This is a genomic window from Lutibacter citreus, from assembly GCF_003260195.1.
GTDB classification, from domain to species: Bacteria; Bacteroidota; Bacteroidia; order Flavobacteriales; family Flavobacteriaceae; genus Lutibacter; species Lutibacter citreus.
In genome coordinates, this window is record NZ_QEIH01000002.1 from 519,043 (window position 1) to 576,713 (window position 57,671).

The 57,671-nt window shown below is 29.3% G+C and carries 55 protein-coding genes (1 of these 55 running past the window's edge); 31 read left to right on the forward strand and 24 right to left on the reverse strand.

All coding sequences use genetic code 11. The features are described from left to right. Positions 1–89: 89 nt before the first annotated feature. Positions 90–1,859, forward strand: coding sequence for a 1-deoxy-D-xylulose-5-phosphate synthase (locus DAD81_RS05265; protein ID WP_111707186.1), 1,770 nt, complete (start codon positions 90–92; stop codon positions 1,857–1,859). A 28-nt stretch (positions 1,860–1,887) separates the two neighbouring features. Next, positions 1,888–2,847 carry a DUF3078 domain-containing protein gene (locus tag DAD81_RS05270; RefSeq protein WP_111707187.1) on the forward strand — a complete coding sequence of 320 codons (960 nt, stop codon included), beginning with the start codon at positions 1,888–1,890 and terminating at the stop codon, positions 2,845–2,847. Positions 2,848–2,948: 101 nt separating this feature from the next. Here DAD81_RS05270 and amaB read toward each other — a convergent pair whose 3' ends face one another. The 3 genes from amaB to DAD81_RS05285 form a co-directional block, all read right to left on the reverse strand. Then, a complete protein-coding gene (amaB, locus tag DAD81_RS05275) occupies positions 2,949–4,502 on the reverse strand; it encodes an L-piperidine-6-carboxylate dehydrogenase (protein ID WP_111707388.1) in 1,554 nt (517 codons plus the stop codon). A 127-nt stretch (positions 4,503–4,629) separates the two neighbouring features. Then, positions 4,630–5,847, reverse strand: coding sequence for an outer membrane beta-barrel protein (locus DAD81_RS05280; RefSeq protein WP_111707188.1), 1,218 nt, complete (start codon positions 5,845–5,847; stop codon positions 4,630–4,632). Positions 5,848–5,861: 14 nt separating this feature from the next. After that, the gene (locus tag DAD81_RS05285) at positions 5,862–6,398 is read right to left on the reverse strand and encodes an RNA polymerase sigma factor (RefSeq protein ID WP_111707189.1); all 537 of its coding nucleotides are present in this window, start codon (positions 6,396–6,398) and stop codon (positions 5,862–5,864) included. A gap of 89 nt (positions 6,399–6,487) precedes the next feature. Between DAD81_RS05285 and DAD81_RS05290 the strand changes: the two genes are divergently transcribed. Then, positions 6,488–7,468: a LuxE/PaaK family acyltransferase gene (locus tag DAD81_RS05290; RefSeq protein WP_179950026.1), complete on the forward strand. Its 981-nt coding sequence runs from the start codon at positions 6,488–6,490 to the stop codon at positions 7,466–7,468. 54 nt (positions 7,469–7,522) lie between these two features. Here DAD81_RS05290 and tyrS read toward each other — a convergent pair whose 3' ends face one another. After that, on the reverse strand, positions 7,523–8,809 hold the full coding sequence (tyrS, locus tag DAD81_RS05295) for a tyrosine--tRNA ligase (protein ID WP_394340151.1): 1,287 nt from the start codon (positions 8,807–8,809) through the stop codon (positions 7,523–7,525). Positions 8,810–8,891: 82 nt separating this feature from the next. On the opposite strand from tyrS, the gene DAD81_RS05300 reads away from it, so the two are divergent. Continuing rightward, positions 8,892–9,914: an NAD-dependent epimerase/dehydratase family protein gene (locus tag DAD81_RS05300; RefSeq protein WP_111707190.1), complete on the forward strand. Its 1,023-nt coding sequence runs from the start codon at positions 8,892–8,894 to the stop codon at positions 9,912–9,914. Here the strand turns inward: DAD81_RS05300 and DAD81_RS05305 are convergent. From DAD81_RS05305 to DAD81_RS05315, 3 genes are read right to left on the reverse strand one after another with little or no spacing between them, the layout of a single operon-like run. Further along, positions 9,904–10,314 (reverse strand): DUF4296 domain-containing protein, encoded by a 411-nt coding sequence (locus tag DAD81_RS05305; protein ID WP_111707191.1) that lies wholly within the window; start codon positions 10,312–10,314, stop codon positions 9,904–9,906. The two genes, DAD81_RS05300 and DAD81_RS05305, sit on opposite strands and share 11 nt — an antisense overlap. Beyond that, positions 10,307–11,656: a dihydroorotase gene (locus DAD81_RS05310; RefSeq protein ID WP_111707192.1), complete on the reverse strand. Its 1,350-nt coding sequence runs from the start codon at positions 11,654–11,656 to the stop codon at positions 10,307–10,309. Before DAD81_RS05310 ends, DAD81_RS05305 begins: the two co-directional genes overlap by 8 nt. 17 nt (positions 11,657–11,673) lie before the next feature. Then, positions 11,674–12,393: a polyprenol monophosphomannose synthase gene (locus DAD81_RS05315; protein WP_111707193.1), complete on the reverse strand. Its 720-nt coding sequence runs from the start codon at positions 12,391–12,393 to the stop codon at positions 11,674–11,676. 68 nt (positions 12,394–12,461) lie between these two features. On the opposite strand from DAD81_RS05315, the gene DAD81_RS21225 reads away from it, so the two are divergent. Both DAD81_RS21225 and DAD81_RS05325 read left to right on the forward strand, forming a co-directional pair. Continuing rightward, positions 12,462–13,124: a DUF4271 domain-containing protein gene (locus DAD81_RS21225; protein WP_111707194.1), complete on the forward strand. Its 663-nt coding sequence runs from the start codon at positions 12,462–12,464 to the stop codon at positions 13,122–13,124. An 18-nt stretch (positions 13,125–13,142) separates the two neighbouring features. Continuing rightward, positions 13,143–13,889, forward strand: a complete 747-nt coding sequence (locus tag DAD81_RS05325) for a uroporphyrinogen-III synthase (RefSeq protein WP_111707195.1) — start codon at positions 13,143–13,145, stop codon at positions 13,887–13,889. A 46-nt stretch (positions 13,890–13,935) separates the two neighbouring features. Here the strand turns inward: DAD81_RS05325 and radA are convergent, their stop codons facing one another. From radA to panC, 4 genes are read right to left on the reverse strand one after another with little or no spacing between them, the layout of a single operon-like run. After that, positions 13,936–15,294, reverse strand: a complete 1,359-nt coding sequence (radA, locus tag DAD81_RS05330) for a DNA repair protein RadA (protein ID WP_111707196.1) — start codon at positions 15,292–15,294, stop codon at positions 13,936–13,938. 38 nt (positions 15,295–15,332) lie between these two features. Next, entirely contained in the window at positions 15,333–16,310 is a 978-nt protein-coding gene (locus tag DAD81_RS05335) for a lysylphosphatidylglycerol synthase transmembrane domain-containing protein (protein WP_111707197.1), read from the reverse strand. Between the two features lie 2 nt (positions 16,311–16,312). After that, on the reverse strand, positions 16,313–16,663 hold the full coding sequence (gene panD, locus DAD81_RS05340) for an aspartate 1-decarboxylase (RefSeq protein ID WP_111707198.1): 351 nt from the start codon (positions 16,661–16,663) through the stop codon (positions 16,313–16,315). 38 nt (positions 16,664–16,701) lie between these two features. Then, positions 16,702–17,541: a pantoate--beta-alanine ligase gene (panC, locus tag DAD81_RS05345; RefSeq protein ID WP_111707199.1), complete on the reverse strand. Its 840-nt coding sequence runs from the start codon at positions 17,539–17,541 to the stop codon at positions 16,702–16,704. 109 nt (positions 17,542–17,650) lie between these two features. Here panC and DAD81_RS05350 point away from each other — a divergent pair, with 109 nt between their 5' ends. Genes DAD81_RS05350 through glmS form a run of 3 tightly spaced genes read left to right on the forward strand, consistent with a single transcriptional unit; the run spans position 17,651 to position 21,877 of the window. Then, positions 17,651–18,457: a glycogen/starch synthase gene (locus tag DAD81_RS05350; RefSeq protein ID WP_111707200.1), complete on the forward strand. Its 807-nt coding sequence runs from the start codon at positions 17,651–17,653 to the stop codon at positions 18,455–18,457. Between the two features lie 26 nt (positions 18,458–18,483). Next, positions 18,484–20,013, forward strand: coding sequence for a DUF4270 domain-containing protein (locus DAD81_RS05355; RefSeq protein WP_111707201.1), 1,530 nt, complete (start codon positions 18,484–18,486; stop codon positions 20,011–20,013). Between the two features lie 10 nt (positions 20,014–20,023). Next, positions 20,024–21,877 (forward strand): glutamine--fructose-6-phosphate transaminase (isomerizing), encoded by a 1,854-nt coding sequence (gene glmS, locus DAD81_RS05360; RefSeq protein ID WP_111707202.1) that lies wholly within the window; start codon positions 20,024–20,026, stop codon positions 21,875–21,877. A 47-nt stretch (positions 21,878–21,924) separates the two neighbouring features. On the opposite strand, the gene DAD81_RS05365 is transcribed toward glmS, so the two are convergent. Together DAD81_RS05365 and DAD81_RS05370 are read right to left on the reverse strand one after the other, a co-directional pair. After that, a complete protein-coding gene (locus tag DAD81_RS05365; protein ID WP_111707203.1) occupies positions 21,925–22,536 on the reverse strand; it encodes an NAD(P)/FAD-dependent oxidoreductase in 612 nt (203 codons plus the stop codon). Between the two features lie 11 nt (positions 22,537–22,547). After that, complete coding sequence (locus tag DAD81_RS05370; RefSeq protein ID WP_111707204.1) at positions 22,548–23,129, reverse strand: MarC family protein; 582 nt, start codon at positions 23,127–23,129, stop codon at positions 22,548–22,550. A gap of 90 nt (positions 23,130–23,219) precedes the next feature. On the opposite strand from DAD81_RS05370, the gene DAD81_RS05375 reads away from it, so the two are divergent. The 18 genes from DAD81_RS05375 to DAD81_RS05455 all read left to right on the forward strand — a co-directional run bounded on the left by DAD81_RS05375 (position 23,220) and on the right by DAD81_RS05455 (position 45,274). Next, positions 23,220–23,786, forward strand: coding sequence for a DUF3109 family protein (locus DAD81_RS05375; protein WP_111707205.1), 567 nt, complete (start codon positions 23,220–23,222; stop codon positions 23,784–23,786). Positions 23,787–23,995: 209 nt separating this feature from the next. After that, on the forward strand, positions 23,996–25,579 hold the full coding sequence (locus DAD81_RS05380; protein ID WP_111707206.1) for a tetratricopeptide repeat protein: 1,584 nt from the start codon (positions 23,996–23,998) through the stop codon (positions 25,577–25,579). A 201-nt stretch (positions 25,580–25,780) separates the two neighbouring features. Continuing rightward, positions 25,781–27,073, forward strand: a complete 1,293-nt coding sequence (locus DAD81_RS05385) for an OmpA family protein (protein ID WP_111707207.1) — start codon at positions 25,781–25,783, stop codon at positions 27,071–27,073. 105 nt (positions 27,074–27,178) lie between these two features. Then, positions 27,179–27,655, forward strand: a complete 477-nt coding sequence (locus DAD81_RS05390; protein WP_111707208.1) for a hypothetical protein — start codon at positions 27,179–27,181, stop codon at positions 27,653–27,655. Between the two features lie 20 nt (positions 27,656–27,675). Further along, positions 27,676–28,125, forward strand: a complete 450-nt coding sequence (locus DAD81_RS05395; RefSeq protein ID WP_111707209.1) for an outer membrane beta-barrel protein — start codon at positions 27,676–27,678, stop codon at positions 28,123–28,125. An 80-nt stretch (positions 28,126–28,205) separates the two neighbouring features. Further along, positions 28,206–29,102 (forward strand): hypothetical protein, encoded by an 897-nt coding sequence (locus tag DAD81_RS05400; RefSeq protein ID WP_111707210.1) that lies wholly within the window; start codon positions 28,206–28,208, stop codon positions 29,100–29,102. Positions 29,103–29,118: 16 nt separating this feature from the next. Then, a complete protein-coding gene (locus DAD81_RS05405; RefSeq protein WP_111707211.1) occupies positions 29,119–30,222 on the forward strand; it encodes a hypothetical protein in 1,104 nt (367 codons plus the stop codon). Positions 30,223–30,232: 10 nt separating this feature from the next. After that, positions 30,233–31,774 (forward strand): hypothetical protein, encoded by a 1,542-nt coding sequence (locus DAD81_RS05410; RefSeq protein ID WP_111707212.1) that lies wholly within the window; start codon positions 30,233–30,235, stop codon positions 31,772–31,774. Positions 31,775–31,824: 50 nt separating this feature from the next. Further along, entirely contained in the window at positions 31,825–33,267 is a 1,443-nt protein-coding gene (locus DAD81_RS05415) for a hypothetical protein (protein WP_111707213.1), read from the forward strand. A gap of 15 nt (positions 33,268–33,282) precedes the next feature. Then, a complete protein-coding gene (locus tag DAD81_RS05420; RefSeq protein ID WP_111707214.1) occupies positions 33,283–33,921 on the forward strand; it encodes a hypothetical protein in 639 nt (212 codons plus the stop codon). A gap of 22 nt (positions 33,922–33,943) precedes the next feature. Next, positions 33,944–34,420 (forward strand): hypothetical protein, encoded by a 477-nt coding sequence (locus DAD81_RS05425; protein ID WP_111707215.1) that lies wholly within the window; start codon positions 33,944–33,946, stop codon positions 34,418–34,420. Positions 34,421–34,835: 415 nt separating this feature from the next. Continuing rightward, entirely contained in the window at positions 34,836–35,807 is a 972-nt protein-coding gene (locus DAD81_RS05430) for a ribonucleotide-diphosphate reductase subunit beta (RefSeq protein ID WP_111707216.1), read from the forward strand. 258 nt (positions 35,808–36,065) lie between these two features. Next, positions 36,066–38,447 carry a ribonucleoside-diphosphate reductase subunit alpha gene (locus tag DAD81_RS05435; RefSeq protein ID WP_111707217.1) on the forward strand — a complete coding sequence of 794 codons (2,382 nt, stop codon included), beginning with the start codon at positions 36,066–36,068 and terminating at the stop codon, positions 38,445–38,447. A 318-nt stretch (positions 38,448–38,765) separates the two neighbouring features. Beyond that, positions 38,766–41,021, forward strand: a complete 2,256-nt coding sequence (locus DAD81_RS05440; protein WP_111707218.1) for an inorganic phosphate transporter — start codon at positions 38,766–38,768, stop codon at positions 41,019–41,021. Between the two features lie 265 nt (positions 41,022–41,286). Next, entirely contained in the window at positions 41,287–43,542 is a 2,256-nt protein-coding gene (locus DAD81_RS05445) for an inorganic phosphate transporter (protein WP_111707219.1), read from the forward strand. 73 nt (positions 43,543–43,615) lie between these two features. After that, positions 43,616–44,443: a helix-turn-helix domain-containing protein gene (locus DAD81_RS05450; RefSeq protein WP_111707220.1), complete on the forward strand. Its 828-nt coding sequence runs from the start codon at positions 43,616–43,618 to the stop codon at positions 44,441–44,443. A gap of 91 nt (positions 44,444–44,534) precedes the next feature. After that, positions 44,535–44,681, forward strand: coding sequence for a hypothetical protein (locus tag DAD81_RS20690; protein WP_157961083.1), 147 nt, complete (start codon positions 44,535–44,537; stop codon positions 44,679–44,681). 44 nt (positions 44,682–44,725) lie between these two features. After that, complete coding sequence (locus tag DAD81_RS05455; RefSeq protein WP_111707221.1) at positions 44,726–45,274, forward strand: carboxymuconolactone decarboxylase family protein; 549 nt, start codon at positions 44,726–44,728, stop codon at positions 45,272–45,274. A 71-nt stretch (positions 45,275–45,345) separates the two neighbouring features. On the opposite strand, the gene DAD81_RS05460 is transcribed toward DAD81_RS05455, so the two are convergent. From DAD81_RS05460 to DAD81_RS05500, 9 genes are all read right to left on the reverse strand, one after another. Next, positions 45,346–45,546 (reverse strand): helix-turn-helix transcriptional regulator, encoded by a 201-nt coding sequence (locus DAD81_RS05460; RefSeq protein WP_111707222.1) that lies wholly within the window; start codon positions 45,544–45,546, stop codon positions 45,346–45,348. Then, positions 45,546–45,977: a hypothetical protein gene (locus DAD81_RS05465; RefSeq protein WP_111707223.1), complete on the reverse strand. Its 432-nt coding sequence runs from the start codon at positions 45,975–45,977 to the stop codon at positions 45,546–45,548. Before DAD81_RS05465 ends, DAD81_RS05460 begins: the two co-directional genes overlap by 1 nt. A gap of 237 nt (positions 45,978–46,214) precedes the next feature. Then, positions 46,215–47,024, reverse strand: a complete 810-nt coding sequence (locus DAD81_RS05470) for a type 1 glutamine amidotransferase domain-containing protein (RefSeq protein WP_245949183.1) — start codon at positions 47,022–47,024, stop codon at positions 46,215–46,217. 6 nt (positions 47,025–47,030) lie between these two features. Then, complete coding sequence (locus DAD81_RS05475) at positions 47,031–48,191, reverse strand: iron-containing alcohol dehydrogenase (protein WP_111707225.1); 1,161 nt, start codon at positions 48,189–48,191, stop codon at positions 47,031–47,033. 23 nt (positions 48,192–48,214) lie between these two features. Continuing rightward, complete coding sequence (locus DAD81_RS05480; RefSeq protein ID WP_111707226.1) at positions 48,215–49,210, reverse strand: NADP-dependent oxidoreductase; 996 nt, start codon at positions 49,208–49,210, stop codon at positions 48,215–48,217. A 45-nt stretch (positions 49,211–49,255) separates the two neighbouring features. After that, entirely contained in the window at positions 49,256–49,888 is a 633-nt protein-coding gene (locus DAD81_RS05485; RefSeq protein WP_111707227.1) for a nitroreductase family protein, read from the reverse strand. A gap of 122 nt (positions 49,889–50,010) precedes the next feature. Then, positions 50,011–50,664: an NAD(P)H-binding protein gene (locus DAD81_RS05490; RefSeq protein WP_111707228.1), complete on the reverse strand. Its 654-nt coding sequence runs from the start codon at positions 50,662–50,664 to the stop codon at positions 50,011–50,013. Positions 50,665–50,709: 45 nt separating this feature from the next. Continuing rightward, complete coding sequence (locus DAD81_RS05495; protein ID WP_111707229.1) at positions 50,710–51,288, reverse strand: TetR/AcrR family transcriptional regulator; 579 nt, start codon at positions 51,286–51,288, stop codon at positions 50,710–50,712. Between the two features lie 2 nt (positions 51,289–51,290). Beyond that, complete coding sequence (locus tag DAD81_RS05500; RefSeq protein WP_111707230.1) at positions 51,291–51,689, reverse strand: DoxX family protein; 399 nt, start codon at positions 51,687–51,689, stop codon at positions 51,291–51,293. 123 nt (positions 51,690–51,812) lie between these two features. Between DAD81_RS05500 and rlmF the strand changes: the two genes are divergently transcribed. From rlmF to DAD81_RS05515, 3 genes are all read left to right on the forward strand, one after another. Next, positions 51,813–52,739, forward strand: a complete 927-nt coding sequence (rlmF, locus tag DAD81_RS05505) for a 23S rRNA (adenine(1618)-N(6))-methyltransferase RlmF (protein WP_111707391.1) — start codon at positions 51,813–51,815, stop codon at positions 52,737–52,739. Positions 52,740–52,805: 66 nt separating this feature from the next. Then, entirely contained in the window at positions 52,806–53,948 is a 1,143-nt protein-coding gene (locus DAD81_RS05510) for a Gfo/Idh/MocA family protein (protein ID WP_111707231.1), read from the forward strand. A gap of 11 nt (positions 53,949–53,959) precedes the next feature. After that, entirely contained in the window at positions 53,960–55,015 is a 1,056-nt protein-coding gene (locus DAD81_RS05515) for a sugar phosphate isomerase/epimerase family protein (RefSeq protein ID WP_111707232.1), read from the forward strand. A gap of 56 nt (positions 55,016–55,071) precedes the next feature. Here the strand turns inward: DAD81_RS05515 and DAD81_RS05520 are convergent, their stop codons facing one another. Further along, positions 55,072–55,932 carry an alpha/beta hydrolase gene (locus DAD81_RS05520; protein WP_111707233.1) on the reverse strand — a complete coding sequence of 287 codons (861 nt, stop codon included), beginning with the start codon at positions 55,930–55,932 and terminating at the stop codon, positions 55,072–55,074. 260 nt (positions 55,933–56,192) lie between these two features. On the opposite strand from DAD81_RS05520, the gene DAD81_RS05525 reads away from it, so the two are divergent. Then, positions 56,193–56,666, forward strand: a complete 474-nt coding sequence (locus tag DAD81_RS05525; protein WP_111707234.1) for an OsmC family protein — start codon at positions 56,193–56,195, stop codon at positions 56,664–56,666. 98 nt (positions 56,667–56,764) lie between these two features. Here the strand turns inward: DAD81_RS05525 and DAD81_RS05530 are convergent, their stop codons facing one another. Then, positions 56,765–57,671, reverse strand: the 3' portion of a protein-coding gene (locus DAD81_RS05530; protein ID WP_111707235.1) for a DEAD/DEAH box helicase. It continues 332 nt past the right edge of the window; 907 of the gene's 1,239 nt are visible here — the last part of the coding sequence; its start codon lies off the right edge, out of view; the stop codon is at positions 56,765–56,767.

Consider the following 57,671-nt stretch of genomic DNA (forward strand, 5'->3'; position numbering starts at 1 on the left):
TATGTTGATATTAAAAAAATTGTATATGAAACTATAGAAGTTTTAAATACATAAATATATTACAGTTCAAATTATTGTAGTTTTGTAACGTGAATAAAAATTTGTTACAAAATATTGTGAGCCCAAAAGACTTACGTAAACTTTTAAAAAGTGAATTACCTCAAGTAGCTAAAGAATTACGCGATTTTATAATTGATATCGTAGCTACAAAAGAAGGCCATTTAGGAGCAAGTTTAGGTGTTGTTGAGTTAACTATTGCTCTTCATTATGTTTTTGATACTCCAAATGATTTATTAATTTGGGATGTTGGTCACCAAGCTTATGGGCATAAAATTTTAACAGAAAGACGGGAGAAATTTCACACCAATCGTCAGTTTGGAGGTATTTCTGGGTTTCCTAAAATAAGTGAAAGTAAATATGATGCTTTTGGAACCGGACATTCATCTACATCAATATCTGCAGCTTTAGGAATGGCTATTGCTTCAAAAATTAAAGGAGATTTTAATAAACATCATATTGCTGTTATTGGAGATGCTTCAATAGCAAGCGGAATGGCTTTTGAAGGTTTAAATCATGCCGGAGTAACTGATGCCAATTTATTGATAATATTAAACGACAATGCTATGGGAATTGATCCAAGTGTTGGGGCTTTAAAAAACTATTTTACCGAAGTTAAAGCTGGTGGAAAAGTTAGAAAAAATAATATTATTGAAGCTTTAAACTTTAATTATTCAGGACCCATTGACGGTCATAATATTGAAGCTATTATTAATGAATTAGAACGACTTAAATCTATTTCAGGTCCAAAGTTTCTGCATATTATCACAACCAAAGGAAAAGGCTTAAAGAAAGCAGAACAAGATCAGGTGAAATACCATGCTCCAGGAAAATTTGACAAAATAACAGGTGAAATTATTTCAAAAAGTGAAGAAATTTTTCCTCCTAAATTTCAAGATGTTTTTGGAGAAACAATTGTTGAATTGGCATATATAAATAAAAAAATTGTAGGAATAACTCCAGCTATGCCTACTGGATCTTCATTAAAATTAATGATTGATAAAATTCCAGAGAGAGCATTTGATGTTGGAATAGCGGAGCAACATGCTGTAACATTAGCTGCTGGAATGGCCTCTCAAGGATTAATACCATTCTGTAATATCTATTCTACATTCTTACAACGTGCTTATGATCAAATAATTCATGATGTTGCTTTGCAAAACTTACCTGTTATTTTTTGTATAGATAGAGCTGGAATTGTAGGAGAAGATGGAGCAACGCATCATGGGGTTTTTGATATTTCATTTTTACGGTGTATTCCTAATTTGGTAATATTTGCTCCACTAAATGAAATTGAACTGCGAAATATAATGTTCACTGTTCAAAAAGGAATAAATTTTCCAATTGCTATTAGATATCCTAGAGGAAGAGGTACAATTTTAGATTGGAAGCAGCCTTTTTCATCAATAGAGATTGGGAAAGGTGAATGTATTTCAAAAGGGGAAGAAATTGCTATTTTAAGTATTGGGACTATTGGAAATATTATTAAAGAAATTCAACCTGAATTACCAACCAACAAATTTTCTCATTACAATATGAGATTTGTAAAGCCATTAGATGAAAAATTACTAAAAATTATCTTTAACAAATACAAAATGGTTGTTACCATAGAGAATGGCACAATTATTGGAGGATTTGGAACTGCAATTTTAGAGTTTGCAGCTAAAAACAATTATAAAAAAATAGTAATTAAAACAATAGGTATTCCTGATGAATTTGTACCACACGGAACAGTAAATGAGCTTTTTGATAAATTACATTTATCTAAAGAACAAATTAAAAGCACTTTACTAAAGTATTAAATTCTTGAGGTTTTTTTAAAATTAAATTATGAAATTAAATCTTCTTTTAGTTTTCACGTTTCTTTCTTCAATTTGTTCGAATGCATCTTATATTGATGATTCTTTTTCAACCATTAAACCTGATTCTATAAGTAAATGGAAAGAAAAAAATAATTTACAACTTATTTTCACTCAAAATTCCTTTATAAATTGGAGTTCTGGGGGTAATAACTCAATTTCTGGTATAGTGAAAGTACACTCCACTAGAAATTACAAAAACGAACATTTGGTTTGGAATAATGAATTAAAATCTAGTTACGGTTTAAATAAAGAAGAAAAGAGAGAATTACGAAAAACAGAAGATAAACTTGAAATTACTTCAACTTTTGGATATCGAAGAAACCCTCAATCAAATTGGTACAATTCCGCAAAATTTAATTTTAGTACACAGTTTGCAAATGGTTATAAATATCCAAATAAAGATAAGCCTATTTCTAAATTGTTCGCACCTGCATATATGTTTCTTGGTGTTGGGTCTGAATTTTTTTCAAAAAAATTGGATTTGAAATTATACCTATCTCCAATAACTAATAAAACTACTTTTGTCTTTAGCCAACCGTTAGCAAATGAAGGTGCTTTTGGTGTAGAACGAGCCCTTTATAACGATGCAGGAGAATTGATTAAAGAAGGTAAGAATACCAGAATGGAATTTGGAAATTTAGTTACTTGTGAGTGGGAGAAAAAGGTGATGAGTAATATTGATATGGAGAATAAACTAACATTGTATTCTGATTATTTAAATAATTATGGAAATGTTGATGTAAATTGGGAGCTTAATTTTGACTTGACTATTAACAAATATGTAACAGCAAATATTGGTACACATTTAAGATATGATCATGACATAAAAACCAAGGAAGACATAAACAATGACGGAATTCTTGAAACTACAGGACCTAAAGTTCAATTAAAACAGCTTCTTGGAGTAGGTTTCTCTTATAATTTTTAAATTATTTAAAGAGATTGTCTAAAAAGTATTAGAGAAATCAATTTGATTTTATTTCATTCTAATGAAAAACACTCTTTTTAAACAATCTCTTCTTAAATATATTACAAGTCAAATTTTATTCCTTGAGCTAAAGGTAATTCAGTTGTATAATTAATTGTATTAGTTTGGCGTCTCATATAAATTTTCCAAGCGTCAGAACCAGATTCTCTGCCACCTCCAGTTTCTTTTTCTCCACCAAAAGCACCACCAATTTCAGCACCAGATGTACCAATGTTTACGTTTGCAATACCACAATCAGAACCTAGTTGTGACAAAAATAACTCAGCTTCACGTAAATTATTTGTCATTATTGCAGAAGAAAGCCCTTGTTTTACTCCATTCTGAATATCAATAGCATTTTCAACACTTCCAGTATATTTTAACAAATATAAAATTGGAGCAAATGTTTCATGCTGCACAATTTCAAAGTGATTATCCGCTTCTACAATTGCTGGTTTAACATAACATCCGCTTTCATAGCCTTTTCCACTTAAAACGCCACCTTCAACCAAAATAGTTCCACCTTCATCAATAGCTTTTTTTAGTGCTAATTGATACATTTCAACCGCATCCTTATCAATTAATGGCCCAACATGATTGTTTTCATTTAAAGGATTTCCTATTCTCAATTGTTTATAAGCGCTAACCAAAGCTTCTTTTACTTTATTATACATTGATTCATGAATAATTAATCTTCGAGTTGAAGTACAACGCTGCCCTGCTGTACCCACAGCTCCAAATACGGCGCCAATTATAGTCATTTTCAAATCTGCATCAGGAGTAACAATAATTGCATTATTTCCACCTAATTCTAATAAAGATTTTCCTAAACGTTCACCAACAGTTTTACTTACAATTTTACCCATTCTGGTAGATCCAGTTGCGGAAATTAAGGGGATTCTAGAATCTGTAGTCATAAATTCTCCTACTTTATAATTACCATTTATGATACATGAAATTCCTTCAGGTAAATTATTATCCTTTAAAACTTTTGCTATAATATTTTGACAAGCAATACTACAAAGAGGAGCTTTTTCTGATGCTTTCCAAACGCAAACATCTCCACATATCCAAGCTAAGGCTGTATTCCAGCTCCAAACAGCTACAGGAAAATTAAATGCTGATATTATACCCACTATACCTAATGGATGGTATTGTTCGTACATTCTATGTCCAGGACGTTCAGAATGCATTGTTAAACCGTGTAATTGACGGGATAAACCTACTGCAAATTCACAGATATCAATCATTTCTTGAACTTCACCTAAACCTTCTTGTAACGATTTTCCCATTTCATAGGAAACTAATTCACCTAGTGGTTGCTTAAGTTCTCGTAATTTATCTCCAAACTGCCTAACAATTTCACCTCTTAAAGGAGCTGGTTTTAATCGCCAGGTTTTATAAGCCAATTGAGCAGAATTCAAAACTTTTTCGTAATCTGCTTTTGTAGTTGATAAAACACTACCTATCAATTCTCCATCTACAGGTGAAAATGATTTAATTGTTTCTCCGTTTCCAAATGATTCGGATCCTGTTGATGTTCCAAAATTTTGAGATTTTACACCTAATTGATCTAATGTTTTTTGAATAGTTTTTTTAACAGTTGTAGATTCCATTTTTACAAGATTTAATATGTTTCCTAACAAAGCTACGAATATTAAATGGTAAAAAAAGTAAAGCCATTTCAAATTTGAAATGGCTAACTTCATTCAATATTTGGTAACCAACCAAATAAAAAACCAACTAAAACTTATAATTTAATCCTGTATAAACTCCAAAGTAGTATGGCTGTAAACTACCTGAGTTTTTTGAAAATGTATTTGTTTGTACTTTAATCATTGGTGAAACATTGATAAATAGATTTTTTTGGATAGAATAATCTACATCAAGTCCTATATTTCCACTAAAATTTAATGATCTTAAATTATTAGAAGATCCTAAACTCTGAGTAAATGAATTTGTTTCTACAAAAACTTCATCTTTATTTAATAATAGCGTACTAAAACCACCTACTAAATTAATTCCAAGTTTTCCATCGGTAACATTATATTTTAATTCAACAGGAATTTCTACATATCCAAATACTTGATTAATACTACCTTTATTAGGATCCATAGCGTTAAGAGTACTTTGTTTAGACGCTGTTAAACTTTGAGATTTTGAAACTATAGGATTAGCAGATAAATTTGAAAACCCTAAAACAGATACTCCTGGAGTTACATAAATGTTATCTGTTTTGTATCCTAAATTTATAAGATTCACCCCAGATTGAACACTAAATTTATTATTAATTTTGTAAGCGAATTTAACACCATATGAATAAGAGGAACTTCCAGAGGCTCTGCTATTTTTAAATTGGTCATCAATTCCAGAACCGTCACCTAAAGAATTAATATAAATTGGAGCGAAAATAGTTGCAACAGTAATTCTACTATTTCCAGCATTTTTAGTTACTCTTTTTTTATCTTTCTTATTAAAATTAGTTATTTGTATTGCATCAACTAATATTGAGTTACTCTTAGTCTTTTTATCTGAAGAGGTTTCCTCTATATTATTTTTGCCTTTATTTTCTATTTCTAAATTTGAGAGGTCTGCATTTCCTGTGGTATTTTCAAAATCATTTGAAACACTTTTAAGCTGAATTCGTTTATCTTTTGAATTTTTCACCAATTCGTTTTCAGAGCTATCTTTTGGTTTTGAATTATTTTCTAAGTTGTTTTTTTCGTTAAAGAAATTTTTTGAGAAGTTATTTTCAGGAATAAAGTAAATTGTTCCAATACTAAAAAACAAAATTAACAATGCAGCTATACTTGCAAATTTCATCCAAAATGGAAATCGCCTTCTTCTAACAACAGGAGTTAGATTTTTCTCAATTGCATTCCAAGATTTATTTGGAGGTAAGGCCTCTAAATCTTTTAAATTTTCTTGAAATATCCTATCAATATTTTTGTAATCTCTCACTTTTACCTTTTATCTTATACAGACTGTTGACCCTCTTGATATGTCTCTATTTTTTGTTTTAAAATGCCTCTTGCTCTCGCCAAATTTGATTTTGACGTACCTTCTGCAATTTTCAACATTTTTGCAATCTCCTTATGAGAATGACCATCTAATACATAAAGGTTAAAAACCATTCTATATCTATGAGGTAATTCTTGTATGATATTTAACAAAAAATCTAAAGAAATTTCTTCATCATCTACATCAACAATAACCTCATCGGGAATCTCTTCAGTAACAATATTTAACACGGTTTTTTTTCTATACTTTATTAAAATCGTGTTTACCATAACGCGCTTCATCCAACCTTCAAATGATCCTTTAAAATTAAACTGGCCAACTTTTTCAAAAATGGTAATAAATCCATCTTGAAAGTTATCCTGTGCCTCTTGTTTATTTTTAGAGTATTTTAGGCATATTGAGAATAACTTACCTGCAAAAAGCTGGTAAATTTCTTTTTGTGCCTTTCGGTCATTTTTTGCACATTTTTTTATGAGCTTTTCTAAACCCAAATACTTGGTGTTTTTATTGTTAATAAGATGCCTAAAAAGATAATAGGTTGCGTAAATTTACATTACTTTTGCGATGTTTCCCAATTATTATGAATAGAATTGACCCATTTAAGATTAGAAATCACTCCGATTTTAAGGAAGTAGCGCTTGATGTTTTTAAATTTCAAGCAACTAATAATTTGGTGTATAAAGAATTTTTAGAGCTTCTAAATATTTCTATAGATAGTGTAAAAAACATTGAAGAAATTCCATTTTTACCTATTCAATTTTTCAAATCTCATAAAATTATTTCTTCAAAAAATACTGTAGAACAAATTTTCTTAAGTAGTGGTACTACTGGGATGAGCCAAAGTAAACATTTTGTTACCGATATTACCCTTTATGAAAAAAGTTATAATAAAGCATTTGAATATTTTTATGGAAATGTTAAAAATTATACTGTTCTGGCATTATTACCAGCTTATTTAGAACGTGAAGGCTCCTCTTTAATTTATATGGTTGATGATTTAATTAAAAAATCTAATAAACCGAAAAGTGGATTTTATTTAAATAATCTTGAAGAATTATCTAATAATTTAATTGAATTAGATAAAAAAGGTGAAAAAATATTGTTAATTGGAGTTTCTTTTGCGCTTCTCGATTTGGTTGAAAATAAACAATTTCAATTAAAAAATACCACAATTATGGAAACTGGAGGTATGAAAGGTAGGAGGAAAGAACTAATTAGAGAGGAATTACATGAAATTTTATCAAATGGTTTTGGAGTAAAAGAAATTCATTCGGAATATGGTATGACAGAATTATTAAGTCAGGCATATTCAAAAGGAAATGGTGTTTTTAAATGTCCACCGTGGATGAAAATTTTAACAAGAGATACGGAAGACCCATTAACAATTTTATCTGAAGGAAAATCTGGAGGAATGAACATTATAGATTTAGCAAATGTGAATTCTTGCTCATTTATAGCAACTCAAGATCTTGGAAAAACACACAAAAACAACTCATTTGAAGTTTTAGGTCGCTTTGATAATTCGGATATTAGAGGTTGTAACTTGCTGATTTTAAAATAAAAAAGACCGCGTTTAGCAGTCTTCTTCATTTAATTTAATTGTAAGTTTAATTGTCTAAATAACTTTTAAAAGAAAATAACTTTTTTTACCTCTTTGTAATAATACAAATTTATTTGCAATTAAATTCATATTTGAAATAATAAAATCATCTTTTACCTTTTCTTTATTAACAGATATTGAGTTTTCTTTCAATGCTCTTCGTACTTCTCCATTAGATTTCAAGAATCCATTTTCGGCAAAAGCAGGTACAATTTCTAAACCATTTTCAATAACTGATTTAGTAATTTCGGCTTGAGGAACACCTTCAAAAATATCTAAAATAGTTTGTTCATCTAAACTTTTTAAATCTTCAGCGGTAGATTTTCCAAATAAAATGTTTGAAGCTTTAATCGCATTTTCGTAAGCATCACGCCCATGTGCCATAACAGTTACTTCTTCTCCAATTCTTTTTTGAAGAATACGCATATGAGGTGCTTCTTTATGTTGAGCTATTAAATTTTCAATAGTTTCTTTATCTAAAAAAGTAAATATTTTAATATATTTTTCAGCATCTTCATCAGATGAATTTAACCAATATTGGTAAAACTTGTAAGGTGAAGTTCTTCCGGCATCTAACCAAACATTTCCTCCTGCGGTTTTTCCAAATTTAGTTCCATCAGCTTTGGTTATAAGCTTACACGTTAAAGCATAACCTTTTCCTTGAGCTTTTCTTCTAACTAGTTCAGTTCCCGTTGTAATATTTCCCCATTGATCTGATCCACCCATTTGGATTTTACAGTTTTTCTCTTTGTATAAATGGTAAAAATCATATCCTTGAAACAACTGATAAGTAAATTCTGTAAAACTCATTCCTGTTTTAGAATCTTCACCAAGTCTCTTTTTTACAGAATCTTTGGCCATCATGTAGTTTACCGTAATATGTTTTCCTACATCTCGAACAAAATCAATTAGTGAAATATTTTTCATCCAATCGTAATTATTTACCAATTCAGCAGCATTTTCAGAAGAACTATCAAAATCTAAAAAACGTGCTAATTGAGCTTTTACACCTGCAACATTTTTATTTAATGTTTCTTCATCTAATAAATTACGTTCATCAGATTTTCCAGAAGGATCACCAACCATTCCTGTTGCACCACCAACCAAAGCTATAGGACTATGCCCCGCTTTTTGAAAGTGCATTAAAATAATTATTGGTACTAAACTTCCAATATGTAAAGAATCTGCCGTTGGGTCAAATCCTATATAACCTGTTGTTTTATTCTTTAATAAATATTCTTCCGTTTCTGGCATAATATCATGTAACATGCCTCTCCATTTCAATTCTTCAACAAAATTCATTATCAAATTTTTAAATTTCAGCAAAGATAAAATTTTACTTTGTAGAATTACTTTAAATAAACATTTTTGTTACATTCGTTTTATGATATTAGTTACAGGAGGAACAGGTTTGGTTGGATCGCATTTATTGTATCAACTTTCTTTAGAAAATAAAACTATAAAAGCTATTTACCGTAAAGAGAGCAATTTACTAGCGGTTAAAAATGTGTTTAGTTATTATTCTAAAGATTTTGAAAGTTTATTTAAAAAAATAATTTGGGTTGAAGCAGATATATTAGATACTGAATCTCTAAAAATTGCATTTAAAAACGTTTCTATTGTTTATCATTGTGCCGCATTAATTTCTTTTAACCCGAAAGATTATTTAAAATTGCGAAAAATAAATATTGAAGGTACTGCAAACATCTCTAATTTTTGTGTTGAAAATAATGTGAAAAAACTTTGTTATATAAGTTCTATTGCTGCCGTTGGAAAAGCGATAAACGGACAACCTATTAGTGAAGAGAATGAATGGGATATTGAAAAAAGCAATTATGGATATGCAATTTCAAAATATGGCGCTGAAATGGAAATTTGGAGAGCTTCTCAAGAAGGAATTCCTATAATTATTGTAAACCCAGGTGTTATACTCGGTCCGGGTTTTTGGGAAAATGGATCTGGAAGTATTTTTGATAAAATTTACAAAGGATTTAAATTCTATTCTGAAGGTGTAACTGCTTATGTTTCTGTTAAAGATGTTGTAAATTCAATGAAACTTTTAATGGAAAGTGAAGTTGAAAATGAACAATTTATACTCGTTTCAGAAAATTTAAGTTTTAAAGAAGTTTTTTCTAACATTGCCTTAGCTCTAAAGAAAAAATCACCCTCTATTAAAACTACTTATTTTATGAGTTCAATTGGATGGCGTATTGAATGGTTAAAGTCTTTTTTAACAAAAAAACCACCATTATTAACTAAACATTCCTCTAAAAGTATTCATGAAAAAAGGTTTTATAGTTCAAAAAAAATAACGGATTTACTAAATTTTAAATTTGAACCGATTTCAAAATCAATTACAACTATAAGTGCTATTTATCTTAATGAAAAGAACTCTTCTAATCTGTAGATTTTTCTTTATTTAGCGTCTTTAATTTTAAATTTGCTTTAGAAATAGAATCTTCTAATTTTTTTTCAATTTCGTATTTCTTATCTAGTTCTTTTAAACGGTTCTCAACCTTGTTTAAAATATCTTCATAATCATCAACAATAGAAGTATAATATAAATTACTCTCTTTAAATAAGCTACTATCTATTTTATATTTTTCAAAAACCAAAGGGTAATAATTTACCTTTCTTTTTAAGTCTATATTTTTAATGTTTTCTGCACTAGCAGCAACAAACATATCAGTTAAAACATCAACCATTTGATCCTTAGGGATCAAATTTTCAGGTTTTTCTAAAATTGTATTACTTGTGCAACTACAAATAAATAAGCTCGTAAAAAGTAGTATAAAAATTTTATTCATTAGTTCTATTAAACTCTAATCGTTTACCTTTTATTGTATCATTAAAGGTTCCATTTTTATAAATTATATTACCATTTACAAAAGTATGGGTAATTTTTGAGTAGAATGTTGTTCCTTCAAAAGGAGACCATCCGCATTTATACAAAATATTTTCTTTTTTAACTGTCCAAGGTGATGCAATATCTACCAAAACCAAATCTGCATAATATCCTTTTTTAATAAACCCTCGTTTATCAATTTTAAATATTTTTGCTGGATTATGACACATTTTTTCTACTATTTTTTCAATAGAAATTTTACCTTGTCTGTAAGCTTTAAGCATTGCAGGAAGTGCATGTTGTACTAATGGCCCTCCACTTGGTGCTTTTGTATATACTTGTTGTTTTTCCTCTAATGTATGAGGTGCGTGATCTGTAGCAATTACATCAATTCTATCATCCAATAAAGCTTTCCACAAACCTGCATTGTCTTTCTCCGTTTTTACTGCTGGATTCCATTTTATAAAAGTACCTTTTGTTTTATAGTCATTTTCATTAAACCATAAATGGTGAACACAAACTTCAGATGTAATTTGCTTTTTCTCTAATGGTATTTTATTTGAAAAAAGCTTCGTTTCTTTTTCTGTTGATAAATGAAACACGTGTAATCTTGCTCCAGTTTTCTTTGCTAATTTTATAGCTTTAGATGATGATAGGTAACAAGCCTCTTCACTTCTAATTTTAGGGTGCATTTCAATAGGAATATCATCTCCATATTCCTTTAAATATATTTCTAAGTTATCCTTAATTGTAGCTTCATCTTCACAATGAACTGCAATAAGCATTTTGGTTGAAGAAAATATTTTTTCTAACACTTCTTCATTATCAACTAGCATATTTCCAGTAGAAGAACCTAAAAACAACTTAATTCCTGCTACTTTTTTAGGGTCAGTTTTAAGTAATTCGTCTAAATTATCATTAGTTCCACCAAACATAAATGAATAGTTGGCGTATGATGTTTTAGAAGCGCTTTTAAATTTTTCTTCTAATAACTCTTGTGTAGTAGCCTGCGGAATTGTATTTGGCATTTCAATATAAGAAGTTATACCTCCTGCTACTGCGGCTTTACTCTCGGTTTCATTTGTTGCTTTATGAGTAAGTCCAGGTTCTCTAAAATGTACTTGATCATCAATAACGCCAGGAATTAAGTATTTTCCTTCTGCATCAATAACTGTGGTTTCAGCTGACTTTGAACTAATTGATATGTCAATATCTACAATAAATTCACCATCTATTAAAACATCTCCTTCAATAATTTTTCCCTCGTTAACAATTTGTGTATTCTTAATAAGTATTAACCCCATAATCTTATACTTTTTCTTTATTTAGGCAATCCCTTTAATCGCATTTTTATAACTCCAAATACAGCTTCAGAAATAATTGAGCCACTCATTTTGGATGTTCCTCTTTTTCTATCTGTAAAAATAACTGATACTTCTTTATGCTTAAATTTTCTTTTCCAAGCTTTAAATTTCATTTCTATTTGAAAAGCATAACCTATAAATTTAATTTTGTTTAAATCAATTTCTTCCAAAACTTTTCTTCTATAACATACAAAACCTGCAGTTGTATCAAATATTGGAATTTGAGTTACTATCCTCACATATTTTGACGCAAAATACGATAAAAATAATCTCTTAAAATCCCAATTAACAACATTTATTTTATTATTCAAATATCTTGAACCAATTGAAAAATCTGCTCCTTCTAATGCACAGGCACTATACAATCTTACTAAATCAGCTGGATTATGAGAAAAATCAGCATCCATTTCAATAATGTATTCATACTTAAGTTTTAAAGCCCAATTAAATCCGTGAATATATGCTGCTCCTAAACCTGTTTTTTCCTTTCTTACTTCTAAAAATAAGTTTGAATAATCATTTTGTAATCTTCTTACTATTTCAGCCGTACCATCTGGTGAATTATCATCAACAACTAAAATATCAAACAGTTTATCTTCACTAAAAACTGCTTTTATTATTGCTTCAATATTCTCCTTTTCATTAAAGGTTGGTATAATAACCAAGGTATTTGACATAAGAAAAAATTATCCAGCAAAGATAACACATTTTATTACTAATTTTGCGGTACTATTTTAATTTGATAATGATTGAAGCTGAAAAAATAACAATTTTAAATAATGATTGGTTAACAGTTGTTTTTTTTATAATTCTAACTATACTTACTGTTGAAAAATTTCTATTTAGCAATAAATTAGTAGTTACGAGTACTTTCTTTTTAAAGAAAAACAATTTAATTTCTTTGTTTAACAGAGAGAAAAATACATTTTTTAACCTTTTTTTATTTCTATTTTATATAATTCAAATACTTACTGTTTCAGTAATTTTGTATTATATTGTTGAAGTTTTTCAATTGAAAACAATTTATAAAGGGGTAGAATTATATTTTATTTTAACTATAGGAACAGCACTTTATTTTCTTTTTCGTTTTCTATTAGGCTCTTTTTTGGCATTTATCTTTGAAATAAAAAAAGGTTACAAAAAAGTTTCTTTTGAAAAAATTAATTACTTAAATAATGCAGTAATATGGATACTTCCGTTTTTACTTATATCTTCATATAGCAATATATCACATTCAATTCTTATAAATATAACTTTGATTATTTTTAGTATTTTATTAATAATGAGATACATTCTTTTAATCGTTAATAATAAAAGCCTAATTGTTAACAACTTGTTTTATTTTATTTTGTATCTTTGCGCACTTGAAATATCACCCTTTGTGATTATTCTAAAATTAACTATTTAAAAGACAAAATTGAAGTTTATGAAAGTGAAAACAATTTTAGTTTCTCAGCCAGCACCGAAAACTGATAACTCTCCTTATTCAGATTTATCAGAAAAACAAAAAGTTAAAATTGATTTCGTTCCTTTCATACATGTTGAGGCTGTAGAAGCGAAAGAAGTTAGAACTCAAAAAATAGATTTATCAAAATTTACTGCTATTATTCTAACTAGTAGAAATGCTGTTGATCATTTTTTTAGAATTGCTGAAGAAATGAGATTCCCAGTTCCAGATTCAATGAAATATTTCTGTCAATCTGAAGCAGTAGCTTATTACCTACAAAAATATGTTGTATATCGTAAACGTAAAATTTATGTAGGGCAACGTACATTTCCTGAATTAACAAATATAATCAAGAAATATAAAGATGAAAAATTTCTTTTACCATCATCTGATAAACTAAAAGAAATTGTTCCTATTACAATGAATGAATTGGGAGTTAATTGGACAAGAGCTATCTTATTTAAAACAGTTGTTAGTGATTTATCTAATTTAGAAAATGTTGTTTACGACATTTTAGTGTTCTTTTCACCTTCAGGAATAGATTCTTTATTTAAAAATTTCCCAGATTTTGAGCAAAAAAACACACGTATTGCTGTATTTGGTAATTCTACTATAAAAGCAGCTACAGAAGCTGGGTTAAAATGTAATATTGAAGCGCCAACACCAGAAACACCTTCTATGACAATGGCATTGGAAAAATATATAAAACAAGCGAATAAAAAGTAATTATTTACTTTAAGCATAAAAAAAACCGAGTAATACTCGGTTTTTTTTATGCAAATAAATTAGCATAAATATCTTCTACTTTTGTCACTTTAACAATTTTTATTTTAAATTTAGCTGAACCAATTTTATTGAATTTTGAAACAAATATTTTGTGAAACCCTAACTTTTCAGCTTCTAGTATTCGTTGTTCAACCCTGTTAACAGGTCTTATTTCACCAGCTAATCCAATTTCTGCAGCAAAACAAAAATCTTGCGGAATTGCATCATCATCATTTGATGATAAAATTGCACTTATCACAGCTAAATCAATAGCGGGGTCATCTACTCTTATTCCACCAGCAATATTTAAAAAAACATCTTTTGCTCCCAATCTAAATCCAGCTCTTTTTTCTAAAACGGCTAATAACATATTTAACCTTTTAGTATCATAACCAGTTGCGGATCGTTGTGGAGTTCCATAAACGGCTGTGCTTACTAATGCTTGAACTTCAATCATAAGTGGTCGCATACCTTCTAATGTAGCAGCTATTGCAGTTCCGCTTAAATCATCTTCTTTTTGAGATATTAATATTTCAGATGGATTATCAACTTCACGTAAACCAAAACTTTGCATTTCATAAATACCAAGTTCTGCGGTTGATCCAAATCTGTTTTTATTGGCTCTTAATATTCTATATGTATGATTTCTATCTCCTTCAAATTGTAAAACAACATCAACCATATGTTCTAAAATTTTTGGCCCTGCTATGGCTCCATCTTTTGTAATATGGCCTATTAAAAGAACAGGTGTAGACGTTTCTTTTGCATATTTTATTAACTCTGCAGTTGTTTCTCTAATTTGAGATATGGAACCTGGTGAAGCTTCAATATAATCAGTATGTAAAGTTTGTATTGAATCAATAACCAAAACGTCTGGTTGAATTTCTTCAATAGCTCTAAATATATGCTGGGTATTTGTTTCGGTTAAAATTAAGCAATTAGTGTTTCCAGTTTGTAAACGTTCTGCTCTCATTTTTATTTGAGATTGGCTTTCCTCACCTGAAACGTACAGAACTTTTTTTGGTATAGCTAATGCAATTTGTAATAATAAGGTTGATTTTCCAATTCCTGGTTCACCACCTAAAAGTAACATAGAACCTCTAACCAAGCCTCCTCCTAAAACACGATTTAGTTCATTATTTTCGGTGGAAATTCTATCTTCTGCACTTATAGATATATCATTAATTTTAAGAGCCTTTGAAGCTTTTTTTACCGTTGTTGTTTGCTTCCATTTCCTTTTTTCTTCTTTCTGAATTACCTCTTCAACAATTGTATTCCATTCATTACAAGATTTGCATTGTCCCAACCATTTTGCATATTGGGTTCCACAATTTTGACAAAAAAAAGTTGTTTTTGTTTTGGCCATTTTTTATTTTTGAAAGCAATAAATATACTAAGAAATACTTATTTTTTTTGGTATTTATTATATATTGGAATTAATATAAAGGATAAACTTCCAAATACAATTACCATAATTGTTTGAGCAGTCCACATAATCCAACCAAAAGCTCTAGCAGGATTATCTTCAATATTGTATAAAATAAGTGCACTTGCAACAAAAACTGGGTATGTTCCCAAGCCTCCATTTGTTAATGCCATACTTAAACCGCCAACAACAAATCCAACAATAATAGCTTCAAATGGCAAGTTAGTTGTTTCTGGCAAGGCAAATGTAACTACGTAAAACATAAGTACATACATTAACCAAATGAAAACCGTATGAAAAATAAATTTCCATTTCTTTTTCATTGTGAATATACTTTTTGCTCCATCTAACAGCCCATTTGCAAAAGAAATAACTTTTATAATAAATGGATTTTTAGATTTTTGTAAAATACGATAGATAAAATATCCTACTAAAGATAAAGCAACTAATATTGCTATTTTATAAAGCCAACTGCTTTGAGAATCATCCTTAAAAATATAACTCCCAATTAATTCAGCTTGTAAGAAAAATGCAAGTCCAATTATTGAAAATAGCATAATAACATCTGCAACTCTTTCTGCCACAATGGTTCCAAACCCTTTTTCAAATGGAATGTTTTCGTATTTTTTTATACTAGCCGCTCTTGCAATCTCACCCGATCTTGGAATAAATAAATTTAATAAATATGCTATTAAAACAGCCATTACACTGTTTGCAAACCTTGGCTTATAACCTAAAGGTTCTAATAAAAACTGCCATCTATAGGCTCTGGACAGGTGACTTAATATTCCAAATAATAAGGACAAAGCCACCCACCAATAATTGGCGGTTTTAAAAGATGTTTTTATAGATTGTACATCTGAAGGTGATAATTTGGACAAAGAGTACCAAATTAAAAATACTCCCAATAATATTGGGAGTATTAACAAAACTGTTTTTTTAATTTTCTTATTCAATGTTATCTAAGTAAATTGTTTTCTTCATTAGGAAAAACAATTGCAGGCATAAACTTTTTTGCCTCATCAAATTCCATGCGTGCATAACATATTAAAATAAGAATATCGCCTACGGCTACTTTTCTTGCTGCTGCCCCATTTAATGTTATTTCTCCACTATTTCTAGGGCCTGGAATAGCATATGTTTCAAGTCGCTCACCATTATTATTGTTAACAATTTGAACTTTCTCTCCCTGAATTATATTAGCAGCATCCATTAAGTCTTCATCAATAGTTATGCTACCGATATAATTTAAATCGGCTCCAGTAACTTTAACTCTATGAATTTTAGATTTTACTACTTCTATTTGCATAATGCAAAAATACTTTTTTTTAGTTAATTGGTTAATATTTACAAACTTATATTGTCAATAAGTCTTATTTTTCCAGCAAAAACAGCTATAAAAGCTCTATATTTTTGCTTGGAATTCTTATTTTTAATTGTTTGAAGGGTTTCTTCTTCAGCAATTTCAAAATATTCTAGTTCCAAAAGAGGCTGTTTTTTTAATTCATTTTCAACCCAATGTACAACATTTAGTGCATTTTCTATGCCAAACTTTAATTTTGCCAATTTTAACGTCTTATATATAAATGGAGCTACCTTTCTGTGATCTTCAGTTAAACGAGCATTTCTTGAGCTCATTGCTAAGCCATCATTTTCTCTATAGATTTCACACGGAACAATTTTAACTGGGACATTATGGTTTTTCACCATATTCCTAATTATTTGTAACTGTTGAAAATCTTTTTCACCAAAATAAGCTTTATTTGGTTTTACAATTTCAAACAATCTTTTTACAATTGTACCAACACCATTAAAATGTCCATCTCTAAATTTCCCTTCCATTTTAAATTCTAAACCATCAAAGTTAAAATTTTCAGACTTTACATCATCTGCATAAACTTCTTTAGAAGAAGGAGCGAAAACTATATCACAATAAACTGATTTTAAAAGAGACAAATCTGCATCAATTGATTTGGGGTAATTTATTAAATCCTCCTGCTTATCAAATTGAGTTGGATTCACAAAAATACTCACAACAACAATGTCGTTTTCTTTTTTAGCTCTTTCAATTAAAGATAAGTGACCTTTATGAAGTGCACCCATTGTAGGCACAAACCCAATAGATGTTCCCTTCTTTAATGATTTTATTTTTTGTTGTACTGATTTTATTTTAGCAAAAACTAACATGATATATTTGTTAATAAACGTTAAAAGCGTGCAAACTTACATTTTTCAAGCCAAATTCTACATAAATTTTCGTAATTTTGCACATTATCTAAAATTTAGAGCTTAGATTATGAAAGATAAGAGAGTATTAGTTGTTTCGTCTGAAGTTGTACCATATTTACCCGATAATGAATTATCAAAATCTTCTTTTGAAGTAGCGAAAATGATTCATGGAAAAGGTGGTCAAACACGTATTTTTATGCCTCGTTATGGGTTAATTAACGAAAGAAGACATCAATTGCATGAAGTTATCCGTTTATCGGGTATGAATTTAGTAATTAATGACATGGATATGCCTTTAATTATTAAAGTAGCTTCAATTCCTAAAGAAAGAATGCAAGTTTATTTTATTGACAATGATGAATATTTTAAACGTAAAGCATTATTTTCAGATGAGGATAATAATTTATTTAGTGATAACGATGAAAGAGCCATATTTTTCGCAAAAGGGGTTGTAGAAACTGTGAAAAAATTAAATTGGTCTCCAGACATTATTCATGTTCATGGTTGGATGGCTTCACTTTTGCCATTATACATTAATGAATATTATAAAAATGATCCACTTTTTACTGATAGTAAAATTGTAACATCATTATATAATAATAGTTTTGAAGGAACTTTAAATAAGGATTTTAGTGATAAAATTAAGTTTGATAATATTGATGCTTCAAAAATTGAATCTATCTCTAATCCAAACTACACAAACCTTTTAATAAATGCAATTGAAAATTCTGATGCTGTAATAAAAGCAAGTGAAGAACTTCCAGATGATTTATTAGAATATTTAAAAACAAGTGATAAACCTGTATTAGAATATTTTTCTGCCGATGAATTTGACAGTGCGTATACAGAATTTTACATTAACAGCGTTTTATAGTTAATTTTTAAAAATAGAAGTTTTAAATGACAACAAAAGTTGTAAGTACAATTAAATACTTTGGAGTATTCTCTTTGGTGTTTTTTACACTATTTTCTTGCGAAAAAGATATTGAAAGTGTTGGAGTAAGTCTGGTGGATAACAATAATTTTAGTTCAGATAATTTGGTTACTGAAATAATTTCAAAAACTGAAAATGTTGATAGAATTCTGGGAAATTCATTGACCCAAAATTTACTTGGAGTATATAAAGATGATGATTTTGGAAAAATAAAAGCCTCTATAGTAACTCAACTTGCACCTCCAGTACTAGATACTTATGCAGACGGTTATGGAGATAACGCCGAAATTGATTCTGTAATTATTAATATTCCTTACCAAGCTACAAGAGAAGAAGATAATTCAGATGGGACACCTAAATTTGTTATTGATTCAGTATTTGGAAATGATGATGTTGAGTTTAATTTAAGTGTTTATGAATTAAAAACATTTTTAAATAGTTTAGATCCAACAGATCCTACAAAAAGTGCTGTTTATTATTCAGATAAAGAATTTTTAAAAGGAATTACGCCCTTTTATTCTGATAAATTTAAAGTAAATCCTAATGATACTGTTTCATATATTAAAAGGTATTTAAATGATGGTGTTACTGTTTATGATACAGATACAATTAAAAAGGATGATTTAAACCCTTCAATAAACATTCCTTTAGACGAAACACTTATTAAAGAAATATTTATTGATAATGCTGCAAATGCAGAATTTGCAAGTGTAGATAATTTTATTCGTTATTTTAGAGGCTTTTACATAGAAGCTTCCGAATTGAATAGTGAATATGCTCACATTTTATCTTTAAATTTAAGTGGCGCTAAAATGAGCATTTACTACTCAAGAACTCAAGATGAAGATACTGATGAGGATTTAGATGGTAACGGGACAGATGGAGAAACAGGTGTAAGAACAAAACACCAGTATACCTTTTTGTTTAATAGTTTAACATCAAATATTATTAACAGAGATTATTCGGGTTCTAACTTAGAACAAGGTACAGAAGAAAGATTATATGTTCAAGGGGCTGCAGGTTCAATTGCTACTTTAGAATTATTTTCTAATGAAAATTTAACTGAACTTAGAGCAAATAATTGGTTAGTAACTGATGCCGATTTAAGTTTATACATAGATCAAGATGCTTCTGCAAAAGAAGTTCCTGAAAAGCTTTACATATATAATTATGATGAAAATGAACAAATTATTGATGCGATAACTGAAGGTCCTACCGCTTTAGGTGGGAATTTAGAAAGAGATGATGATGGAAACCCTTTAAAGTATGTATTTAAAATTACAGATTACGTTTCAAATCTTTTAAAATCAGATGATCCAAGCGAGTTGGTTAAACTTGGAATAAAGGTTTATGACATATCCGATACTCCAACTTCTACCACAGATGTAATAGTTCATAATTATGGTTCAAACCCGCAAGGTGTTGTGCTGTTCAACCATAATTCTGGAGAGAAAAGAGTAAAACTTCAAATTTCTTATACAGAACTTAATAAATAAAATTTCTTTTATGTGTGGAATTACCGGTTATTTAGGATTTAGAGAAGCTTATCCAATAGTTATAAATGGTCTTCAACGTCTTGAATATAGAGGTTATGATAGTGCTGGTATTGTTTTAACTTCATCTGATAAGAAATTAAAACTTTACAAAACAAAAGGTAAGGTTTCAGATTTAAAAGAAATTGTAAAAACAAAAGATATTACTGGTAATTTAGCTTTAGGTCATACTCGTTGGGCAACACACGGTATTCCAAATGACGAAAATTCCCACCCACACGTTTCAAATTCAGGAAGATTAGTAATAGTTCACAATGGTATTATTGAAAATTATGATACTATAAAAAAAGAACTAATAAAAAGAGGATATACTTTTCAGAGTGATACAGATACCGAAGTTTTAATTAACCTTATTGAAGAGGTTCAAATTAAAAATAATTGTAAATTAGGAAAAGCTGTACAGCTTGCACTTACTAATGTTGTAGGAGCATATGCTATTGCTGTTTATGATATTAATAAACCCGATGAAGTAATTGTAGCACGTTTAGGGAGTCCTTTAGCAATTGGTATAGGAGAAAATAATAGTGAATTTTTTATTGCTTCAGATGCTTCACCATTTATTGAATTTACTAGAGATGCAATTTATCTTGATGATGAAGAATTAGCTATAATTAAGTTAGGTAAAAAAATTAGAGTTAGAAAGATAAATGATGATTCTATTGTAAAGCCAAATATTCAAGAACTAAAACTAAATCTTGAGCAAATAGAAAAAGGTGGTTACGATCACTTTATGCTGAAAGAAATATACGAACAACCAAGTGCAATTTTTGATACATTTAGAGGGAGACTTCTTGCCGATCAAGGCATAATAAAAATGGGTAGTGTTGATAATAATATTACTAAATTTTTAAATGCAAAACGTATTATTATTGTTGCATGTGGAACTTCTTGGCACGCCGGATTGGTTGGAGAATATCTTTTAGAAGATATAGCTAGAATTCCTGTTGAAGTCGAGTATGCTTCAGAATTTAGATATAGGAACCCTATTATAAATAAAGACGATATAGTAATTGCAATTTCTCAATCTGGAGAAACAGCAGATACATTAGCTGCTATTAAATTAGCCAAATCTAATGGTGCATTTGTATTTGGAATTTGCAATGTAGTTGGTTCGTCTATTGCACGTGAAACAAATTCAGGTGCTTATACCCATGCGGGACCAGAAATAGGTGTAGCTTCTACAAAAGCTTTTACTACTCAAATAACTGTTCTTACGTTAATAGCTTTAAAACTTGGACATTTAAAAGGGGAGCTTTCAAATTCTAAATTTCATAATTACTTACAAATAATGAAATCGATACCTTCAAAAGTTGAGAAATTATTAACTGTAAGTGCTAAAGTTGAAAAAATTGCAGCAATATATAAAGATGCTCCAAATTGCTTATATTTAGGTAGAGGATATAATTTTCCTGTAGCACTTGAAGGAGCGCTTAAGTTAAAAGAAATAAGCTACATCCATGCCGAAGGATATCCTGCTGCAGAGATGAAACATGGACCAATAGCGTTAATTGATGAATCGATGCCTGTTGTAGTTATAGCAACAAAAAAAGGCCATTATGAGAAAGTAGTAAGTAATATTCAGGAAATAAAATCTAGAAATGGTAGGATTATAGCTATTGTTACGGAGGGTGATACAATTGTTAAAGAAATTGCTGATCACGTAATTGAAATCCCTGAAACTGAAGAAGCTTTCACTCCATTATTAACAACAATACCTTTACAATTATTATCGTATTATATTGCTGTAATGAGAGGATGTAATGTAGATCAACCTAGAAATTTAGCAAAATCTGTTACGGTAGAGTAACAATTTTAAAAAATTATAAATAGAAGCCAGCTAAATGCTGGCTTTTTTTATTCTATGACATCGTGAATCATGGTGTGATTTCCATCATTCCATTCAGTTAAAATATCTGTAGCCACCAAAGTTCCACTTCCGGCAGCAATAGCATATTGACTTCTCCAACCAGCAATAACACCTGCGACATATATTCCATTTGTAACAATATGATCTACGTTTTTCAACATAATTTTATCCTTAAACGCAGGAATTGTTGGGTGCGGCTTAACAAAATTTTCTAAACCTTTAATAACAGCAGGTTTTGCAGGGCTTGTAGTAACAACAATCTTTGAAGCCAAATAATTACCCTTATTTGTTTTTACAGAAATAAAGTCACCTTCATTTGAAATATTTAAAACTTTCTCATTATCAATTTGAATAATTTGAGGATAATTAGATGAGAGTTGTTCTAATCCTTCATTTAGTATATCACAGCCTTTTGTCCCTTTTTTAAATCCTAACACGTTGTTTAGCTCGGCATTTTGTAATGCAGAAGCTTTTTGATGGGTTATAATTCCAATTTTTTTATTCTTTGCAAAAGGTTTGTTCATTGCAGAACCAAAAACAAGCGCACATGATAGTCCAGCTGCACTACCACCGATTATTAATACATCAAAATTTTTCATTATTAAATTTTTTAAGAAAATAACCCTTGAATATTGGCTGCAAATAACTTAACAGAAATAGCCAATAATATTACACCAAATACTTTTCTAATTATATTTATACCTGTTTCACCAATAAATCCTTCAATCTTTTCAGATGTTTTTAAAGCAATATACATGAAAATTATGTTGATAATAATTGCTATAGCAATATTAACAGCATAAAACTCTGCTCTTAAAGATAAAATAGAAGTTAAACTTCCAGGACCAGCAATTAAAGGAAATGCCAATGGAAAAACTGATGCTGTAACTGCATTTGTAGCGTCTTCTTTATATAATGAAATTCCTAAAATCATTTCTAAAGCCAAGAAAAATAGAATAAGAGACCCGGCAACGGCAAATGAATTAACATCAATACCAATAAGATTTAAAATACTTTTTCCTAGAAAAAGAAAAGCAATCATTATCACCCCAGCAATTAATGCTGCCTTTTCAGATTCTAATTTGCCAACCTTTTTACGTAAATCTATTATAATTGGAACATTTCCGATTACATCGATTACAGCAAATAAAATCATTGTTGCAGTAATAATTTCTTTAAAATTTATATCCATAATCACATCTATTAAAATTGGACGGCAAATGTATATAATCAATTATTAATATTAACAAATGTATGTAAAAAAATAGTTTATTTTTGCGCTATGTTTCAACTAGGAAAAACAATAGTTTCAGAAGATATTATAGAGAAAGATTTTGTCTGTAATTTATCGGCATGCAAAGGTAAATGTTGCATTGATGGAGAAGCGGGAGCCCCGCTAGAAGAAAATGAACTTCAAATATTATTGGATATTTATCCAAAAGTAAAACCCTTTTTAAGACCTGAAGGGATTGCAGCAATTGAAGATCAGGGTCTATTTACAACCACTGAAGGAGAATATGAAACCACTTTGATTGATGAAAAAGATTGTGCGTATGTTATTTTTGACGAAAAGAATACTGCAAAATGTGGAATTGAAGAAGCTTACAATCAGGGAGAAATTAAATGGAAAAAACCCATTTCTTGTCACCTATATCCTGTTAGAATAATGGAATACAGTGAGTTTTCAGCAGTTAATTACCATAAATGGCCAATTTGTGATGATGCTTGTACATTAGGAAAAGAATTACAAGTTCCTGTTTACAAATTTGTAAAAGAGGCACTTATTAGAAAATTTGGTAAAGATTGGTATGCTGAACTTGAGACTGTTGCCGATAAAATGAATGAATAATAATCATTCACTACAAATCCACTTAAAAAAAATAGAAATTATTATATTAAAAAAGAGTACTAAATTTAGTACTCTTTTTTAATATATCAATAATTTTATTAGATGCTTAGTTTTCTAATTGTTAACCATTTTATGTTATAAATATTACAAATAACAGAATTCTCTTTTGTATTTTTATATAAAAGGTAACAAAAAAAGAATTCTACAAAATGTTAAATTTAACAAGATTAGTTTTTTTACTCGTGTTTTTAGTGTTCTTTCAAACAACTTACGGTCAAAATTATTCAAAAAAACAAATTGATAGTGTTTTTACAAAGTTAAAAGTTCTACCAAATAGTACTGATAAGGTTGACAAGCTAATTTCTTTATATAAAAAATCTATTTATAGTAAAATACCTGATGAAGAAATTATAAATGAAGCCATAAAAATATCTGAAAAAATTTATTATATAAATGGATTGGCTGATAGCTACAATAGAAAAGGTTTAACAGCAAGATATGAAAATAATTATACAGAATCTGTTTCTTATCATAAACGCGCTTTAAATCTTCTTTCAGAATCAACAGATACTTTATTAAAAATTAAATGTTTAAATAGTTTAGGTGTTACTTATAGAAAGTTAAATCTTGAAAAAGAGGCCTTTAATGTTTATTTTGAAGCTCTAGATTTATCTGAAAAGTTTAACAATCAAAAGAGTGTAGCTATTGCTTTAAATGGTATTGGAAATATCTTTATTGACACAAAAGAATATGACAAAGCTCTGTACTATTTTAGAAGAGATTATCAAATAGAATTAGCAAGAAACAACCCTAGAGGACAAGAATATAGTTTGTCAAATATTGGTGAAATATTCTTATATAAAAAATCATATGATTCTGCCTTTGTATATCTAAATAAAGCTTTGTATTTAACTAAAAAGTTTAAACGGAAGGAAAGCGAAGCTATTCAGTATAATTTATTAGGTTTACTTTTTCAAAATAAAGAAGAATACGCAAAATCAACAGATTTTTATAAGAGAGCAATCCCCATTTTTACAAATTCAAATAACTTAAGATACCTTAGTAATACTTTAATTAATATTGGTAAAAATGAGTTATTTATAGGGAATTCAGATAAGGCTTTTGATAATATTACGGTAGGTTTAAATAATGCTAAAAATATAAAATCAAAAGAAAATATAATTCTTGGCTACAATGCTTTGGTTAATTATTATACTTTAACAAAAAACTATGAAAAAGCATTGTTTGCATATAAACTCGCAACAACTTTTCATGATAGTATTGTAAATGAATCTTCTCAAAAAAGCATAATTAGTACGCAAATAGAATTTGAAACAGCAAAAAAGGATGAGCAAATTCAAAAATTAGCCAATGAAAAAATATTAAGTGAATTAAATGCAAAATCTCATTTTAATAAATTAATTATAATTTCAATAATTGGATTTTTAATTGTTTCAGTCTTAGGTTATTTAATGTATTTATATAGAAGAAATTCAGATTTAGAAATTGAAAATAAAAACAGTGAACTTCAAAATTATTTACATCAAATTAAGAAACTGAAAAAAGAAGCTAAAAACAAATCAGATATTTCTACAGAGAGTTTTGAAGAATACGGTCTTTCTAAAAGAGAAATTGAAGTTTTTAACCATATTACACAAGGTTTAAGCAATGATGAAATTGCAGAGAAAATGTTCGTTTCAAAAAATACCATTAAAACTCACATTAAAAATATTTACTCAAAATTAGATGTGAAAAATAGAATTCAGGCAATAAAAAAAGTAAACAGTATTTAGTCTTTCAAATATCAATACTTTTTATCTGTTTTTTCAAAAACTAACAACTTTGTCTATTAAAATCAATAGCTTATCTGCATAATATCACCCATAAGGGTTATTTAAATCATCCTTTTAAATGAAGTAATTTTTTACGTTTAGATATAATTTAGCATTAGGAAAATCAACAAGACAATTGCTAAAAATTCTAAAACTAAAATTATGAAAAATTTAAATTTTAAAAACAAACTCCTATTTAAATTGTTATTATTAATAGGAATCTTTTTTGTAGCACCTCAGCATGTAGACGCTCAATTTTTTAAAAAATTAGTAAAAAAAGCAGAACAAAAAATAGAACGTGAAGCTGATAAACGTTCTGAACGACGCGTTAATAAAAAAATTGATAAAACCTTTGATGATGCAGAGGACACCATTGATGGTAAAAATAAAAAAGACAAAACAACTGAGAAAGAAAAGGCCAATAAGAGTACACAAGGCTATAGTTCTAACTCAGAAAATACTTCACAACAAAATGGAACTACAGTAAAACAACCAAATGTAGTTTGGAATAAGTTTGATTTTGTTCCTGGAGATACCGTAATTTTTGAAGATGGACCAAGTACCGACGAAGAAAATGGAGAGTTTCCAAGCCGTTGGGATTTATATAAAGGTAATGCTGAAATTGGGAATGTTGATGGCGAAAATGTGATAATGTTTCTTAGTCACCAATCTTACATTATACCCTACCTTAAAAATTCTAATGAAGATTATTTGCCCGATGTTTTTACCGTAGAATTAGATGTATGGTTTGCAAAAGGATACACAACATCAAACAGATTATGGATTTATTTATGTGACCAAAAAAACAATAGGCAAAAGACAGAACGATTGGTTGTAATGCCTCACGCTTTATCGTTTATGGATTCAGATAAGTCTTATCCAGGAACTGAAAAGATAGGATGGTCAAAAGAGCTTGAAGGATCATGGAAACACATTTCTATGGCTTATACCAAAGGGAAATACAAAGCCTATTTTAACGATACACGTTTAATAAATGTACCCCATTTAGAAATTAATCCTTCTGGAATTACTATTGAAGCAGGTAATGACAATATGTACATCAAAAACATCCGTATTGCCAAAGGTGGCGTAAAATACTATGATAGAGTTCTTTCTGAAGGAAAAATTATTGTAAACGGAATAAAATTCGATGTCAATAAAGCAAGCTTAAAAGCTGAAAGTATGGGGCCAATTAATGAAATCTATAAATTAATGGTTGACAATCCTACAATTAATTTTAGTGTTGAAGGGCATACAGATAGTGATGGTAGCGATGTTACAAACATGACACTTTCAAAAGAAAGAGGAAAATCTGTTATGAATAAATTAATTGCTATGGGAATTGCTCCAAACAGACTTAAATCTGATGGTTTTGGAGAATCTAAACCAATTGATAATAATAGCACTCCTGAAGGAAAAGCGAATAACAGACGTGTTGAGTTTGTTAAGTTTTGATTGAGTTAATTTTTAGACCTAGTAGGTTTCTGAAATCTACTAGGTTTTCAAAAAACAAGAATCATTAGGTGCGTTTAAAATATAAATAAACAAAAAAAAATAATCATGAAAAAAACAATCAAATTTTTAACAGTTTTAGTTTTAGTAGCAGCAAGTTTCACATTCACATCTTGCAGCAGCGATGATGATAATGATCTTCATACACAATTAGAGGATGGAAAGTATAAAGTAACAATGGATGGTAGTATTGTTGCAGAAGGAACAACAGAGGAAGTTGGTATGGTTGGAAATTCCATTTCACTTTCAGTGGGTAACGACTTTGGTGTACTAATTTCCGAAGTACCCGAAACAGTTGGTGTTGAGGTGAAAATTGGTGAAAATAACTCAGAAACAACAGTTATAATTTCTGGAAAAAATTTAATGAAAACAGGTACAGATGAAATGTATTTTTCCATTAGTGGAACTGTAAAAAGAACTTCAGAAAGCAAAATTTATTTTGAAGGAACTTGTAGTGAAATGGGGGGTACAACTGTTCATACTTTTAGCGGAACAGCTGAATCGGTTGCTTTTAAAGTAATATAAGAAATAATAAAAATTACATTATGAAAAAAGTCATTTTAATAATTATCATTCTTATCAGTTTTACTCAATTTATTAAAGCTCAAACTGAAGTTGGTAGTGGTATTTTGATAGGTACTTTAAGCACAATAGCAGTTGAGGTTAAAGCAAATTTTGGCGTATCAGAAAAAATATCCATATCACCATCCTTTGATTATTATTTAATGGATACTGCGAATAGTTATAATTTTTTCTTGTTAGGAGTAGATGCACATTATAATATGGAAATTAACAATGAATTTAAATGGTACCCATTAGCAGGGTTAAATTACTTTGTAGTAAGCGGAGATGGTTATTCATCTGGTTCAAATTTTGGTTTAACGCTAGGAGCTGGTGCTAATTACAACTTGTCAGACAATATGAAATTGTATGCGGAAACTAAATACATACGCTCAGATTTAGGTTTGTTTGCCGGAATCTTGTTCGCCATTTAAACAAACATTATTCTGTTGAATTAGCGCTTCAACTGAGCTTTAAAAAATAGTTAGCTCACAATAATTTAAAATATTAAAAAATGAAAAAATTAAGTTTAATACTTGCATTATTTATAGTAACTATAAGTTGCAAAGGAAACGAAAATAAATCAGTTGATAGTTTATCTATAAGTACTGAAAAACAAGAACCTAAATTAAAAAGATACGAAGTAAAATCTGGTATTATTAACTACAAATCAACCATACAAGGTAAGGTTATGGGTAGTACAATAACAGGAACGGGATCTGAAAGTTTATCTTTTAAAGATTGGGGTAATATAGAACTTGTTGAAGAAAAATCTACAACCACAACAATTACAAATATTTTTGGAAAAAAGAATACAGATGTAGCTACTACACATAAAATTTCTAAATTAAATAATGGAGAAAGTTATCACGTAGATTTTGATAAAAAACAAATTTTTATGCGTAGAGATATGGCAATGGAAATGACTAAAACCTTTGCTGGCGGAGATGTTAATAAAACAGGAAAAGCAATGTTAGAAGGTATGGGTGGGAAAATAATTGGTAACGAAAAGTTTTTAGGATATGATTGTGAAATATGGGATGTTCTTGGAGCTAAACAATGGATGTACCAAGGAGTAGTTTTGAAACTTGAAATGACTACTATGGGAATAACCACAATTAAAGAAGCAACCAGTGCTAAATTTAATGTGAATGTATCTGATAGCAATTTTAAATTACCTGATTTTCCTATTACAAAAGAAGAAGGCTTTATGGATAATGAAGAATATGAAGATGATATGGAAGACATAGATGCAAATATGGAAATGCTAAGTAATTTATCTTTTGAAGAATGGAAAAAAATGGCACTTGATGACAATGAAGATGAAGAAATGCAAAATATGAGCGAAGAAGAATTACATCAAACGTATGATATGATTCAAAAAATGGTCAAAATGAGAAAAGGGAATTAATTAAAAAAAAGTTGCTATGAAAACTTTTATATTGTTTTTGTCGCTTATTAGCTGCTTTGCAATACAATCGCAAGAGTTTAAGCCTTACAAAGTAAAAAGCGGAAAAATTACTTATGAAAAATTAAAATATTCAACACATTCAGTTTATAAGTATGAAAACGGAGTTGAAACGGGCTTTAGTGAACAAGTACCTTATGTAGCTGAACAAGTAATTTATTATTGGGATGAATTTGGAGATATTGCTTTTGAAGAAATTTATCAAGTATCAAAATTTGGAGGGAAATTGCTTCCTGAAAAAGTAAAAATAGCGGAACGTTTGTGGGTTGATGAACATCGTTATTATTTCAATTTTGACGAAAATAAAATTAGTGATGATCCATACTATTTACGTATAAAATGCAGAGAAAATATTCAATATTATCAAGTTATAGACTCTTGGATTGAAACGCTTTATATGGGTACTGAAAAATCGGGATCCAAAGAAATACTGGGAAAACAAGCCGATTACTACAACATAAGTAAATATCACGATATATATGCTTGGAAAGGATTGGTATTAAAAGATGAGAGTTTTTCTACAAGAGGTTCAAATGGCCCTAGAAACACTATTGAAAGAGCAAAAATTGCAGTAAAAATTGATACTATTTCAGTAATAAATAAAGAAATTTTCAATCCAATTTGGTTAAAACGAGAAAGACTGTATCAATCATTAAACAATCAGAAAATTGTAGAATTATTTGATGGTCGACAAGATGTACTATTTCAGGCAGATAATATCAACGGATTTAGAGTAATAAAAAATGATATTTTATTGTTTGTAACCACAAAACTAGCGGTTGGAAAACTTCAAATTTTAAATATAGATCCAAATCAAATAACCATTAAATATCAATTATATAATAACAATGGTTTTGAGTTAGACGCTCGAAATTCTTACAAAATTAAAGATAGCTCGTTGGTAAATATGGATAAAATCACTTATAAAAAATCAACCAATACAGAACTTGATTTTAAGTATGAAAAATCCATCATAATTCCACAAAATAATATCAGCATTTTATTATTAAAACCTAGTAGAACAACGGAATTAGAAATTAAAAAATATGTTAGAAAACATTAAATAAAATATTATGAAAAAATTAGTAATAACACTTATCGTTATTCTTTGTTTTTTTTCTTTAAAAGCACAAGAATCTAAAATAATAGGGAATTGGAAATTAACTCAGGTTGAAGCAAATAGTGAAACAGAAACAGGTATGGAAGTTGTGTTTATTTTTGCAGAAAACGGAGTCTTTAAAGCAGCAAGAAATGCGGAGTCAAGAACAATGGATGTAGGCACATGGAACTACAATAAAAAGAATCATACACTTGTTATGGTAAGTGACATGGACAAGGATTTTAATGGCGAAGCTTCAATTGTTGAAGTAACTAAAAATGCGCTAGTCTATAAAAAAGATGGAGCAACTTTATCTTTTATCAAATTAGCTAAAATGAATCCTCCAGCTAAAGTTGAAATGGAAAAACCAATACTTTCATTTGAAAGAGATGATTTGTATGATAATGAAGAAGGTTTTAATGAAAAAGCTGAAGCCAAAAAATTACCTTGGAACATAACCGCAATTGTAAACTATTTAAAAGATAAAAATGAAGTTCTCTTTCAATATACAAGTTTTCCAGATTCTAGAGAAGCAGCTAATTGGGTGGTAAGCACCAAGTTTAATTACAATGAAGTTGACCAAACATTGGGTGCAAGAGATTATTCATATGCTCAAAACGATTATATAGACATGACAGAACAAGCTATTTCTGTTGATTATTTTAAAGAAAATAAAGAAGATTTTCGATTTTACCCAGAAGAGGAACTAGATTGGTATAAGGTAGTTTCAACGAATGAAATCTTAAAAACAGCTCTTGGAGATTTTGAATGTACCGTTGTTGAAGGATTAGGTGGGTTTAGTGAAAAATTTCAATATTGGATGGTAAATAATCAACCAGGAGTATATGCAAAAATTGTAAAAGTTAAAGATCAAGAACCTCCTTTTGGTAGCACAACTGTTCAAATTATAAAAGAAGAAAGCATAGAAAACTCTGAATATTATAATCAAAAGGCAAAACTTGAACACCTTATGTTTGAGGAGGAAGATTTCTATACAGAAGGTCTTGAAAATTATAAATATAGCAACGAAAAAGATAAACTGCCATGGCAAGACTTTCATTTATTACTTGAACAACTTTCCAATATAAAACAACTGGTATATTCATTAGATCAATTAAATGAGGATGTAAATACATTCGAAAACAAAAAACTAACGGCTGATGTTTTTGTTGAAGCAGAAAATCAAAGATTGAAAATAGACAACATTTTTAACGGCTACGATAGCTACAACACAGCTGAAGGTGATGTTTATCTTGGAGATTATGAAAATGGAAACGCAGATTTATACCCATTAGATGAAGGTATGTACCGGGTTGTTGGACAAGAAGAACTTACCATTGATCTAGGAACTTTTAACTGTACTGTTGTTGAAGCTCTTAATGATAATGAAAAACTAAAAATTTGGCTTATGAATGACAAACCTGCTATAATAGCAAAAGTCATCAAAGATCCTAGAGAAGACTCTAGTAGCCACTATTCTATCTATGAGTTACAGGAAATAATTACATCAAATTAATTCAATTTCAATACAAATTTGGTTTTTATTCTAATAAAAAACATATAAAAATGAAAACTATATTAATTTCAATTTTAGCATTCATAAATATTGCTGCTTTTAGTCAAAATAATGTGGAACAGACCAAAATTAAAGACTATTTAGAAAGCACAATTCAAAATAAAAACACACTACTAATAAGCAAAATTTCGCAAAATGTAGTAGCGTCAGATATTATTAAAAGTAGTTTAACAATAAACACCGGAGATAAATATAACAACAACACAATACAAGAGCTATATTTTATAAAAACAGATAATAAACTTACCTCTTTTAAAAATTTAAGTGAATTATTAGCTTCTAGCGAGTTTCTAGAAAGCTTAAAATCGAAGAAATTTAAACTATTAACTGAAGATGATGGTGTTGCCTTTCAATCTATTTTAAAATTAATGGACAATGAGCGAGGTTTAGGATTTTTTATAGAAGAAAATACTTGGTATTTTATTAGAGATAAGTTTTTTGATGATGTTAAAGCATATATAGTTACTACAGATAAAGAAGGACAAATTTCTAAAATAGTTTATGAAAATAAATTAAAAAAGACGTTGCCTGAAACATTATTACAAGCTGGAGAATCAATTGATTATACAGATTCCGTAGCTGTAATTTCAAAAGAAGATATTGACTTTATGCGTAATTATTTGTTTAATAAAACCAATTATAAATTTGAGGTTTCACCACTTAATTTTTATTCAATACATAAAATATCAAGCATTTTAATTAACAAATGCAACTTAAAAGTAACCGAAGTTGATGAAGGTGGCAGTTTTACAAATAACACACCTTTTGTGTTAGTTTCTAGTAATAATGAGTACATAAAAACTTCTATTAATGAACTTCTTGAAACACCATTATTTTTAAAAAGTTTACAAGAAAAATACACACTAAAAACAGAAAATGATGCAAGACTTTTTCAATATGTATTAGACGATCTTTCACCTGTTAGTAAGTTTGATATTGAACTAAAAACCTTTTATAAAAAAGATAATATGTGGTTTTTTGTTCGAGAAAAATCTTTTGATGATTTAAAAGGATATGTCCTTTTGGTAGATGAAAAAAATAAGGTTTCTCATATAGAATATACTACCATTTCCGAAGAAAATATCCTTCGTTTAAAAATGAAAGATCCAACTTTTAAAGTTGATTACAAATTTAAATTGGTACAACCAACTTCTAATAAAGTTACACTAAAAAAAGATGAAGGCTTAAGTGTTGAAATTAGTTTTGATGAAAATATGGTAAACGCAACAGGTTGTTGGATTTTAACACAGTTTGATGGACGAAAAGATGGCATGTACGCAGGCACAAGCATAGCATCACCTTATACGGATGGAAGAACGGGAATGTCTTTGCAAAACAAACCACATACTATTGAATACTTTTTACTTAAAAATGGAGAAGAAAACACCGAAAATGCCTTGAGTAAAATAAAAATAAAAATTGAAGTAAAATAAATAAAATTTAAACTAATGAAACGAGCACTATATTTTTTAATAATTGCAGTCTTTTTAGGCTCTTGTTCAATAAGCAAAAAAACAACAACAGCAAGTAAACCTGAACCAGTTCCACCAGCAGGAATCACATTTACTGAAATTACTAATTATAAAGGTTTTGCATCACTTCAAAAGCCGTATCAAGGTGAAGGATTTAGCAAGCAAGAATCTGGCGGCTCTCGCAATGATGCTGGAGAAGAAGTTCCAACCAGCAAATATCTTGGACAACATGTATATCAATTTAGTGATTTATCTACAAATAACTTTATAAAAGGAGAGAATACTACTATTAATATAGCTCTTGAAAGCATTAAAAAATCCAGTATTTTAAGACCATTGCTAAAAAAAGAAAATGTAGTAGAACAGTACAGTGATGTTGTAATTGCAGGTAAAACATGTAAAAGATTTCTTGTTTCCTCTAATTTTAGTAGAAACGATTATTCTTGTGTGTATTATAGATTGGGTTATATAATTCCACATCATAATACTACGGCACTTTTTTATATAGATCAAGCAAAAAGTAGTCCAATAACTGCTTTTGAAGGAGATGTTAAAAAACTTGAAAGTGTGTTTAAGTATATGATAGAAACTGTTGAATTTAGAGAATTTGAATAATTAAATTGAAAAAATTAATACTATGAAACATCTTTTAAAAAAAATAACAATTTTAGTAATTATAAGCCTTGTACTTAATGCCTGTTCAAGCGAAAATAAACGAAATGCCAACTTTTTACCTCCTTTAAGTATTCCAATAGCTACAGAAATTAGTGGTGATACGGAACTTGTTGAAGTAATAAAATCTTCTGAAAAAGCACTTAATGAATTTTCAGATAATATTGAACAATTAGCAATTGAAGGAAAAGATGTTTTAAATAAAAAAGATGAAGATCAAACTTTAATGGATGGATTAAAAGTAGGAAAATTAATGGTTCAGTTTGTTTCAAATAGCACTCAAATGGCAAAACTAATTGAAGAGTTTGATACTTATATGAATGAAAAAGAAGAACAAGGTTTAATTAATGATACACAACTAAAAGCTTTAGAGCAAGTAAGTAATGCATTTATTAAACGAACAGAACAAATAAATGAAAAGTATAAAAATTATTTAAACTAATAAATGTGGGTTGATTTTGTTAAAAAGGTGATTTTAAAAATGTTTGAAGTAATAAAATAACGAGGCACAATATAAAAATTAGTATTTGGAGTAATTAATTGTTGATTTATTTCTATTTACTTTAAAAAGTTCAAGTTTAAAAGCTTGAACTTTTTTTATATAGTTACTCTAAACAGCCATTTTAATTTAAAGCTAATAGAATCAACTACGGAGCAATAATTGACGTTTGTATTTTGTTGATAATCAGTATTTAGGAGTAAATTGTCGTTTGTTTAAAAAGCCTCATAATGTTAAAAACTTAAGGTCAATTGTGAATAAGTGCCCTTTTTTTTTGTTTGTTTTTTTCCAATCTTTGTTTTTCTCGATTCGAAAGAAATCAACTGATAATTTTACCAATAAAAAAAAGTCTAAGAAAATGCCGGCTATTGAACCTATTTTACAAGAAAACAAAGACAGATTTGTAATTTTCCCTATTCAACATCAAGATATTTGGGAATGGTATAAAAAACAAGAAGCTAGTATTTGGACAGCAGAAGAAATTGATTTACACCAAGATGTAATTGATTGGGAAACAAAATTAAACGATGATGAACGTTATTTTATAAAACATATTTTGGCGTTTTTTGCCGCTTCTGATGGAATTGTAAATGAAAACTTAGCCGAAAATTTTGTTAGTGAGGTTCAATATTCTGAAGCGAAATTCTTTTATGGATTCCAAATAATGATGGAAAACATACATTCTGAAGTATATTCTTTATTAATTGATACATATGTTAAGAATGAAGTTGAAAAAAATGAGCTTTTTAAAGCTATTGATGTTTTTCCTGCAATTAAATTAAAGGCAGATTGGGCATTAAAATGGATCGAAAGTCCAAGCTTTGCTGAGCGCTTAATTGCTTTTGCAGCCGTTGAAGGAATTTTCTTTTCAGGAAGTTTTTGTTCAATATTTTGGTTGAAGAAAAGAGGTTTATTACCTGGTTTAACTTTTTCTAACGAGTTAATTTCTCGTGACGAAGGATTACATTGTGATTTTGCGGTACACTTACACAACAACCACATTGTAAACAAGGTTCCAAAAGAACGAATTACACATATTATTGTTGACGCACTTGATATTGAACGTAAATTTATAACAGAATCATTACCGGTAAGTTTAATTGGTATGAATGCTAAATTAATGACTCAATATTTAGAATTTGTAACAGACAGACTTTTAACTGAGTTTGGATGTGAAAAAGTTTATAACGTTTCCAACCCTTTTGATTTTATGGAAATGATTTCTCTAGAAGGGAAAACCAACTTTTTTGAAAAACGTGTTTCTGAATATCAAAAAGCCGGTGTTAAATCTGGAGGAACTGGAAGTATTAGTTTCGATGCCGATTTTTAAGTGATTCTAAATTGACAATTACAAATTACGTTTATCTCAACGTATATTTGAACCCCTAAAATATTAAAGTTAAATAATCTAAGTTTAATCTGAGGTATTTAACGTTGTTATTCTTGCTTAGGTAAGCGGTCATACCTTGTAAATATAGGTTGCTTCCTTATTATAAGGATGACAAGATTGAGAAAAAATTAACAAGAATCTTTGTTGCGAGTTAATTCGTAATTCAAAAATTCGTAAATTAAAAATTGTAGATAAAATATGTTTGTACTAAAAAGAGACGGAAGAAAAGAACCTGTGATGTTTGATAAAATCACGGCAAGAGTAAGAAAAATGTGTTATGGTTTAAATAAACTTGTTGATCCTGTAAAGGTTGCAATGAGAGTTATTGAAGGCCTTTATGATGGTGTTACTACTTCCGAACTCGATAATTTAGCTGCTGAAACTGCTGCTACTATGACGGTGCAACACCCAGATTATGCAAAGCTTGCGGCTCGAATTGCGGTTTCAAATCTACATAAAAACACAAAAAAATCATTTTCAGATGTTATGACGGATTTATACAATTATGTAAATCCAAGAACTGGAAAAAAAGCTGCTTTATTAGCTGATGATACTTATAAAGTTATCATGGATAATTCTGCAAAATTAGATTCAACTATAATTTATAATAGAGATTTTAGTTATGATTATTTTGGATTTAAAACATTAGAACGTTCTTATTTATTAAAACTAAATGGAAAAATAGCAGAACGTCCTCAGCATATGTTAATGCGCGTTGCGATTGGTATTCATCAAAATGATATTGATGAAGCCATTGAAACATATGAATTAATGTCTAAGAAAATATTTACACACGCTACACCTACTTTATTTAATTCTGGAACTCCAAAACCACAAATGTCTTCTTGTTTTTTATTACAAATACAAGACGATAGTATTGATGGTATTTATGATACTTTAAAGCAAACTGCAAAAATCTCGCAATCTGCTGGTGGAATTGGATTGTCAATTCATAATGTTAGAGCTACAGGTTCTTATATTAGGGGAACTAATGGAACTTCTAACGGAATTGTACCAATGCTAAAGGTTTATAATGATACTGCTCGTTATGTAGATCAAGGAGGAGGAAAACGTAAAGGATCTTTTGCTATTTATATGGAACCTTGGCACGCTGATGTTTTCAACTTTTTAGATTTACGTAAAAATACAGGAGCCGAAGAAATGAGAGCTCGTGATTTATTTTACGCTATGTGGATTCCAGATTTATTTATGAAACGTGTTGAAGAAAATGGAGATTGGACATTAATGTGTCCAAATGAATGTCCGCACTTATTTGATACTTATGGAGATGAATTTGAAAAATTATATACCGGTTACGAAAAAGTAGGAAAAGGACGTAAAACAATAAAGGCACGTGAACTTTGGGAAAAAATATTAGAAGCTCAAATTGAAACAGGAAATCCTTATATGTTGTATAAAGATGCAGCAAACAGAAAATCTAATCAAAAGAATTTAGGTACTATTCGTTCATCTAACTTGTGTACAGAAATTATGGAATATACAGCAAAAGACGAAGTTGCAGTTTGTAACTTAGCCTCCATTGCTATTCCAATGTTTATTGATGAAGACAAAAACGGAGAAAAATATTTTAATCATCAAAGGCTTTTTGAAGTAACTAAAAAAATTACCAGAAATTTAGATACTGTAATAGATCGTAATTATTATCCAGTGAAAGAAGCTGAAAATTCTAATTTCCGTCATAGACCAGTTGGTTTAGGGATTCAAGGTTTAGCAGATGCTTTTATTATGTTACGTATGCCTTTTACAAGTGATGAAGCTAAAAAATTAAATGAAGAAATTTTTGAAACAATTTATTTTTCAGCTGTAACTTCATCAATGGAAATGGCTAAAGCAAAAGGAACTTATTCAACCTATGAAGGTTCCCCAATGTCTAAAGGAGAATTCCAGTTTAATATGTGGGGAGTATCTGAAGATGATTTAAGTGGCCGTTGGGATTGGAAAGCTCTTAGAAAAGATGTACTAGAAAACGGAATTAGAAACTCATTATTAGTTGCTCCAATGCCAACAGCTTCTACATCACAAATATTAGGGAACAATGAAGCTTTTGAACCTTACACTTCAAATATTTACACAAGAAGAGTTTTAAGTGGTGAGTATATTGTTGTAAACAAACATTTATTGGAAGACCTTGTAGAATTAGGACTTTGGAATAATGAAATGAAGGAGAACATTATGCGTGCGAACGGATCTGTTCAACATATTGATGTAATTCCTCAAGATTTAAAAGAGTTATATAAAACTGTTTGGGAAATGAGTATGAAAGATATTATTGATATGTCTAGACAGAGAGGTTATTTTATTGATCAATCTCAATCTTTAAATCTGTTTATGCAAGATGCTAACTATTCTAAATTAACTTCTATGCACTTTTACGCTTGGAAAAGCGGTTTAAAAACAGGAATGTATTATTTACGTACAAAAAGTGCGGTAAATGCAATTCAATTTACAGTTTCAAAAGAAAAAAAGGTAGAAGATAAACCTTTAACGCCTGAAGAATTAAAAGCTATGTTAATTGCATCGCAAAATAATCCAGACGATTGTGAGATGTGCGGTTCGTAATAAAAGATTGTTAATATCTTGTGGATAAGAATATCAACTTATAAAAAATCAGCCTTTTATTTTGTAGATATTTGCAGTAATTAATATTTTGTTCTTAAGGAACTATTTAAGTAACGTTATAAACTGAATAAATAGTCAACCCATAGATAGAGTCTCATTTATAAAATGAGACTCTTTTTTATTTTATATTGTTTAATTATTTGTAGTTTTACCTTTTAGAACATAACGTTATCTTAACATTAATTTAATGTTGGTAACTTTAATTTAATGTTAGGCTTATTTATAGAAAGTACTTTTGCAGAATCTAAACTTTAAAAGATGGGAGATATTTATATTTTAATGCTTGTGGCTCTTACTGTACTTGCAATTATTGACTTAGTTGTAGGGGTGAGTAATGATGCCGTAAACTTTTTAAATTCAGCAATTGGATCAAAAGCAATTCCAATTAAAGCAATTTTAATAATTGCAAGTGTGGGAGTTGCGGTAGGAGCAATAACCTCAAGTGGTATGATGGAAGTCGCCAGAAAAGGTATTTTTAACCCTGCTGAATTCTATTTCGATGAAATTATGTTCATTTTTATGGCAGTTATGATTACTGACATATTACTTCTGGATGTATTCAATTCATTAGGAATGCCAACTTCAACTACTGTTTCTATTGTATTTGAATTGTTAGGAGCCGCAGTTGCAATGGCTTTAATTAAAATTTCAAATAATGATGCAGAAACATTTGCTAATGTTGGTAAATATATAAATTCAGATAAAGCCTTATTAATTATATCAGGTATTCTACTTTCGGTTTTTATTGCGTTTACGGTAGGAGCATTGGTACAGTTTTTATCTAGACTTTTATATACATTTCAATTTGAAAAAAGAAAAAGTTTTGTAAATGCATTATTTGGAGGTTTTGCAATTACTGCAATTACATATTTTATTTTTGTAAAAGGAATGAAAGGAACTCCTTTTTATGATGATATAAAACATTTAATTGAAGGGCGAACGTTTGAAATTATTATTTATGGCTTTTTATTCTGGACTCTTTTATCTCAATTATTAGTGTCAGTTTTTAAAGTTAATATTTTAAAATTTATTGTAATTATTGGAACATTCTCCTTAGCTATGGCTTTTGCAGGGAATGATTTAGTGAATTTTATAGGTGTGCCAATTGCAGCTTGGAATTCTTACCAAGAATGGCATGCTTCTGGTATTCCTGCTCATGAATTTTCAATGGGTGTTTTAGCTAAAAAGGTACCTTCTAATCCAACCTTATTGTTTATTGCAGGTATGATTATGGTGATTACACTTTGGTTTTCTAAAAAAGCTAAATCTGTTATTGAAACAGGTATTAATCTTGCTAGACAAGGTGATGGTCATGAAAAATTTCAAGCAAATGCGGTTTCTAGAACTGTAGTTCGTGGAGCAATATCATTTAGTAAAGGAATGTCTAAAATAGTTCCTCCAAAATCTTTAAAATGGATAGATTCAAAATTTCAAAAACCAATTGTTGAACTACCTAAAGATAAATCTTATGAATTACCTGCATTTGATATGGTTAGAGCTTCGGTAAATTTATTTGTTGCTGGGATATTAATTTCAATAGGTACATCATTAAAATTACCTTTATCAACAACATATGTTACTTTTATGGTTGCTATGGGTACTTCTTTAGCTGATAGAGCTTGGGGAAGAGAGAGTGCTGTATATAGAGTTGCTGGAGTATTTAATGTAATTGGTGGTTGGTTTTTAACAGCTTTATCAGCATTTACTGTTGCTGCAATTTTTGCTTACGTTATCTACCTAGGAGAAATTGTTTCTGTTGCAGTTTTATTAATAATTGTATTATTTTTATTGGGACGAAGTTCTGTTAGACATACTAAAAAAGCAAAAGAAAAGAAAGAAAAACGTTATATGGAACGTGCTGAATTAATTACAATTAATGAAGTTGTAAAAGAAAGTTCAGATCACATTTCAGAAGTTGTAAAACGTGTAAATAAATTATTTTCAAATGTTGTAATTGATTTATCTTCACATGATTTAAACAAACTTTCTAAAACTGAAAAACACGTAAGAAAGTTAAATAACGAAGTTAATGAACTTAGAGAAGAAGTATTCTACTTTATTAAATCATTAGATGATTCTTCAGTTAAAGCAAGTAGATTTTACATTTTAATTTTAGGGTATCTGCAAGATATAACTCAATCAATTGAATATATAGCTACTACAAGTTACAAACATGTAAATAACAATCATAAGCAATTAAAATCTTCATCAATAAAAGATTTAAATGAAATTAATGATAAATTAAAGGTTTTATTTGATAGGATTGAATCTGATTTTACCAAAAAAGATTTTGATAACTTATCAAATATTATTGATGCAAAACAAGAAATAATTGATTATGTTTCTGAATCAATAGATAAGCAAATTGCTAGAATTAGAACTGAAGAAAGTAGTCCTAAAAATTCTTCATTATATTTTGGTATTTTATTAGAAACCAAAGATTTAATTTCAGCGTTAATGAGTTTAATGCAATTATTTCATGATTTTAATGTTCAGGAAAATAAGAATAAATAACAATATTTAACTATCTTAAAAAAGAAGGCTGTCTAAATATTTAGACAGCCTTCTTTTTTAATTACACTATTTATAAATATATCTTAACATAAAAAAATGTGTTAAGAGTTTAAAAAATGAGGTTAAAAATGTTCAAAAATTTTAAACGCTTAAAAACAGCCAATTAAAGAATTGTTTTTACAAAGTCCTCTAATGTTTGATAACGTTAATTTAATATTAAGTACAGTATTTCAAATTAAATTTGCATTATATTTTAATTACTATTATGAGTGATATTTATATTTTAATGCTCGTAGCTTTAGCCGTTTTAGCTGTTATAGATTTAGTTGTTGGTGTTAGTAATGATGCTGTTAACTTTTTAAACTCAGCTTTAGGATCTAAGGCTGTTCCCATTAAAACCTTAATGATAATTGCCAGTTTGGGAATCTTTTTTGGAGCTATATTCTCAAGTGGAATGATGGAGGTTGCGAGAAAAGGAATTTTTGTTCCTGGAGAATTCTATTTCAATGAAATTATGATCATTTTTATGGCTGTAATGATTACTGATGTAATTTTACTTGATTTATTCAACTCATTAGGAATGCCAACCTCAACAACAGTATCAATTGTATTTGAATTATTGGGGGCTGCAGTTGCAATTGCATTGATAAAAATAAACTCAAATGCTGATCAATCTATTTTAGATTTAGGACACTATATAAACTCAGAGAGTGCTTTATTAATTATTTCAGGAATACTCATGTCTGTAGTACTGGCATTCTCAATAGGTGCTTTAATACAATATATTTCTAGAATAATATTTTCATTTCATTATGAAAAAAGAATGAAACATTTTGGTGCATTTTTTGGTGGAGCTGCGCTTACAGCTATTACTTATTTTATTTTTATAAAAGGTTTAAATGGGTCTCCTTTTTACGAAGATATTAAAGATTTTTTAAAAGGAAATGAACTATATATTATTATTGGTAGTTTTGTTTTTTGGACATTACTTTCACAAATTTACACACGCCTTTTTAAAAAAAATATTTTAGTTTTAGTAATTATAATAGGAACTTTTGGCTTGGCATTAGCCTTTGCAGGTAATGATTTGGTTAATTTTATTGGAGTACCTATGGCAGCGTTGCATTCTTACAATGCTTGGGTTGCAAGCGGAATCCCTGCTACAGAATTTTCCATGGGTGTTTTAGCTGAACAAGTACCCGCAGAATCTACTTTACTATTTATTTCTGGAGCTATTATGGTAGTAACTTTATGGTTTTCTAAAAAAGCAAGATCAGTTACTGAAACAGAAATTGGGTTGGCAAGACAAGGTAATGGTCATGAGCGTTTTAAACCTAATTTTTTATCAAGAATTATTGTTAGAGGAGCTGTGAACCTTAATGTATTAACAAGTTTTATGTTTCCAAATTCTGTTATTAAAAATATAGATAATCAGTTTAATAAACCAATTATTGATTTACCTAAAGTTAAACCATACGAAATACCAGCTTTTGATATGATAAGAGCTTCTGTAAACTTAATGGTTGCGGGTATTTTAATTTCAATTGCAACTTCTTTAAAATTACCATTATCTACAACATATGTAACTTTTATGGTAGCTATGGGAACATCTTTAGCTGATAGAGCTTGGGATAGAGAAAGCGCAGTTTACAGAGTTGCAGGTGTTGTAAATGTAATTGCTGGGTGGTTTTTAACTGCAATTATAGCTTTTATTGCTGCAGGTGTGTTTGCCTATCTTATGTATTTAGGAGGAGCGCCAATTGTAGCTTTATTATTGGTTTTAGTTATTTTTTTATTAGTAAGAAGTTATTTAATTTATTCTAAACAAGAACAAAAGAAAAAAGAGATTCAACGTTTAGAGCACGCAGAAATTAATACTATAAATGAAGTGATTAATCAAAGTTCCGGTCATATTTCAGAAGTAATTAAACGAGTAAATAAATTGTACACTAACGTAGTTACAGATTTATCCAAGCAAGATTTAATTAAATTATCCAAAACAGAAAAGCACGTAAAAAAGCTAAATGCAGAGGTTAATGAGCTGAGGTCAGATATTTTTTACTTTATTAAATCTTTAGACGATAGTTTGGTAAAAGCAAGCAGGTTTTATTTATCTGTGTTAAGATATTTACAAGATATTACGCAATCTATAGAGTTTATATCTACTACCAGTTTTAATCATGTAAATAACAATCATAAAAATTTAGAAAAGGATCAAGTAACTGATTTAATTGAAATTAACAAAAAGTTGCATCAAACATTTGAATCAACAATAATAGGTTTTGAAGAAAGAAATTTTGCTAATTTTTATAATATTTTAGAAGAAAAACAACAATTACTTAATCATGTTTCAGATTCTATAGATATTCAAATTTCTAGAATTAGAACAGTAGAAACAAGCCCTAAAAATGCTACTTTATATTTTGGGATTTTACTTGAAACAAAAGATTTAATTGAAGCTTCAATGAATTTAATTCAGTTATTTCAAGAGTTTGAAATACAAGAAAATAATAAAAAATAGGTATTTATTTTTATCAATAATTGTAATTAACGTAATTACTTATCGACTTAAATAAGTATCTATTAAATATAATATGATTTACAACGGACAAACAAATGAATATTTAAGAGTTGATTTAATTGATGCTACTAATTGTACTATTTTAAAGGAAAACATTGAAAGTAGTTTAACATTAATTTGGTGTTTGGACGATACTACTATATTAAAAATTGATAATAAAAAGCATCATTTTAAAAAGAATGAAATTGTTTGCTTTACAGAGTTTCATAAAATTGAAACAACTAATGTAGGCAAACTTCAAATGATTCGTTTCAATAGAGCATTTTACTGTATTATTGATCACGATTCTGAAATTAGTTGTAAAGGAATCTTATTTTTTGGGGCTTCACAATTGCCCATTTTAAAACTTTTAGATAAAAATATAGACACTTTTGAAACCTTATTTAAGGTGTTTAAGAACGAAATGGAATCTAATGATAAACTACAACTAGAAATGCTTCAAATGCTGTTAAAAAGATTACTTATCTTGTGCACACGCATTTATAAAGATCAACATAAGTATAATACGCTAGATACTACTAATTCAGATATAGTTCGTGAATATAATTTTTTAGTTGAAACACATTTCAAAACAAAACATACTGTTTCAGAATATGCTGAGATATTAAATAAATCACCCAAAACACTTTCTAATTTATTTTCAAAATTAGAAACTAAAACACCACTACAATTTATACAAGATAGAATTATGTTAGAAACGCGAAGATTATTGCGTTATACAGATAGTTCTATTAAAGAAATTGCCTACCAAGTTGGTTACGAAGACATCCAATCTTTTAGTCGTTTTTTTAAAAAAAATGAAGGAATTTCACCTTCAGAATACAAAAAAATGAGTCTTTAGGAAGAATTGCCAACTCCTAAGGTAATCTTGCCTAACATTAACCTGTTCTTTCATCGCATCTTTGTACCATCAAAACGAAAGAATAGAAATTATGAAACATTCAAATCCAATAGAAGACACTGTTTGGTTTTTTAAAGAAATCTTTTCTGAAAAACCAGTTATTAAAAACAATCTTAATTCAAAAGAGGGCTATTGTGAAAAACATGCAATAGCAGATTATTATTGTAAAACGAAATAATTTAGAATTTTAAAAATAATTATACAACTAAAAAAATAAAAATCATGAGTAAATTTAGCGTACCAACAAAAAACGAAGTATCAGAAAACAATCAAGTAATTTTTGGAAACCTTGAAAAAGCGTTAGGATTTACACCTAATTTATATGCTTATTTTGCAAAAAATGAGACCGCTTTAGGAGATTATTTAACCTTGCAAAATCGAAAATCTACTTTAAAAGCAAAAGAACGTGAAATTATTAATTTGGTTACAAGTCAAATAAACGGATGTCGTTATTGCCAATCTGCCCATACACAACTTGGAAAATTAAATGGTTTTTCAGAAGATGAAATTTTAGAATTAAGAGCCGGAACAGCTTCATTTGATTCAAAATATGATGCATTGGTAAAGTTTACAGCATCCGTGGTTGAAAACAAAGGAAATGTTTCACAAACAGCAAAAGATGCCTTTTTTGAAGCAGGTTATACCGAGGCAAATTTAATAGATGTTGTATTTGTTGTTGGCGATAAAATAATTAGTAATTACATCCATAATTTAGCCGATTTTGCAATTGATTTTCCAATAGCAGCAGAGTTAGAAGCTACAACTGTTTAAGTTAATAAAACACCTAATAAAAAAGCCGAAGAATTAAATTCTTCGGCTTTTTTTGTGATGATATAAAAAACTTATTCATTTTCTTCAATATCAAATAAATATTCAACAGTGACTTTAAAAAAACGAGCCATTTTTATGGCTAATGTTACTGAAGGATTAAATTTATTTCTTTCAATAGCGTGTATAGTTTGCCTTGAAACACCTAATTTATCAGCCAATTCGGCCTGTGTTAAATCGTGACGTGCGCGTTCTACTTTAATTAGGTTTTTCATTAGTAAATTCTTTTTTTAATGAAAAATGTTATTAGATAAAAATACATAAATAAGGTTATAAAATAATCTAACGTTAGTTTTATTTCCTCAGAAAAAGCATAAAGCAGTATTGAGATAGATAATCCTACAATTGCTGTAATTTGGTAAGATTCTAATCTTAATTGACTGATATAATCATCTTCAATTTTCTCTCTTGAGAGCATATATATTAAAATTCCAAAAATGGAAATAACATCAAACCAATGTAATAAATTTTCTCCAAAATAATCTTTAAAATTAGAATCTTGTTCAATTGTCTTTTCTGTTTTATTATAATTAGAACCTTCGTTAAATCCCTTAATAAAATCATCTCCAGCGCTAATAAAAGAAAATACTATAAACATAGTAACTCCTAATTTTTTACACCAGTTTGGTAATATTTGTAGTTTCATAATCAATTATTTTTATACAAATGTAAATAAAACTTTACAATTTACTAATAAAAGAAGACTATTGAATTAAAAAACCTCATTAAAATTAATTAATGAGGTTTTTATTAGATCGTCATTCTGAACTTGTTTCAGAATCGTATCACATTATATAATAAAACATTATGAGAACCTGAAATAAATTCAAATTGACGAATTTTTAATTTTAGATAGCCTTTTGAAAACTAGAAATATAGTATTTTATTTCTCTAATTTTTTCAATAATAATTCGGCAACTAATTCTGATGAAGCAGGATTTTGACCTGTAATTAATAAGCCATCTTCTAAAGCGTAAGGAGTCCAATCATCTCCTTTAGAGTATGTTCCTCCGTTTTCTGTTAGCATATTTTCAACTAAAAAAGGAACAACTTTTGTAAGTTGTACAGCTTCTTCTTCAGTATTACTAAAACCAGTTACTTTTTTGCCTTTCACAATTGGTGAACCATCCGCTTTTTTTGGATATTTTAATGCTGCTGGTGCATGACATACAAAAGCTACTGGTTTATTAGTGTTATAAAAACTTTCTATTAATGAAATAGATGTTTTATCTTCAGCTAAATCCCATAACGGTCCGTGACCACCAGGGTAAAATACAGCATCATAATCTGCTGCATTTACTGTTTCTAATTTTACTGTGTTTTTAATAAGATTTTTTGTTGCAGCATCTTTATTATATCTTTCAGTTGCTGGTGTAGAGAAATCTGCCAATTCACTTTTTGGGTCAATTGGAGGTTGTCCTCCTTTTGGTGAAGCAATAGTTACTTTTACACCTTTATCTACTAAATAATAATATGGACTAGCAAATTCTTCAATCCAAAAACCAGTTTTTTCTCCAGTTTTTCCTAAATCTTCGTGACTAGTTAATACAAATAATATGTTCATGATTTTTTCTGTTTTATTGATGCTTTCAGTTACCTCGGCATTAGAATTTTTTAGTGGTTTTTTGTCATTTTTACAACTTGCAGCTGTAATTAATGTAAAAACCACTAATACATATTTTAATGATTTTATCATTTTTTAATAACTCATTTCAACTATTTTTTCTACGTCACTAGGAGTTAGTTTTTGGCGTTCACCTAAACCTAACCATCCTCTATCTGTAAAACGTTTAGAAATAATTTGGGCAGTACCTTTATAATCTTCAGTATATTCAGATAAAGTAGTTTTTATGCCTAGAGAATGGAAAAACTCAGTTGTTTTTTTAATACCAGCTTTGGCTTTTTCTTCTTTAGTTCCTTCAGTAACATTCCAAACACGCTCAGCATATTGTGCTAATTTATCTTTTTTACTTTCTAAATTATACGTATAATGGCTTTCAGCAACAATTGCTAATGTTCTTGCATGGTCTATTCCATATAAAGCTGTTAATTCGTGCCCCATTGCGTGTACAGCCCAGTCAGACGGTACGCCTTGTTGAATTAAACCGTTTAATGCCATAGTACAACTCCACATAAAATTAGAGGCAGCATTATAGTCCGTTGGATCTTTTAATATAGCTGGAGCAACTTCAAGAATTGTTTGTAAAATACTTTCAGCAAAACGATCTTGAAGAAGTGCGTGTGCAGGGTAGGTCATATATTGTTCTAATACATGAGTAAAAGAATCGGCTAAACCATTTGCAATTTGACGTTGAGGTATAGATTTAATTACTTGTGGATCTAATATAGAAAACTGAGGAAATAATCCTGGCCCGCCCATTGCAAATTTTTCTTTTGTTTCAGATCTAGTTATTACAGCTCCAGAGTTCATTTCAGATCCTGTTGCAGGTAAAGTAAGTACTGTTCCAAAAGGCATTCCTTTTAACGTGCGAATGTTTTTAACTAAAATATCCCAAGGTTCTTCACCTTCATATAAAGCAGCAGCCGATAAAAATTTGGTTCCGTCAATTACAGATCCTCCACCTACAGCTAATAAAAAAGTGATTTTTTCAGCTTTAATTATATCTAAAGCTTCCATTAAAACATCATATTCTGGATTTGCAGGAATTCCTCCAAACTCAATTACTTCAAATTTTGAAAGTGCTTTTGAAACTTGTTCATACACTCCATTTTTTTTAATACTACCACCTCCAAAAAGCATTAAAATTTTTGCGTTTTCTGGAATTTCAGTAGCAAGATTTTCTATTTGATCTTTTCCAAATAAAATTTTTGTTGGATTTTTAAATTGAAAATTATTCATTGTTTTAATTTTTAATATGTTATTTATATTTTAACAAGCATTTTACCGCTGTTTTTACCTTCAAAAAGGTTTAAAAAAGCTTCAGGAATTGTATCAAAACCTTCAACAATAGTCTCAGTATATGTTAGTTTTCCTTCTGCTAACCAATGTGATAATTGTTTAATAGCCTCAGGAAATTTTTCTGCATAATTAGAAACTATAAAACCTTGCATTAACGCACTATTTTTTACTAAAAATGGTTGAACGCTCACGCTTTTTGGCAATTCAGTGCTATTGTAAACAGATATGGCACCGCATATAATAATACGTGCAAATTGGTTTATATTGAATAAAACAGCGTCAGAAATTGGACCACCAACATTATCAAAATAAATATCTACACCATTTGGAGCAGCTTCTTTAATAGCTGCAGCCATATTTTTGGTTGTGTTGTAATTAATGGCTTTATCAAAACCTAGAGACGATTTTAACATGTTTACTTTTTCGTCTGTTCCTGCAATACCAATAACTTTACAGCCAATTAATTTGGCAATTTGGCCTACAACACTACCTACAGCACCTGCAGCTCCAGAAACAACAATTGTTTCACCTTTTTTAGGTTTTCCTATTTCTGTTAAGCCCAAATATGCAGTTAACCCTGTCATTCCTAAAACACCTAAATATGTTGAAAGTGGTGCTTTTGAAGCATCTACTTTTAACAATCCTTCTCCAGTAGATTTTTGAAACTCTTTCCAAGCTAACATTCCACTTACAAAATCACCTTTTTTAAATGCATTGTTTTTAGAATCTATAACTTCAGCAACAATACCTGATGTAATTGGTTTATGCAATTCAAAAGATGGTACATAAGATTTTGCATCGCTCATTCTTCCTCTTAAATATGGATCTACAGATACATATGTTGTTTTTAAAAGTATTTCTCCTGTGTTTATACTTTCTACTTCATTTGAAACAAATTTAAAATCTGATAGTTGAGGTTTCCCAATAGGTCTTTTCTCTAATAAAATTGTTTTGTTCATAATTATTTAGTTTAAAGTTGAATAATTTCAACATTAATATTTTATTTATTCAAGAACAGTTACTAAATCTTCAGTGCTTTTTCTAACCTTTTTAAGGTTTACTAACCAATCGCTATCAGCATCTCTATAACCAATAGGTAATAGTACGCAACTACGTAATCCTTTTTCTCTTAAACCTAAAATTTTATCAACTGCATCAGGATCAAAACCTTCAATTGGTGTTGTGTCTACCCCTTCATAAGCAGCAGCAATAATAGCAGCACTAAATGCAATATAAGCTTGTTTTGCAGCGTGATTAAAGTTTTCTTCAGCATCTTTTTGTGGGTAAGAGCTTAATAACATTTGACGGTAATTTTCCCAACCTTCGTTTTTAAATCCACGAACTTCATTAGTAAGGTCAAACATTTTGTTTATTCTTTCTTCTGTGTAAGTATCCCAAGCAGCAAAAATTAATAAGTGAGAACAATCTGTAATCATAGATTGGTTCCAAGCTACAGGTCTAATTGCTTCTTTAATAGCCTGATTTTTAACTACAATTATTTCAAAAGGTTGTAAACCACTAGATGTTGGAGCTAAACGTGCAGCTTCAATAATGTTAGCAATTTTTTCTTCAGAAACCTTTTCTCCATTCATTGCTTTTGCTGCGTATCTCCAGTTTAATTTATTTAATAATTCCATAATTTTATCTTATTTTTTAGTTATTCTTTTTATCTTAATATTAACCTTAACTTGTTTCAAGTTCGTATAGTGATTGATTATCAGTATGATGAGATTCTGAAATAAATACAGAATGACACCGTTTACAGTTTTTTTATTTTATCTGATGTAATAATTTTTTCTTTTGAAGTTTTTGAGTTTGCTAAATTCAGCATTGCCTGAGCAATATCTTCCGCTTCAATTATTTTGTATTGGTTTAATTTTCCTATAAAAAGAGGTTGAATTATTTTAAATATAACCAAGCCAATTTTTTCTAATGGTCTACTTTCTTTTCTATCTCCACCAATAATAGAAGGTCTTAAAATATAGGTGTTTAAAATGTTTTGTTGAAACACTGCTTGTTCCATTTCACCTTTAGTTTTATTGTAAAACACATTACTTTTGGTATTTGCACCCATTGCAGAAACTACTATAAATGTTGGTATATTATTTAATTTTGAAAGTTTTGCTGCAGTTACAGGAATTCCAAAATCTATACGTTTATAAGTTTCTTTATTAGGTGTTTTTTTTGCTGTTGTACCAATACAACAAAACACTTCATTTGCTTTAAAATTTGCTGAAAAATTTTCTAGTTCTAAAATGTTTCCAATAAATTGTTGAACTTTTTTAGGTAAACCTTCAATTTTTTTACGCGAAAACAATTTGATGCGTTCATAACGATCATCATTTATAAGTTTTTCTAAAAGAATTGAACCAGTTAAACCAGTTGCTCCTAAAATTATTGCTGTTTTTTTCACATTTAAATGTTAAAATGAATGATTATTCTTTTTGACAAATACTTTTTAAACTTTTATACTATCCCAAGCTGCTAAAAATGAATCTTGAAGCATTTTATTATCTAATTGGCAAAAATTACGTTGTTGAATTAGTGTTAAAAAGGCTAATGGATAAATAGTATAGGCGTATAAAATAAATGGAGATAGCGGTTTAATAATCCCTTCTTTTTGTCCGCGTTCCCATAAATCTAATAAAGGTTGTAAATGCTTTAAACCTTCGCGTCTGCTGTCCTCATCAATCATTGGAGTGTTGTCACATTGCGATAAAAAAGCTGCTTCTTCAACATGATTCAATTTAAAATCGGCAATGTTGTACCAAATTAATTCAAATCCTTTTTTAACAGGTAAATCTTCGTGTGCATCTTTAAATGCGTGCGCACTAAAAGCGGCTTTTACCTCTAAATATAATGTATTAATTAAATCTTGTTTGTTTTCAAAATAAATATAGATAGTTGCAGGAGAAACACTTGCCATTTTTGCAATTTTACTCATTGGTGCAGCATGAAAACCTTGGTTATTAACCAAGCTAAGTGTTGCACTTAATAAGGCTCCTCGCTTTTTATTACATTTTTGTCTGATCGCCATGGTTAAACTGTTTTTTTATTTTGAGAAATCGAATTTTTTATCTTCCAAACAATATAAATTAATATAAATTGGATAGGTAATCTAATATAAGCTGCTTGTTTGCTACCAATAGCAGGTGTTTCAGAAAACACATCCCAAATATGAATTGGTAAAAACAGTATTAATAAAATGAATATTCCTAAGGCTCCTAATTTTGCATACTTTTTTAGTAGTAGCATTGCTCCAAGTACAATTTCAACAGCACCAGAAATATAAATTATTGCTAATTTTAAAGGTAAAAATGCTGGAACAAATGGCATAAAAAAAGTTGGTTTTATAAAATGTTGTGCTCCTGCATATATCATAAATATTGCAATTAAAATTTTTAAAACATTCCAAATTTTTAAAGAATTCGTTTTCATAATTAGTATTTTGTGAGTGCAAATATATATAAATTAATTCACAAAACGAACGTTCATTCATTTTGTAATTATAAAATAATGTTAAAACTTAAAAAGAGTACTTTTGTAATCTTAAACAAGCAAATGGGAACTAAAAAAAATAGCAGTAGTAAACTTCATAAAAATAATAAGCATAGAAACGGTTACGATTTACAGGAACTTTGTAAGTTAAATTCGAAATTACAAGAATTTGTATTTGTAAATAAATACGGAACAGAAACTGTTGATTTTGCAAATCCAGAAGCCGTAAAAGAATTAAATAGAGCTTTATTAGTAAAAGATTATGGAATTGAATATTGGGATTTTCCCGATGATAATTTATGCCCACCAATTCCTGGTCGTGTTGATTATATTCATTATTTAGCTGATTTGTTAGTGTCTTCGGGGGTTTCTAAAGATGCTTCAATAATTGATATTGGTGTTGGTGCAAATTGTATTTATCCTTTGCTTGGTAACTCCGTTTATGGTTGGAAATTCTTAGGAACAGACATAGATAAAAAATCGTTGGATCGTGCTAATATTATTTTAAAAAAGAATAAGCTTACTGAAGAAATTTCTTTAGTTCAACAAAAAGACGCTTCACAAATATTTAATGGTATTTTAGATGAAAATTCTAAGTTTTCTGCAACATTATGCAATCCACCTTTTTTTGGATCACAGCAAGAAGCAATGCAGGCGAATGCTCGTAAACAAGAGGGTTTAGGAAATACAAGTAATGCTCAATCTAGAAACTTTAGTGGGAAACAACAAGAACTATGGTATAAAGGAGGTGAGAAAGCTTTTATTCATACTTATGCCTATGAAAGTGCACAATTTAAAACCAATTGCTTTTGGTATTCTACATTGGTTTCAAAAAAACAAAATGCAGAAAGTTTATTGCCTTCATTAAAAAAAATGGGTGCAACAGAGGTTAAAACAATTCCTATGCATCAAGGTAATAAAGTAACCCGAATTGTTGCTTGGACATTTTTAACTTCAAAAGAGCAAGAAGAGTGGACCAATAAAAACTAATATGTTTATTGCCTAAAAAATAATATCTTTAACATTGATTTTTTTTAACCAAATAAAAAAACAAGTATGAGGAAATTAAGAATGGGTATGATTGGTGGCGGAATTGGTTCATTTATTGGAGATGTACATAGAAAAGCTGCTAGTATTGATGGTATGATAACATTAGTTTGTGGTGCTTTTAGTAGCTCTGCTGAGAAATCAATTCAATCGGGAAAAGAACTTTGTTTACCTGAAAATCGCTGTTACGGAACTTTTGAAGAAATGATAACAAAAGAAAATGAGCTTCCTGAAAATGAGCGAATGGATTTTGTTGCTATAGTTACTCCAAACCATATGCATTTTAAACCTGCAAAAATGGCCTTAGAAAATGGTTTTCATGTGATTTGTGATAAACCAATGACTTTAACTTTAGATGAAGCAAACGAGTTGCAAAATATAGTTAAAAAAACAGGAAAGGTTTTCGCATTAACTCATAACTATACGGGTCATCCAATGGTTAAGCAAGCAAAAGCATTGGTTGATAATGGAGAACTTGGTAAAATTAGAAAAGTACAAGTGCAATATTTACAAGGGTGGTTAGCTACTTCGGTTGAAAAAACAGGTCAAAAACAGGCTTCTTGGCGTGTAGATCCAAAAAAATCAGGAATTGGTGGTGCTTTGGGAGATATTGGTACACATGCGGAGAATTTAGTGGAATATATTACTGGTTTAAAAATTGATGAAATAGCAGCTGATTTAGGTGTTTTTGGTGAAGGCAGAACGTTAGATGATGATGGTAATATTTTATTACGCTTGGAAAATGGAGCAAAAGGAACAATGTCCATCTCACAAATTGCCGTTGGAGAGGAGAATAATTTAGCAATTAGAGTTTATGGTGAAAAAGGAAGTGTTGAATGGCACCAAGAAGAACCAAATAAATTAATTACACATTGGTTGAATGGGCCTATTAAAGTATATACTCCAAATGGGAATGATTTATATCCAATAGCTTTGGAAACTTCAAGAATTCCGGCAGGACATCCTGAAGGTTATTTAGAGGCCTTTGCAACTATTTATAAAGGTTTTGCAAATGATCTTGTTGCCTTGTTAAAAGGTGAAGGTAAACTAGAGGTGAAATATCCTACAGTTTATGATGGTGTTAGAGGAATGAAATTTATATATGGAGCAGTAGAAAGTAATAAAAACAACTCAACTTGGGTGAAATTATAAAACTAAATTAGATGAAAACAATAAAAGGACCAGCCGTATTTTTAGCTCAATTTGTAGGAAGTGAAGCCCCATATAATTCTTTAGATGGAATGTGTAAATGGGCTGCCGATTTAGGTTATAAAGGTGTGCAAATACCAACATGGGAATCATTTTTAATTGATGTTGATAAAGCTGCAGAGAGTCAACAATATTGCGATGATTTAAAAGGAAAAATTAATTCATACGGATTAGAAATTACAGAGCTTTCAACGCATTTACAAGGTCAATTGGTGGCCGTTAATCCTGTTTATGATACTATGTTTGATGGTTTTGCTCCTGTTGAATATAGAAATAATCCAAAAGCTAGAACAGAATGGGCAATTAAAACAGTAAAAAATGCAGGTACAGCAAGTAGAAGATTGGGCTTAAATGCTCACGCTACATTTTCTGGAGCATTGTTGTGGCATACAATGTACCCTTGGCCTCAACGCCCTGCTGGCTTGGTTGAAATGGGTTTTGAAGAACTTGCTAAAAGATGGTTACCAATATTAAATCATTTTGATGAAAATGGAGTTGATGTTTGTTATGAAATTCATCCAGGTGAAGATTTACACGATGGTATTTCTTTTGAACGTTTTTTAAAAGCAACCGGAAATCATAAAAGGGTAAATATGTTGTACGATCCTAGCCATTATGTTTTACAACAAATGGATTATTTAGCTAATATTGACGATTATCACCAGGTTATTAAAGCGTTTCATGTAAAAGATGCAGAATTTAATCCAACAGGAAAAAAAGGTGTTTACGGTGGTTATGCAGATTGGACTGATAGAGCTGGACGTTTTCGTTCTTTAGGTGATGGACAAGTAGATTTTGCGAGTATATTTTCAAAATTAACACAATATGGATGTGATGTTTGGGCTGTAATGGAATGGGAGTGTTGTATTAAAAGTTCAGAGCAAGGAGCAAGAGAAGGCGCTCCTTTTATTCAAAAACATATTATTGAAGCTACAGAATCCGCTTTTGATGATTTTGCTGGTGGAGAAGTTGACAAAGAAATGTTGAAAAATATATTAGGTTTGAAATAGAAAATATTCAAACCTTATATCTGATACTTTTCACAAATAAAATTGCTAATGCATTTTTATTTGTGAAAAGTATCAGATATAAATTCAAGAACTACAGGAAGTGATGCTCTCCAATAGGTCCAATTATGAACGCCATCTCTTACTCTATATTCGTGTGGGATTTTCTTTTTACGCATTGCTAAATGCACCAAACTATTACCTTCATATAAAAAATCATCATCACCACAATCAATAAACCAATTAATAGATTTTAGATCTTTAATAGGTGTTTTTTCAATTAAAGAAATGGCATTATGCGCTTGATAATATGATTGAACTTTAGAATCACTTTTTATTTCAATATTACTTTTTTTCAATCTTAATTTAAAATCTTCAAGAGATAACGATCCAGTAGATGCACTTAAAGGGCAAGCAGAAGAGAATAATTCTGGATGATGCATTGCGTACATAAAAGTTCCACCACCACCCATAGAAAGTCCAGCAATGGCTCTATATTTTTTATCGCTTTTTATTCTGTATTTTTTTTCAACTTCTGGCATAAATTCATCAAAGAAAAAATCTTCATAATTCCAGTTTTCTTCAATACTATTAAAATATCCAACATTACCGGTATTTGCGTCGGGCATAATTATAATTAGTGGTGTTGAAGTGCCATCTGAAATTGCCTTGTCTGTAATACGTTGTACTTCTCCAAATTGAACCCATCCGGTTTGATCGTCTCCCATACCATGTAATAAATATAAAACAGGATAACTTCTTTGAGAAGTTTCATAATTAGGAGGAAGATAAACAGCATATTTTCTATCCATCTTTAAAATCTCACTTTTCATTTCAAGGTTGTCAAAAACTTTACTTGTTTGGCTAAAACTACTTACTACCAAACAAAAACTCAAAATTATTGTAAATATATTTTTCATAAATTCAAACTATAAGGATTAATGTATAAAATTAATTAAAAGTATTTGATCTTAAAAAGGATGTATTATTTAGAATTGTTAATCTCAGAAATTATAAAATATCATTGAAATTACCTAATAAATTTAACCATTTTAAAACGTGTTAAAAATGTAAAATTACATTGTGTAATGTTGGTGTAATTCATTCAAATAATTGGAGTTATCTATTAGATAATTCGTAAATTTAATATGTAATAATCAAGTAATTTAATAGTATAAAAATGGATGATTTAAAATTTAGAGTTCAAGCTCATAGTGAAAACCCAACTAAAACGGTTGTAAAAGCTAGAGGTTTTGAGATTGTAATTGATGAACCTGAAAGTCTTGGTGGTACAAATGAAGGTGCAAATCCTGTAGAATTTATGCTTGCTGCTTTATGTGGTTGTATAAATGTAATGGGCCACGTGATTGCAAAAGAAATGAAATTTGAATTGCGTAGTATGAAAATTAAAATGTGTGGTAATTTAAATCCACAACGATTGTTTGGTAGTTCTTTTAATGAACGTGCTGGTTATAAAGGGATTGATGTTTCTATTGAGCCAGATTGTAATGTGCCATTAGAAGTCTTAGAAGAATGGTTAGCTAAAATTGAGGATAGATGTCCGGTTTCAGACAATCTAACCAATAAAACACCTATAAACTTATTGTTAAAGGGTAAATTTCATTCTGTTGAACAAACAAGACCAGTTATGTAACTTATTTTGTTTGTTTTAAAGTCGCTGTTACAAGTGGATTGTAAGTTTTTTAAATTTAATCTATGATGTCTTTTTACTTCTACTTGTAATGGCGATTATTAATACCAACGCTTTTTATTCTTTTTTGAAGCTGCGGATTTTCTACCTGGTTTATGTTTACTTTTTCCAGGAGTTTTATGTATTTCACGTGTTGCTTTTGGGTCTAATAAAAAAGGATGTTCATCCATAACAGGAATTGCAGTATTTATTAGTGCTTGAATATTTTTAATATATGTTTTTTCGTCAGCCGAGCAAAAAGAATAGGCGTTTCCTGTATTTCCCGCTCTACCTGTTCTACCAATTCTATGCACATAAATTTCAGAAACATTAGGAATGTCAAAATTAATAACAATATCTAAATTGTTAATGTCAATACCACGCGCAGCAACATCAGTTGCAATTAAAATATTTATATCACCGTCTTTAAATTTATTTAAAGCAGCTTCTCTATCTTTTTGAGTTTTATCACCATGAATACTATCTGCTTTAAAGCCATTTCCTTTTAGCATTTTTTCAAGTTTAGAAATACCCATTTTAGTACGTCTAAAAATTAAAATGTTTCCTTCTAAATTAGTTCTTAAAAGGTGTAAACAAAGTTCCATTTTATCTTTTTTATGAACATAAAATAACAACTGACTTACAGTTTGAGCGGCTGTAGATTCTGGAGTAATATTAACGGTTTCTGGGTCTTTTAAAATGGTATTTGCTAGTTGAACTACTTTATTAGGCATAGTTGCAGAAAACAATAAAATTTGCTTTTCTGAAGGGCATAAACGTTCAATTTTTCGAACATCATCAATAAAACCCATATCTAGCATTAAATCAGCTTCATCTAAAACCAAGGTTTCAACATAATCTAAGTTTAAGCAATCTTGTTTATGTAAATCAAGTAATCTACCAGGTGTTGCAACAAGAATATCCACACCTTTATTCAAAACATCTTTTTGAGGTTCAATGGAAGTTCCG

Bases quoted from the DNA above. Each gene is read 5' to 3' on its own strand.
- DAD81_RS05270 (WP_111707187.1), top strand. From the start codon at position 1,888: ATGAAATTAAATCTTCTTTTAGTTTTCACGTTTCTTTCTTCAATTTGT.
- amaB (WP_111707388.1), bottom strand. From the start codon at position 4,502: ATGGAATCTACAACTGTTAAAAAAACTATTCAAAAAACATTAGATCAA.
- DAD81_RS05290 (WP_179950026.1), top strand. From the start codon at position 6,488: ATGAATAGAATTGACCCATTTAAGATTAGAAATCACTCCGATTTTAAG.
- tyrS (WP_394340151.1), bottom strand. From the start codon at position 8,809: ATGAATTTTGTTGAAGAATTGAAATGGAGAGGCATGTTACATGATATT.
- DAD81_RS05300 (WP_111707190.1), top strand. From the start codon at position 8,892: ATGATATTAGTTACAGGAGGAACAGGTTTGGTTGGATCGCATTTATTG.
- DAD81_RS05305 (WP_111707191.1), bottom strand. From the start codon at position 10,314: ATGAATAAAATTTTTATACTACTTTTTACGAGCTTATTTATTTGTAGT.
- DAD81_RS05310 (WP_111707192.1), bottom strand. From the start codon at position 11,656: ATGGGGTTAATACTTATTAAGAATACACAAATTGTTAACGAGGGAAAA.
- DAD81_RS05315 (WP_111707193.1), bottom strand. From the start codon at position 12,393: ATGTCAAATACCTTGGTTATTATACCAACCTTTAATGAAAAGGAGAAT.
- DAD81_RS21225 (WP_111707194.1), top strand. From the start codon at position 12,462: ATGATTGAAGCTGAAAAAATAACAATTTTAAATAATGATTGGTTAACA.
- DAD81_RS05325 (WP_111707195.1), top strand. From the start codon at position 13,143: ATGAAAGTGAAAACAATTTTAGTTTCTCAGCCAGCACCGAAAACTGAT.
- radA (WP_111707196.1), bottom strand. From the start codon at position 15,294: ATGGCCAAAACAAAAACAACTTTTTTTTGTCAAAATTGTGGAACCCAA.
- panD (WP_111707198.1), bottom strand. From the start codon at position 16,663: ATGCAAATAGAAGTAGTAAAATCTAAAATTCATAGAGTTAAAGTTACT.
- panC (WP_111707199.1), bottom strand. From the start codon at position 17,541: ATGTTAGTTTTTGCTAAAATAAAATCAGTACAACAAAAAATAAAATCA.
- DAD81_RS05350 (WP_111707200.1), top strand. From the start codon at position 17,651: ATGAAAGATAAGAGAGTATTAGTTGTTTCGTCTGAAGTTGTACCATAT.
- DAD81_RS05355 (WP_111707201.1), top strand. From the start codon at position 18,484: ATGACAACAAAAGTTGTAAGTACAATTAAATACTTTGGAGTATTCTCT.
- glmS (WP_111707202.1), top strand. From the start codon at position 20,024: ATGTGTGGAATTACCGGTTATTTAGGATTTAGAGAAGCTTATCCAATA.
- DAD81_RS05365 (WP_111707203.1), bottom strand. From the start codon at position 22,536: ATGAAAAATTTTGATGTATTAATAATCGGTGGTAGTGCAGCTGGACTA.
- DAD81_RS05370 (WP_111707204.1), bottom strand. From the start codon at position 23,129: ATGGATATAAATTTTAAAGAAATTATTACTGCAACAATGATTTTATTT.
- DAD81_RS05375 (WP_111707205.1), top strand. From the start codon at position 23,220: ATGTTTCAACTAGGAAAAACAATAGTTTCAGAAGATATTATAGAGAAA.
- DAD81_RS05380 (WP_111707206.1), top strand. From the start codon at position 23,996: ATGTTAAATTTAACAAGATTAGTTTTTTTACTCGTGTTTTTAGTGTTC.
- DAD81_RS05385 (WP_111707207.1), top strand. From the start codon at position 25,781: ATGAAAAATTTAAATTTTAAAAACAAACTCCTATTTAAATTGTTATTA.
- DAD81_RS05390 (WP_111707208.1), top strand. From the start codon at position 27,179: ATGAAAAAAACAATCAAATTTTTAACAGTTTTAGTTTTAGTAGCAGCA.
- DAD81_RS05395 (WP_111707209.1), top strand. From the start codon at position 27,676: ATGAAAAAAGTCATTTTAATAATTATCATTCTTATCAGTTTTACTCAA.
- DAD81_RS05400 (WP_111707210.1), top strand. From the start codon at position 28,206: ATGAAAAAATTAAGTTTAATACTTGCATTATTTATAGTAACTATAAGT.
- DAD81_RS05405 (WP_111707211.1), top strand. From the start codon at position 29,119: ATGAAAACTTTTATATTGTTTTTGTCGCTTATTAGCTGCTTTGCAATA.
- DAD81_RS05410 (WP_111707212.1), top strand. From the start codon at position 30,233: ATGAAAAAATTAGTAATAACACTTATCGTTATTCTTTGTTTTTTTTCT.
- DAD81_RS05415 (WP_111707213.1), top strand. From the start codon at position 31,825: ATGAAAACTATATTAATTTCAATTTTAGCATTCATAAATATTGCTGCT.
- DAD81_RS05420 (WP_111707214.1), top strand. From the start codon at position 33,283: ATGAAACGAGCACTATATTTTTTAATAATTGCAGTCTTTTTAGGCTCT.
- DAD81_RS05425 (WP_111707215.1), top strand. From the start codon at position 33,944: ATGAAACATCTTTTAAAAAAAATAACAATTTTAGTAATTATAAGCCTT.
- DAD81_RS05430 (WP_111707216.1), top strand. From the start codon at position 34,836: ATGCCGGCTATTGAACCTATTTTACAAGAAAACAAAGACAGATTTGTA.
- DAD81_RS05435 (WP_111707217.1), top strand. From the start codon at position 36,066: ATGTTTGTACTAAAAAGAGACGGAAGAAAAGAACCTGTGATGTTTGAT.
- DAD81_RS05440 (WP_111707218.1), top strand. From the start codon at position 38,766: ATGGGAGATATTTATATTTTAATGCTTGTGGCTCTTACTGTACTTGCA.
- DAD81_RS05445 (WP_111707219.1), top strand. From the start codon at position 41,287: ATGAGTGATATTTATATTTTAATGCTCGTAGCTTTAGCCGTTTTAGCT.
- DAD81_RS05450 (WP_111707220.1), top strand. From the start codon at position 43,616: ATGATTTACAACGGACAAACAAATGAATATTTAAGAGTTGATTTAATT.
- DAD81_RS20690 (WP_157961083.1), top strand. From the start codon at position 44,535: ATGAAACATTCAAATCCAATAGAAGACACTGTTTGGTTTTTTAAAGAA.
- DAD81_RS05455 (WP_111707221.1), top strand. From the start codon at position 44,726: ATGAGTAAATTTAGCGTACCAACAAAAAACGAAGTATCAGAAAACAAT.
- DAD81_RS05460 (WP_111707222.1), bottom strand. From the start codon at position 45,546: ATGAAAAACCTAATTAAAGTAGAACGCGCACGTCACGATTTAACACAG.
- DAD81_RS05465 (WP_111707223.1), bottom strand. From the start codon at position 45,977: ATGAAACTACAAATATTACCAAACTGGTGTAAAAAATTAGGAGTTACT.
- DAD81_RS05475 (WP_111707225.1), bottom strand. From the start codon at position 48,191: ATGAATAATTTTCAATTTAAAAATCCAACAAAAATTTTATTTGGAAAA.
- DAD81_RS05480 (WP_111707226.1), bottom strand. From the start codon at position 49,210: ATGAACAAAACAATTTTATTAGAGAAAAGACCTATTGGGAAACCTCAA.
- DAD81_RS05485 (WP_111707227.1), bottom strand. From the start codon at position 49,888: ATGGAATTATTAAATAAATTAAACTGGAGATACGCAGCAAAAGCAATG.
- DAD81_RS05495 (WP_111707229.1), bottom strand. From the start codon at position 51,288: ATGGCGATCAGACAAAAATGTAATAAAAAGCGAGGAGCCTTATTAAGT.
- DAD81_RS05500 (WP_111707230.1), bottom strand. From the start codon at position 51,689: ATGAAAACGAATTCTTTAAAAATTTGGAATGTTTTAAAAATTTTAATT.
- rlmF (WP_111707391.1), top strand. From the start codon at position 51,813: ATGGGAACTAAAAAAAATAGCAGTAGTAAACTTCATAAAAATAATAAG.
- DAD81_RS05510 (WP_111707231.1), top strand. From the start codon at position 52,806: ATGAGGAAATTAAGAATGGGTATGATTGGTGGCGGAATTGGTTCATTT.
- DAD81_RS05515 (WP_111707232.1), top strand. From the start codon at position 53,960: ATGAAAACAATAAAAGGACCAGCCGTATTTTTAGCTCAATTTGTAGGA.
- DAD81_RS05520 (WP_111707233.1), bottom strand. From the start codon at position 55,932: ATGAAAAATATATTTACAATAATTTTGAGTTTTTGTTTGGTAGTAAGT.
- DAD81_RS05525 (WP_111707234.1), top strand. From the start codon at position 56,193: ATGGATGATTTAAAATTTAGAGTTCAAGCTCATAGTGAAAACCCAACT.